We start from the raw sequence: 57,671 nt of genomic DNA, 5'->3' as shown, positions 1-57,671 counted from the left end.
CCGGCGGCGATATTTCTGCCAATGGCTTATAGCTGTGGTTTAACACTACAAATTGATCAGCACGTGTTGCTTCGTGCGGCTAAACTTGGTTTATTAGAAAGCCGGAGCGCTATCAGGTGCAGTGTTAATATAAATGCTCATTCGCTTTTAAGTAAGGATTGGCAACAATGGCTGGAGCAGCTGGTAGCGTCCGGGCAGCTAGACCCTTCGCAATTAGCATTAGAATTGACTGAGCATCATCTCATCCGGTATTACGATAAACTCAAGCCGGTGTTAGATAAGGTTATAAAGTTAGGGTTTGCACTGGTGGTTGATCAAGTTGGATTAACTATTGATATTCCACCTTACGCTGATGATTTAGCCATTGAGTCTGCCAAATTACATCCATCTGTTGTGCGCAATATTGATGAACATCTGGAGCAACAATTATTTGTTCGTGGTTTAATATCCCATTTTGCAGAGCGTGGTATCCGGGTTATCGGCACTGGCGTAGAGTTGGCCAACGAGTGGCAGACACTGCAAAAATTGGGCGTTGCAGGGGGGCAGGGTTTCTATTTTAGCCAGCCTTTGTCGAAGATAGTAACCGGTACTGCTGCGGATTGATTAAGTCGCGATAGCGTAAGCCCGCCACACCTTGCAAGCCGCCGGTATGAAAAAAACTAATCCGGCTGCCAGGTGCAAATTCCCCCGCACCAATCATTTGATAAAGCTTATATAGTGCCCTGCCGGTATACACCGGTTCAACTGCAATACCGTGTTGTTTAGTAAATTGACAACAAAAATCTATGTGTTGCTGCGGACATTTAGCATAACGATGCTCTGCTGCTGTGGTAATAATGCGCCAGGGAAAAGACTTAACGTCTGCTGTTTTCAACAGCACTGTAATCTTTTCTGTTAAAGCGTCGTCATTCACTACCGCCAGTCCTATCACCTCTTTAACCGCATTAGCTGCCGGGCTTGCCCGACTGGCTGCCATAATCAAACCGGCTACTGTTCCGCCACTGGCTGATGCGGTAGCAATCACATCAGCCCGACCTGCCGGTGTATCGGTAAGATTTAAATCGGCGATACCTTGCGCACCTAACACAGAACTTCCACCTTCTGGTACCAGCAAATGATCGGGATGGCGTTTCGTTATCAGCCCGAGAAAAGTCTGTTGCTGCCGTTGTCGATAGGTCTGGCGATCGATTGCAATCAGCTGCATTCCCTGTCCCTGACAATAGGCTAAGGTAGGATTATTCAGATCAATATTGTCTGTCCGGACATAGGCGATGGCATTAATCTTATTGAGTTTTGCAACAGCAGCACAGGCCGCAAGATGATTTGAGAAAGGCCCTCCGAAAGTCACTAAGCCGCGATATTGCTGTTGCTGAATCAACTTTATATGATATTGTAATTTCATCCATTTGTTACCAGATAACATTGGCTCAGCCATCGTCTGACAATATAACCAAAGCTCAACACGGGCTTCAGAAAGCCGCGGTTCAACAATCTGGTGCCAACTGGCAGAAGGAGCTGCGATATCCATGGGTGACAATAACATAAAGCGGGTTGGTAACTTTAAAGTGAAAGTGCCAGTATTATAAACCGATATCAGGGTTAAATAGCATTAAGATGTTAGCCAAAGTATTGCAGCACATCAGATTTGGCCACAAAAGCTCAGCAGGTATTGCTGTGCTGCATATTCGTGATCATGAAATTCAGCTTTTACTTCAGCCCGCGCGTGACAAAGAGGCAGCCGTCTCTGTTTATCCGGTAAACCATGGCGATTGGCAGCCTGCAATGAAAGAAGCGCTTGGTCATGTTAATAAAATGATGGCGTTATCTTTGATTATTTCTCCGGCGATGTACCAGATTGTTCAGCTCGAGAAGCCGGCACTGGACGAGCCGGAGTTGCTAACCGCTTTGCCCTGGCAAATCAAAGATCTTACTGATATTGCTCTGGAAGAGCTGGTACTTGACTATATCGACTTGCCCGGCGCGCCGGGACAACCTGCTAAAATTAATGTGGTGGTAAGTGCCAAAAGCCAGTTGCAGGAGCTGATCGCAATTGTTACTGATGCAAAACTGAGCTTGCAGCAAATCTTAATTGAAGAGTGGTTAATTCATGAATTAACCCATTATGCTGATCATGCCGCGCTCGTGTTAATGCATCAACCCGGACAAGACGTATTGCTGCAGGTAATCCGGCAAGGCCAATTACAATTCTCCAGGCGGATCCGTGGTTTTAATCGCCTGCATCAATACAATAAAACTGACCTACAGCAGGGGGTGTTTGATAATTTACTGTTGGAAATTCAACGCTCTATGGACTATATCGAAAGCCAGCTTAAATTGCCGCCGGTGCGCAGTATTCAATTGTTATGTAGCGGCGCAGAACGAACGGATTTAGTACCATTATTTCATCAGGCTGGCTTTAACCAGGTTCAGGCATTGCAACTTAAACCCGAATTGCACTGGGCTGCGGCCATTAATTTGAATGAATTCTGGCCAGCTATTGCCGCTACCGTCAGCTCCAGTTGGGAGCCGACAGCATGAAACAGCGGATTAATCTTTATCAGGTAGCTTTGCAACCGCAGAAGCAAACGATGACACTGTCGTCATTATTTGTGTTGTTGCTGCTGGTACTGGCTATAAGTTTGCTGGCATGGGGGGGGTTACAATGGCAGCAACAAAAACAGTTGCAACTGAATGCCCATGCGGAACAGCAGTTGACGCGCCAGCAGCAACAGCTTGAGCTATTGCAGCAAGCTCTGCTGCAGCGCAAGCCATCGTCAGCGCTTATTAACGAACGTGACTTGCTAAAGCGTCGGGTTGAACAGCAAATCGCTTTGCAACACTATTTATCCGCACAGCAAATACGGGCGGACTATGCATACAGTACGGTGTTGCAACAGTTACTTGAAACCGATATTAACAGCGTGTGGTTAACCCATTTTAAACTGCGCCCTCGCACCAGCGAGTTAAAAGGTCTGACGATAGTACCAGCTGAAGTGCCTGGCTGGCTGGAAAGTCTGCGCCACTTCGACTATTTTCAAGGCCAGCGCTTTAACCAGCTGCGGTTAACAGAATTGCCAGAGCAGCAGGCAGTACAGTTCCATCTTATTGCTGAGCAGGGAGACTGAACATGACTAACTGGCAGCAATTAAACCAGAAATATCATGCGTTACAGCTGCGTGAAAAGCGGCTGGTCTTTTTTGGCTCACTAATCTTAATTTTCTGGCTACTCCTCATCTATCTGCTGGAGCCTGCCTGGCAGCAACAAAAGCAATTGACCGGGCAACAGCAAAAACTGCGCTTACAGCAACAACAAGTTCAGCAACAACTTGAGCTTTTGCAGTTGCAACTGGCCATTGATATCGAACAACCCTTTCGGGATGACATTGCCAGCCTCACCAGGCAACAGGCAGAGTTGGCAGTCCAAAGACAAAATCAAAGCAGTTTATTTATTGGTGCCGATCAGATGCTGGCACTACTGCGGGAAATTCTGTCGAAAAGTCAGCAGGTAAAATTACAAGCCCTGTCAACTTCTGCAGCGGTGCCTGTTGTGCTGGCAGGCCAGTTAGCGGAAGAAGCGCCCTTGTTGTATCAGCACAGAACTACGCTGATGGTCCGCGGTCGTTACGCTAGTGTGCAGCAACTGCTAACCGAGTTAGAGCAGTTACCCTGGCTGGTGCAGTGGCAGCAACTGGATTACCAGGTAACGGAGTATCCGATGGCTGATATTAGCATTGAATTTATTACAGTGAGCGAGAATGAAAACTTTATTCAGCTATAGCGCTGTGTTGTTGCTAACGTTTAGCAGTCAGGCCGACCCCACGCGGCCGGCCACAGGTTATGTTGACCCTACCAAGGGAGGGGGCAGTGGCAATGCTGTCAGCCCGGTCAGTGCGTTAAAGTTGCAAATCATTCAAAACAGTAACCAGCGGACTAGTGCCACTATTAATGGTCAGTTACTGCAACTTGGTGAGCAATATCAAGGTTATACCCTCACAAATATCAGAGCTACTTCGGTTGTGCTGAGCCGGGGAGAGGAAAAACTCATTTTGCAGTTACATAATAAAACGATAAAAAAATATGAAGAATAATACCCGTTTAAATGTGTGTTTTGTCAGCAGTCTGCTGTTGCTGAGTGCGTGTCAGGCTTTACAGCCCAATGCTGGCCCCACGGAAGCGAAAAAAGCATTGCAGAGCGACGTCCCTGCGGCTAAACCTGTGTTAGCTGTGCCGGCAGCGGTCACTCAGGATTTGCTGGCCAGGCCTGCGCCTGTGGTTGCCAGCACTGAACCGAGATTCAACATTTCGGCTTCAGACGTTGCACTTAACGATTTTTTTCATTCGATTGTGCACGATACGCCCTACAGTCTGGTGGTTCACCCCAGTGTTCAGGGCACCATCAGCCTGCAACTGAAGCAGGTAACGCTAGCTGAGACACTGGCTATTGTCCAGTCGCTGTATGGTTTTGATATCCGACGCCAGGGCATGGTCTATCAGGTTTATCCTGCGGGCTTGCGAACCGAAACTATCGCGGTTAACTATCTGATGTTACAACGCAACGGCTTTTCATCTATTTCTGTTAATTCCGGTGGTGTGTCGCAGGACAACAATCAAAATAATAACAATAATAGTGCTGGTAATCAGGGGTTAGCGAATAACAACCAGCAAAATAGTCCGTTTGGCAATAATAATGGCCAGATGCAGAACAGCCAGCAACAGTTTAATGGCAGTACCATTCAAAGTGAAAGCCGTACTGATTTCTGGAGTGATTTAAAAGAAGCGGTACAGGGCGTATTAGGTGAAGGTGAGCAAAGAATGGTGGTCGTCAGCCCACAAGCCGGCTTAGTAACGGTGCGTGGCATGCCAGATGAAATCGCAGCAGTTAAGGCGTTTCTGGGTCAGTCCGAACAGCAATTACAGCGGCAGGTTGTGCTGGAAGCTAAAATTATTGAAGTGACATTAAGTGATGAATATCAACAGGGTATTAACTGGCAGAATGCGCTGGCCACAATCGGCTCAACCAGTTTCAACTTTACCACGTCAGGGGTTATCCCAAACAATACAATAAGCAGCAATGTCGGTGGGGTCAGCGCTATTTCATTCAGTAATGCTGACTTTAACGGCGTCATTAATTTGCTGGAGACGCAGGGTAATGCTCAGGTGCTATCCAGTCCGCGGGTTACCGCGATGAATAATCAAAAAGCGGTGATTAAAGTGGGTCAGGATGAATATTTCGTCACTGACATTACCAGCAATACGACTATTGCGGGCACCGGGGCAACGACCACGTCGCCCAATATTTCTCTGCAACCTTTTTTCTCCGGTATTGCACTGGATGTGACGCCGCAGATCGATCAGAACGGTAGTGTGATCTTGCATATTCACCCGTCAGTCACAGAGACCTCTGAGCAGAGCAAAACGATCCGCTTTAGCGATGAGCAAATTGTATTGCCATTGGCGCAAAGCAATATCCGGGAGTCTGATACCATTATTAAAGCGCAAAGTGGTGAAATTGTGGTTATTGGTGGCTTAATGCAAACCGTTACCAGTGACAGTGAATCACGCACACCGGTATTGGGAGCAATACCTATATTGGGCCAGTTATTTACAAGCAAAAATAAAGTCGAACGAAAAAAAGAACTGGTGATCCTGCTAAAGCCTACCGTCGTGGGCAATGGCGTCTGGCACCAGCAGTTACAGCAGTCAGCGGAATTAATCACTGACTGGTATCCTGAGCAATAAGCTTATGTATGCTGCCCACTTTAATCTGGCATTAACGCCGTTTTCACTTACTCCCGATACCCGTTTCTATGTTGGCTTACCGCAACATGAGGCGGCTCTGGCGGTGCTGAATACGGCGTTAGCTGCCGGTGAGGGCTTTATTAAAGTAACCGGTGAAGTCGGCACCGGGAAAACGTTGTTATGTCGCCTGCTACTGAAGCAGGCGCAGGCTGACTGGCAACTGGCGTATTTGCCTGATCCCAGTGTAAGTCCATTAGAGCTTCGCTGGGCACTGGCTGCAGAGCTGGGACTAAAATATTCAGCCAATATCGATGCCAGCCAGCTTTTGCAATTACTGCAACGGCAGCTTATTCTGCTGGCGCAAAGTGGTAAGAAAATTATCCTGGTGATTGATGAAGCGCAGGGCTTGCCCGACGATACCCTCGAGTCATTGCGGCTACTTACCAACCTGGAGACCGAGCAGCGAAAGTTATTACAAGTGGTACTATTTGGCCAGCCTGAGCTGGATCAGCGTTTGGCAAGTCAGCAGTTCCGGCAATTGCGTCAACGCATTTCATTCTCTTACGTGTTGCCGGTAATGTCACCAGCACAAATCCGTTTCTATGTAAGGCACAGGCTGCAGGTAGCAGGCGCTACGCCCGCCTTATTCAATTCATTCGCTTTACTTGCTATCGGCCGTTACAGTCGTGGCATTCCCCGACTGGTTAATTTACTGGCGCATAAAGGGCTGATGTTGGCGTACGGCGAGGGTAAAAGCAGGGTCACCGCCAGGCATATCCGCTTTGCCGCTGAGGACACTGAAGACACCCGGCGCAGCAAACGCCATTATGTGTGGTTGTTAAGTGGTGCTGCGGTATTTAGCGCAGCCTGTGTTGGCTGGATGTGGCGATGAGTGTCATTAATAAAATGCTGCAGGACCTTGAGCAACGCCAGCAGCCCGATCTTGCTGTCAGCGAACAGAAGCAGGCTCCGAGGCAGGGCAGTGGACGCACCAGGTATTACTTTGGATTTGCTTTGCTGGCAGGGTTAATGTTGATTGGCGTACTTTTATTTTCATTTTCTCGCCCACATCAGCAAAGCAGCGGTGCTCAGGTGCAACAAACGGCAACGATTGATCAAGGTGCCAGTGGCGATCAATTGCAACCTTTAGCCAACATCAGCCAGCCAACCGAAATGGACGAAGCCGGGCTTGCCGGCAATATGGCAGTGCTGACGGCAGAGCAAATTAAAACAGAGCCAGTGACAGCAGTTACCGCAGAAAAAAAAGCTAAACCGTTAGATGTGGCCGATGCTGCGGTAGTAGTAGCAGCCACACTCGTTGGCGAGCGTCAGGCGGAAGTGCTGACCATGCAACGCGAACTGACACCGGTTCTGGCGCAGCCAGTGCGTGTTAATACGTCGCTGGTAAAGACTGGGGCAGCTGCTGAGCCGGCCGCTGCAGCTCAGCCGCAGACCATGATAAATAAACAGCAGCTAAGCGCTGCACAGCAGCAGCAAAATATGCAACATCGGGCAAATGCCAGTGAAGCGGCAGGAGACACCAGTGGCGCCATTACTATCTGGCAACAGATCGTGTCGCAGCAACCTGCCGAGGCTAACGGTTATCTGAACCTGGCCAGGCTATGGTTAAAGCAACAGCAAATTATTACCGCCAGTCAGGTGCTGTTGCAAGCGCGCCAAAAAGGGGTGTTAAGCGCAGAAATTAATATGCAGTTAGCCCAGTTGGCGGTCCGTCAGGGCCAGTGGCAGCAAGCATTAGCGTTTTTACCCGATCAGTTTGAGTTGGCTGCTGAGCCGGAATATTTTGGTATGAAAGCCACGGTATTACAGCAACTGCAGCAACATGCTGCGGCGCTTGGCTGGTATCAGCGGTTGCAGCAATTGCAGCCAGATCAGGGACGCTGGAGTCTTGGCGCTGCTCTAGCCAGCGAACAACTTGGTCAGTCAGCGCAGGCCCACCAGTATTATCAGCATGCCTGGCAATATCGTCAGGCGTTATCGGTGAGCAGCCATAACTTTATTCAACAACGGCTTAAGGCAACAGAACCTTAGTATGCAAAAACCCAAGCTTAAAATGCGCCTAGGCGATTTGCTGGTGCACGAAAATATTATAACTGAGAGCCAGCTGGAGCAAGCCCTGGCGCGTCAGAAAAGCAGTGGCCGTAAGCTCGGCGCCACCCTGATAGAAATGCAGTTTCTCTCTGAGCAACAGTTACTGCAATTTTTAGCCCAGCAGCTGCAGGTGCCATTTCTGGACATTGCCCAGAGAAAAATTGATCCTAAAGCCGCCCAGTTACTTGCTGAAGTACATGCCAGACGCTTCAGAGCGCTGGTAATTGAAGACATGGGCGATTCCGTTTTGCTGGGCATGAACGATCCGGCTGACCTGGCTGTGCTGGATCAGATAGCGCCACTGCTTGCCCCTCGTGAAATTAAAATTGCCGTGGTGCGCGAAAGCCAATTGCTGGAAGCGTTTGACTCGCTGTATCGGCGTACCAAAGATATTGAAACCTTTGCGACGCAGTTAAAACAAGAGCATAGCGGTGATACCGATGATGCATTGCTTGCTGAAGAAAACCGGGAAGAAACCGACAACACGATAGCCAAGTTGTTACGTTCAATCTTTGAAGATGCCGTGCAGGTTAAAGCCTCGGATATTCATATTGAACCCGATGAAAAGGTGCTGCGCATCCGCCAGCGGGTAGACGGAATTTTACAGGAAAGCACTTTAAATGAAGTGAGTATTGCTGCCGCGCTGGTACTGCGGTTAAAACTGATGGCCAGCCTGGATATTTCTGAAAAACGGCTGCCGCAGGATGGCCGTTTTCAAATTACCGTTAAGCAACATAAAATTGATATCCGGATGTCTACCATGCCGGTGCAATACGGTGAGTCGGTGGTGATGCGTTTGCTGGACCAGTCAGCCGGGCTGTTAAAGATGGAAGATACCGGGATCCCGGGCCCGATGTTGGCCAGATTGCGACGTATAGTGCAAAGCCCGCATGGCATGATCCTTGTTACCGGGCCCACCGGTTCGGGTAAAACCACCACCTTATATGGCCTGCTTAGTGAGCTTAATCAGGCAGGCAGTAAAATTATCACGGTGGAAGATCCCGTAGAATATCGCTTATCGCGGATTAATCAGGTGCAGGTTAATCATAAAATAGGCCTGACCTTCAGCAATGTACTGCGTACTACCTTGCGTCAGGACCCCGACATCATCATGGTGGGCGAGATGCGCGATCAGGAAACCGCCGAAATGGGTCTGCGCGGCGCGCTTACCGGGCACCTGGTATTATCTACCCTGCACACCAATGATGCGGTATCCAGCACCCTGCGCTTAATTGATATGGGGGCGGCGCCTTATCTGGTAGCCAGTGCCCTAAGGGCTATTATTGCCCAGCGGCTTATCAGGCGGTTATGTGACTATTGTAAAAAGCCGCATCAGCCTGACGAGCTGGAATTAACCTGGTTACGACACCATAAAGCCAATGACCAAGCCAGTTACTGGCAGGGCCAGGGCTGTCAGTCGTGTCATCATACCGGCTATAAAGGCCGGCTGGGCGTGTTTGAGCTATTGGTTATTAATAAACCGTTGGCAGACGCGTTACGCCGCTCGGACATTGAAGGCTTCAGTGATCTGGCCTACCACAGCCCCGATTTTGTCAGCTTAGGAAATATGGCGCTTGATTATGCCCAGCAGGGCATTACCACGTTAGAAGAGGTTATCAGGGTATCAGAATATCTGGAAACCGAGCCGTTAACGCCGGACATGCCGGCACCTGACGCGGCAGAGGACAACTAAGATATGGCCAGCTTTCAGTACAAAGCGCGGGATGCCAGTGGTAATGCCGTTACCGGTCAGCTGGAGGCCGGTAGTCAGGCGGCGGCGGCGGACATGCTGAAGCAGCGTCGTTACATTCCACTAAGTATCGAAGCCATTGTCGTTGCTGACAAAGCCGCCCCATTCCAGCTGTGGCAGGCCAAAGTCAGCCTGACGGAGCTGATTATATTTTCCCGCCAGATGTATTCGTTGATGAAAGCCGGTATCCCCATTATCCGGTCGATTAAAAGTCTGGCTGAAAGTACCGGTTCGCCGCGACTGCGCCAGGTAATGAACGATCTGGCCCGCGAGCTGGAAAATGGCCGCAGTTTATCGGTTGCTATGGCAAGCCACCCTAAAGTATTCAGTCGTTTAATTGTCAGTCTGGTGCATGTGGGTGAGAACACCGGCCGGCTTGACGACGCGTTTTTGCAGTTAACCTTTTATTTTGAGCAAGAGCTGGAAACCCGAAAGCAAATTAAACAGGCCACCCGTTATCCGATTTTTGTATTATTTGCCCTGGTGGTGGCCATGGTTATTCTGAATATTTTTGTTATTCCGCAATTTGCCAATATGTTTGCCCGCTTTAATGCCGAGCTGCCCTGGTCTACTCAGCTATTACTTGCCAGCTCTTCGTTTTTTATTACCTTCTGGCCCTTGTTGCTGGTATTGTTGGTAGCATCCATTATTGGTATCAGTTTTTATTTGCAAACGCCGGCTGGTAAATACCGGTGGGGGCGCTGGAAATTACGGGTGCCAATTATTGGCAGCATTATTAACCGCGCTACGCTTGGGCGCTTTGCCCGCAGCTTTTCAATGATGCTTAAAGCCGGGGTGCCAATTACTACCGCGCTTAGCTTAGTTGCCGAAGCGGTCGATAACGACTATCTTGGAGAGAAGATCCGGGAAATGCGGCGCAGTATTGAACGGGGCGAAAGTCTGTTGCGGGTGGCACAGCAAAGTAATATGTTTACGGAGCTGGTGTTACAAATGGTCTCGGTTGGCGAAGAAACGGGTCAGATGGATGAAATGCTAACGGAAGTAGCCGGCTTTTATGAACGTGAAGTGGCGTTTGACTTAAAAAGCCTGACGGCCAAAATAGAGCCGATCCTGATTGTGATTGTCGCCGCCATGGTATTGTTACTGGCATTGGGGATTTTTACGCCAATGTGGGATATGCTAAACGCTTACAAAGGCGGTTAATACTTGATACAAATTAAGCTCATAACAATAATTAACGATATACTCAATATGACAAGTGCCTGGGAGCAACCAATATGAAACAACCCAATATGAAACAGCAAAGCGGTTTTACATTAATAGAATTAGTGATCGTAATCATCATCCTCGGCTTGCTGGCTGCAACCGCGCTGCCGCGGTTTTTAAATGTTACTGCTGAAGCAGAAGATGTGGCAGTGGAAGGTATTGCCGGTGGTTATGCCTCGGCAGTAGGCCTGGTGCGGGCGCAGTGGGAAGTGTCGGGCCGGCCAGACGGCAACGGTGGCACGGCAGAGCGAACGGTCGTCAACTATGACATGGTGCAAATTGGCGTTGATGGCGATATTGGCTACCCGTCTGGCGATCCGGCGACTAATACCCGGGTTACCAGTGTTACTGCAGATGATTGTCTGTACCTGATTAACAACTTATTTCAGCAGCAACTTAGAGTGGCCACCACTTTTGTTGCCGCTAACCAGTTGTTTGTCCGGGCTGACGCCAATATCTGTTTTTACCACCAAACGGCTGGACTTTCGACTGCTCCTGCCGATACCGTCGGTAATAATGGCTTTTCGTACAATGCGGCGACAGGTCAGGTTGGCTTATTTTTAAACAAAAACATCTAAGTTTTAATTTAGCAAAAGGTAGTATTTATGAAACGTAATCAGGCAGGTTTTACATTAATTGAATTAATTATTGTTATTGTCATTCTGGGTATTCTGGCAGTAACCGCTGCACCGAAATTTTTAGATTTTGGTGGTGATGCCCGTAATTCGGTATTACAGGGTGTTAAAGGTTCGCTAGAGTCTGCCAGCTCGTTGATTTATGGCAAGGCAATCATCGCCGGTGAACAAAATGCAGCTACCGAAACACTAACGGATCCTGCCATAAATATCGTTTATGGTTATCCGGCCGCTACCAGTACTGATTTAACTGCCGCAGCTGAATTATCAGACTTTGTGTTCGGTACACCAGCAGCCGGTGCAATTCGAATTGCCACCGATGCGGCGGGTATAAATGCTGATGATACAGCAAACGAAAATTGTCACGTGTTATACACGCAGGCATCAGGCCCTGGCATTAAGCCGGTTATTACTATTGTAAATGACGGCTGTTAACAGCAGTAAGTTGTAATGAACAAAACCCAGCACTACCGCGGCTTTACCTTAATAGAGCTTATCGTGGTGCTGGTAATCATAGGCGTGTTAGCGGTGTCCCTGCTACCACGCTTTTTTTCTGGCAGTGGTACCAACGAATATTTATACCGCGACCAGGCATATAGTTTACTGCAGCGCCAGCAAATGCAGGCGATGCAGTGCACCAACTGTCCCCCGGCTGGTTTTAGGGTCAACAGCTTTAGTGTTAACCCCGCCGGTATTAATGGCTGTGATAACACCGCTACTGCCATGTGCATCAGCGAGCGTGACCGTAGCAGCATTCGCCTGTCGCCTGGCGCCTTTAATAACGATTTATATTTTAATAATCTGGGCCAGCCGATAACCGAGTCTGGCTTGCGTCGCTGTAACAGTGGCTGCCGGGTTAGAGTACTGGGCAGTGTCAACCTGGCTATTTGCATTGAGTACGAAGGGTACATTCATCTATGTTAGGCCAATTTGCATTAGGTCGCCGCCAGCAGGGCCTGAGCCTTATTGAGCTGATTATCGGCATTGTTGTGCTGGCCATTGCGCTTAGCCTGGTCACGGCGGTGCTGGGTCCTTTGTATGTGAAGAGCACCGATCCCTGGCATCAGGTGCGGGCCACTGAGCTTGGCCAGAGTATGCTAAATGACATTATGGCGCGCTCCTTTGATCAGCAAAGCCCCCGCAGTGGCAGTTTGCTGCGCTGCGGTGAAACCGGCGCGCCGGCTTGCACTTTGCAAAACGGCGATGGCAGTTGGCCGGCAGATCCGGGAGAAACGGCGCCCGATAACCGGCTGCGGTTTAACGATGTGGATGACTTTAACAATTTTACCGCTAACGGGTCGCTGTTAACCAATATTCTGGCTGAAGATCTGGCCGACGTTTATCGAAATTATCAGCTGACGGTCAGTGTTCGTTATGCGACTGCCGCTGATGTTACCGGTATTGGTCTGGCGGCAGATCAGGTCAAAGTGATAACCGTTACAGTGATTACTCCAACAGGCAGTGCACTGCAGTTCAGTAGCTATAAAGGTAACTGGTAATGCAGCACAGAAAACCGACAATATTTATAACACTCCGGCACGGCTTTACCCTGATAGAGCTAACCATTGTTATTGTGCTGTTGTCGGTGCTGGCACTGGGGGTAAGCAGTTATATTGGACTTGGCGCCAGCATGTACAGCGATGCCACTGAGCGGGAACAGGTACTGAACCAAAGTCGTTTCGTTGCCGAGCGGCTGCAGCGCGAGCTGCGTAATGCCGCGCCTAACAGTATTCGTACCGCCGATGCGGCATTGTTGCGCTGTATCGAATTTGCACCCATTGTCAGCAGTGGTATCTATTTACAGGCGCCGGTTGCCCCGCAGGCAGGTACAGAGTTAAGGCTTGCTGTGCTGAACTGGCAAAGTAGTTATCTTGGCGCCGTGCCCGGTTTGCCCTTGAGTATTTATCCACGCCAACCAGGCGATATTTATGGCAACACGGGTAGCACAATACCGTTTAGCGGCACTGAAACTGACGATATGGATGGCAATAGTGCCACCCGCACGGTACAACTTGCCAGCAGCCATAGCTTTGTGCTGGGCTCACCTGAGCGGCGCTTTTATTTACTGTCAGCAAGCCCGGTAAGTTACTGCTTTAATGCGGTTGATGGCAGTATTCGCCGCTACAGCAATTACAGTTACAGTGCCGCGCAACCTTTGCCACCTTTGGGTAATGCTGAGTTAATGGCCAGCGATGTACAGCAGGTGCGCTTTGCCATTAATAATGCCGTACTGACCCGCAACAGCGTGGTGAACTTATTACTGCAGTTTGGCCAGAGCCAGGCCAGCGACATGTTTTTTAATTACGAGGTACATATTCCCAATGTTCCTTAAACAGGCGCTTAGCAAAACATCGCAACGAGGCAGTGCTTTAGTTGTCGCGGTGTTTATTATTGTGGTGATGCTGGCCATCGTGCTGGCGTTGTCACGTATTTTGTTAAGTAGCAGCGACAGCGTCGTGTATGAAGTGCAAGGCACCCGCGCCTTATTTGCTGCGCAAAGTGGCATGGAGCTGGCATTGACGGAGCTTTTCCCCCGTACCGGCGCCAGCAACTGCACAAACTGGACATTTAATTTCAGTACTGCCGGTTTAACCGGCTGTCAGGCGCAGGTGCAGTGCAGCGCTCAGGCGGTTGCCAGCGAGCAGCTTAGCCAGCTTTATCAATTGCAAAGCAGCGCCAGTTGTAATGCTAATGAATTTATTACCAGTCGCAGTATAGTGCTGGAGGTAAGGCAATGAGGCGGATATTTTTTAGTATTTTATTACTGATAAGCATGCAGGCTCAGGCAATTAATTGCAGCGATATATGGACATCTGCCATTCGCAGTAACAGCGCGGTACCGACTAGCATTCCTTTTCCGGCGACCCCTAATCCTAGTTTCCCTGAACCGCTGGCAGCAATTGACTACTATTACGATACCAGTGACAATTACGTTATTAACAATAATACGATCCGGACAACTTCGGGCGCAACCAGCCGCGTATTCGTTAATGGCAACCTGACCATTGGTAATAACAGCGTACTTAATTCCGGCGGCCCGCCAGAAAATTTTATTTTAGTGGTAAGTGGCAATCTTACTATCAACAATAACGCAATTATTAATGGTTTTGTGTTGGTCGGTGGCGCGGTTCAGCTTAACAACAACGCGCTGGTTAATGGCGCAGTGGCGGCTAAAGGTGCAGTCTCCAATTTCGGTGGTTCAGTAAACTACCGGTCCAGCGCCATTTCTCAGTTACGAGGTGGCGTAGTATGTGATGCGGTTGTACCCCCTGCTGTTCTAATGGCGCATTATCCCCTGGATCAATGTTTTGATGAGAGCAATAGTGTCCTGACAGAGTTAACCGGTAATTATCCTGCTGCTGGCTTAAACTTAACCCGCGCAGTTGGGGTAGTTAATCAGGCTGTGCGATTCAATGGTAATACTAATAGCCGGGCCGAGCTGCCAGCTGCCCTGCTGAATGCCCAGAACAACTTTTCACTGTCGTTATGGATCTATCCGGAAAGCGCATCTGGATTTCGGGAACTTATTTCAGCGTCTAATAACGTCAGAAACAACGAATTTGAGCTCTATCTTAGCCCGGAGAATACTATACGTACTGCTATAAAGGGGGTTTATCATAGCTTTACTGCTAGTCCACCAACCGTAGCGGTAAACACCTGGCAGCACGTGGTGTTTACCCGCAGCGGCGAGGAAATATGTCTTTATTTGAATGCGGCTCTGGTGGGATGTACTACCGCACAAAGTGGCAATATGGAAGTAAGCCGGATGGCACTCGGCGTATGGTGGCAGGCTGCCAATAGTTTTTCCGATACATTTACCGGCCGTATGGACGAAGTCTTGTTCTACCAGAATAAACTCAACGGTAGTGAAATAAACCAAATTTACACTTCACAACGTGATGGTCTGAATTACGACGGTAACAACCGAGCTGATACATGCTTGGCGTGTCTGGCCGACACCTTTAGCGATGCGGCCTTAAGTGATACCTGGGTTACCGCCCGCAGTAACGGGAGTTTTACCCCGCAGGTGGTCAATGGTCGGCTACGAATGACCCAGGCGGTAGCAAACCAGGCGACCTCTGCGACGTATCAGCGGCTTTATCCAGCGGCAGATAACCTGGTTATTGTTGAATTTGATTACCGGGCTTATGGTGGTAGTGGTGCAGATGGTCTGGCGGTAGTGCTGTCTGATGCCACTGTCACGCCACAACCCGGCAGTTTTGGTGGCCCGCTCGGCTATGGTTTTAAACCGGGTATTCCGGGGTTCGCTGGTGGCTGGCTAGGCTTTGGCCTGGACGAATTTGGTAATTTTTCTAATGAGGGCGGCGCTGCCAGCAAGGGGCGGCGCCAGCAAAGCGTGGTGGTAAGAGGCTCTGGTGAGGGAACTACGGGTTATCGCTATCTGCGAGGTACCTGTAATAATGGTGCCACTAACCCTGCCGGCGGCTGCCTCAATCCCAGAGTTGATGGCAATGAGACCAGCCCGCACCGTTACCGTTTTACCGTTGACTCCCGAACGCCGGGTACCACCATGGTATCGGTTGAACGCAATCATGGTACTGGCTTTATCACGCTAATAGCACCATTTAACGCCCGCACCGAGCCCGGTCAGGCAGCCGTACCTGAGAATTTCTTTTTATCACTAACAGGTTCAACCGGTGGCTCAACTAACATTCATGAGCTGGATAATCTGAGTATTTGTGCGCTGCGCTCCACGCCGGTAGGCCGGCAAATAGACCATTTTGAATTTGATTACAGTGGACAGGCACTAACCTGCAAGCCAGAAACTTTAACGGTAAGGGCCTGTGCCAATGCCAGTTGCAATCAGCTGATCACCGATCCGGTCAGAGCAACCTTAAGTCCGGCTACCGTCACGAACGGCGGTTGGGTCGGGGGCAATGTGCTTAATTTTAGCGGTGGCACGACGACCGTTGATTTACGCCGAAATGTCGCCGGCAGCACTTTGATTGGCATCAGCGGTTCGGTACCCGCTACCCGGCCGCTAAGTCAGACCTTATGCCGCGCCGGTGCCAGCGCATTGAGCACCGCAGCCTGCAATATTAACTTTGCCAGCGCCGGGCTGGTGTTCAATGTGCCTGATGGTATTGCTAACCAGCCTGATACCAATATCACGGTGGCGGCCGTGCGGCAAAGTGATGTCAGCCAGCAATGTGTACCGCAATTTGCCAATGTCAGCCGCAATGTCAATTTCTGGAGCAATTATATTAACCCCGATGCGGCTAGCCGGCCGGTGTCAATACCGGTACAGGTTAATGCTAACAACATCGGTCAAACAGCCACTAGCACTGTGCTGCCATTAAACTTTGACGGCAATGGTGAAGCACTGATTAACGTTAACTATGCTGATGCCGGGCAAGTGCAGTTAAATGCCCGTTATACCGGTAACGCTGCCAACGACGACGCGGGTCTTGTTCTCAACGGTTCGGATCAGTTTATCCGCCGTCCGGCTGGTTTATGTATTAAAAATGATGGCCATTGTCTGGCCGCCGATGCCAGTTGCCCGGTATTTAAACGCGCCGGCGAGACCTTTCCGCTTACCATAAGCGCTCATGCCTGGCAGGACGCCAGCACTGATATCTGTAGTAACCCGGTAACCCCGAATTTTCAACAGAATACTATTGCCCTTAGCCATACGCTGCTGGCACCTGCCGGCGAGCCCGGCACAGTGGGCCTGGTAAATTATACACACCAGCGCGCCGTCAATGGCCAAACCCTGGTGCAGCAAAGCGTCACAGAAGTAGGGGTATTCAGGTTTAATACTGCGCCGATAAATTATCTAAGCATGACCAGTCCGGTGCCGGAAGCCAGTGGCCAGGCTAGCGGCCGTTTTGTGCCAGCCGATTTTGCCGTTAGTGATATCAGTAGCAGTGCAGCTTGCGGTAGTTTCAGTTATTTGCAACAACCTTTTGCGCTGGGCTTTACTTTAACGGCTCGTAATACCCTGGGCCAGCGAACCCGCAATTACTTTGGTGCTTTTGCGAACAGCTCGCTATTGCTCCAGGCTGAAAATGCCGACAATGGCACAGACTTAACCAACAGATTAACCAGCAGTGGTTTTGCCAGCTGGGCCTTGGGCCAGCAAACGTTCAGTACCACTGAATTAACGCTAAATCGCCAGCTAAGTGGTGCTACCGACGGCCCATTCTTAACGTTAAGCATCGCCTTAAACGTGGTCGATGATGATGGCAGCCTGGTCGCCAGCCCTGATACCAATACCGGCAATATTGCCTGTGCCAGTGACAATAGCTGTAATGCAGCCGCTCTGATGCTGACCGATATCCGTTACGGCCGGTTGCAAATGGCCAATGGCTTTGGCCCGGAATTTGATGATTTGCCGGTTAGCTTAACGGCAGAATACTGGGATGGCAGTCGCTTTGTGACGAACGCCGCTGACAATTGCAGTGCTATCAATGCAGCTAACCTTAGTCTGAGTAACAGTCTTACTACCGCTTCGGCCAATGCCGCAACGATAAGTAGCGGTAAGACTCCGCCAGGCGGGCTGTTGCTGCTGGCTCCTGCCGCGTCAGGTACGGTAGAGGCAACTTATCAGGTACCGGTTTGGCTGCAATATGACTGGAATGACGATGGTAGCTATAATAACTCGCCCGTTGCTGAGTTTATGTTTGGCCGTTACCGTGGTAACCCGCGGCAAATTTACTGGCGGGAGCGTTTCTAGCATTCAGGTAGTAGCCAGTACTTACTCAGTTGGAACAGCTGAACTAAGTAAGTACTGGCTACTCTGATAAACTGCGCAATAACCCTGATTAATTTCTGAAAAATGTCATAAAAGGCTATTTTCTTGGCATAGACTTACTTAGAATAGCCGGATAACTGATTTTACCTCCGGTGTAAACCAAGCAGTGTGCCCGCCAATGGTGCCTCTGCTGGCGGAGAACTTGTTAATAGGATCTGGCGTCGACATGTTTAATAAATTGCGTGGCCTCTTTTCAAACGACTTATCTATCGATTTAGGTACAGCAAACACCCTTATTTACGTAAAAGATCAGGGCATTGTGCTGAACGAGCCTTCGGTGGTTGCCATTCGCCAGGAACGTGCCGGTGGCCCGAAAAGTGTGGCCGCTGTCGGACATGCCGCTAAACGGATGCTTGGCCGAACCCCGGGCAATATTAAGGCTATCCGGCCAATGAAAGACGGTGTTATTGCCGACTTCTATGTCACTGAAAAAATGTTACAACACTTTATCCGTCAGGCACACAGCAATAGTTTCTTACGGCCAAGCCCGCGGGTACTGGTATGTGTGCCGTGCGGTTCTACTCAGGTAGAACGCCGGGCTATTCGTGAATCTGCCCAGGGCGCCGGTGCCCGTGAAGTTTATCTGATTGACGAACCTATGGCAGCCGCCATAGGCGCTGGCTTGCCGGTATCAGAGGCGACAGGTTCCATGGTGGTGGATATTGGTGGTGGCACCACAGAAGTGGCCATTATTTCGTTAAATGGCGTGGTGTACTCATCTTCGGTACGCATTGGTGGTGATAAGTTTGACGATGCTATCGTTAACTATATTCGGCGCAACTATGGCATTTTAATTGGTGAAGCAACCGCAGAGCGGATTAAAACCGAAATTGGTTCAGCCTACCCAAGCGACGACGTACTGGAAATTGAAGTACGTGGCCGTAACCTTGCAGAAGGTGTACCACGCAGCTTTACCATGACCAGTAACGAAATCCTTGAAGCGCTGCAGGAGCCACTGGCGGGTATCGTCAGTGCGGTGATGGTCGCGCTGGAACAGGCTCCACCAGAGTTGGCGTCGGATATTTCAGAGCGCGGTATGGTATTGACCGGCGGCGGCGCTTTGTTGCGTGATCTGGATCGGCTGTTAATGGAAGAAACCGGAATTCCGGTAGTTGTGGCAGATGACCCGCTGACCTGTGTCGCCCGTGGCGGCGGTAAAGCATTGGAAATGATTGATATGCACGGTGGTGATGTCTTCAGTTATGAGTGATAGTGCGCTTACTACAATAGTGTTGTTATGAACGCCATTTTCAGCCGGGGCCCGTTGCTCGGACTACGACTGTTGCTGGCGGTGCTTTGTAGTGTCGGGTTAATGGTGGTAGATCGCTATACTGAGCGTTCTACCCAGCTTCGCAGTTTTCTTACCTCTGCTGTCAGTCCGTTGTTTTATATTGCCAGTCTGCCTGAAACGCTGCTTTCCGGTGCGAGTGAGCAGTTTATGTCGCACCAGCGCCTGCTGGATGAAAATGCCCGCTTAAAAGAAACACTGCTGCGCCAGAATGGCCAGTTGCAGTTGTTAGGCTATTTGCAGCAGGAAAATACCAAACTTCGTGCCTTACTCGGCTCTGCGCCACTGACGGATGGGCAGCGCCTGGTAGCGGAAATACTGGCAGTATACAGCCATCCTTTTAGCCATCAGGTGGTACTAAATAAGGGCAAGAATGATGGCGTGACTGTGCATCAGCCGCTGATTGATGAAAGTGGCGTAGTAGGCCAGGTCGTCAGTGTTGGCCCTACCAGCAGCCGGGCCTTGCTTATTTCAGATAACACCCATGCTATTTCAGTCCGTGCTGAACGAACCGGCATCCGCACTGTAGCCGAGGGGCTGGGGCAATGGGATTTACTGCGAGTGATACACTTACCGCAAAGTGCGGATATCCGGGTTGGCGACCGCTTACTGACCTCGGGACTGGATGGTTTGTTTCCGGAGGGGTATCCGGTGGCAGAGGTTACCCGGGTACAAACAGATGAAAGTCAGCCTTTTATGACTGTGTATGCGAAACCTTATGCCCAGCTCGATCGGATCCGCCATGTGTTGCTGCTATGGCCGGGCGCCGAGCTAGACAATTTGTTTGAGCAGGAGGACCCGAACTGATGCGCAGAAGCAATGGTCTCGGTTTTATTTATTTGTCACTGCTGGTCGCCTTGTTGTTAACCGTAATGCCAATGCCCCAACAGGTTAAATTATTCCGGCCAGACTGGGCATTGCTGGTCGTGATGTACTGGACCCTGGCGTTACCAGGGCGGGTAAATATTCTTACTGCGTTTGTGCTGGGGTTTCTGACCGACGTATTGGTAGGTACCGTGCTTGGGGTTAATGCATTGGCATTCTCGGTTGTCACCTTTATTGTCGCGGTTAATCATTTAAAAATCCGGAACTTTTCGGTGATCCAGCAAGCCTTACTGTTAGGTCTGTTTTTAGCGCTGTACCATTTGCTGCTATTCTGGCTCAGCCATTTTTTAACCGGTGTCTATTTTTTACCAGCTTATTTATGGCCGGTATTAACCGGTATGTTGGTCTGGCCCTGGTTGTTCTGGCTGTTAAGGCGCTATCGCCGGCGCTTTAAAATCCAGTAATTTATACTTCAATACCATTAAGACCCTTAAAACATGTATCCAGAAATCGCTCTTGCATCAGCTTCGCCCCGGCGTCGTGAACTACTGCAGCAAATCGCCGTACCGTTTTCTCTGGTAAAAGTGGATGTTGATGAAAGCCTGCACGGCAATGAAAGCCCGCAGCATTACGTTTCCAGACTTGCTTACGCTAAGGCTATGGCCGGCGCGTTGCAACTGCAGTTTGCGCTGCCGGTATTGGGTGCCGATACCATCGTGGTTGTCGATCAGCATATATTGGGTAAGCCGGTTGATCAGGCAGATTTTACCCGGATGATGCAACTGCTGTCAGGGCGTTGTCATCAGGTTATGACGGCAGTGGCGCTGGTAGGAAAGAACAACAGCAGTGACTGCTTGGTCAGTACTGAGGTGTGTTTCCGCCAGCTGAGCGCTGCTGATGTTGCTGCTTACTGGCAAACCGGTGAGCCCTGTGACAAAGCCGGTGGCTATGGTATCCAGGGCCAGGGCGGTCGTTTTGTCCGCCACATAAGTGGCAGTTACAGTGCCGTTGTGGGGTTACCCTTATGCGAAACCGATCTTTTATTACGTAACTGGCAGGAGCAGGCATGAGTGCAGAACTACTGTTAAACGTTACGCCCACTGAAACCCGGGTGGCACTGATTGAAAATGGTGTGCTGCAGGAATTGCACATTGAACGTCAGGCAAAACTGGGCCTGGTAGGTAATATTTACGTTGGTAAAGTGAGCCGGGTGTTGCCTGGCATGCAGGCTGCATTTGTCGATATAGGCCTGGATAAAGCTGCTTTTTTACATGCCTCTGACATTGTCCAGCATAATGAGAGTACCGAGCAGGACAGCAAGCCGGCGGTGAGTAAAGATATCAGGGTGTTAGTGCGGGAAGGTCAGCATTTACTGGTACAGGTAGTAAAAGATCCTCTGGGTACCAAAGGCGCCCGCTTAACCACCGATATTACGCTGCCATCCCGTTATCTGGTGTTTATGCCCGACTCCAATCATGTTGGTGTCTCCCAGCGCTTAGAAACAGAAGAGGAGCGTAAACGCTTAAAAGATATTGTCAGTGATTGCCTGGATGACAGTGGCGGTTTTATTGTTCGCACTGCGGCAGAAGGCGCCGGGGCTGAAGAACTGGTGCAGGACGCCAGGTTTTTGAAGAAACTCTGGAGTAAAATTGTTAAGCGTAAGCAAAAAACCCGCAAAGAGGGCGTGGTTTATGAAGACCTTACCCTTTGTTACCGGATATTACGAGATTTTGTTGGCAGTGAACTGGAACGGGTACGCATAGACTCTAAAATTACCTACCAGCAACTTACCGCTTTTTGTGAAGAGTTTATGCCGCATATTTCGCCGCTGCTGGAATATTACCCCGGAGAGCGACCTATTTTCGATATGTTCGATGTCGAAAATGAAATTCAGCGGGCACTGGAACGAAAGGTCCCCCTGAAAAGCGGCGGTTATCTGATCATTGATCAAACCGAAGCGATGACCACGATTGACGTTAACACCGGTGCTTTTGTTGGCCATCGTAATCTGGAAGAGACTATATTTAATACCAACACCGAAGCAACGCAGGCTATAGCCCGCCAGCTAAGATTACGAAACCTTGGCGGTATTATTATTATCGATTTTATTGATATGCAAAGTACCGAGCATCAACGCCGTGTCTACCATAGTCTGGAGTTGGCACTGGCCCGTGACCGGGCAAAAACTAACATTCATGGGTTTTCAGCTTTGGGTCTGGTAGAGATGACCCGTAAACGCACCCGTGAAAGCCTGGAACATATTTTATGCTCAGAATGTCCGGTATGTAAGGGTCGTGGCACATTGAAAACGGTCGAAACCGTATGTTTTGAAATTTTGCGGGAAATCGTCCGGGTTAACCGGGCCTATGCGGCAGATAAATTTGCCGTGTACGTATCGCCGGTAGTGAAAGATGCTCTAACCACCGACGAATTTCATAGCCTGGCAGAACTACAGGTATTTATTGGCAAACAAATCACCATTTATGGTGAGCCCATGTACACCCAGGAGCAATTTGATGTGGTGATGATGTAGTGCAAAAAGCAACGAGGGTCTGCTTTTATTGTTTACATAAAATCTGGCTATTGCTGGCCATAGGCCTGGTGCTGCTTGCTACTTTAGTATCCGTGTTGCGCTTAGCCCTGCCTTATGCCGATAGTTACAAACATCATCTGGAAAACTTGCTGGCCAGCCAGCTTGGAACCTCAGTTCAGATAGCGGAAATTAGCGCCGGCTGGCAAAAACTTGGCCCGGCCATGGTGCTGAACGAAATGCAATTAGGCAATTCGCAACAGGAATTGCAGCTGCAGATAAAGCAAACCCGGGTTCGTTTTAATTTCTGGCAAAGTTTGCGCAGCATGCAGCTTCGGGCTGAGCATTTTGAACTCAGCGGTCTTCGTTATGCGGTGCCAAGCAGTAAATTGCTGAGCCGTCCTCAGGGTAATCAGCCATTGGATACCGCCCCGGCAATAACAGCGCTGGAGCACTTGTTTTTTCGGCAACTTAATCATTTTACTCTGCTGGACAGTGAACTCATCTTAACGGCCACCGGCAGCGACGATATTGTTATCTCGGTAGATAAGCTGGACTGGCGGAATGAGGGTGAACACCATCAGGGTATAGGACAGCTGGCCGTTGCGGATATTACCGGCAATACCTTGTCGTTTATTATCGATTTGTACGGGCCGAGTTTAGATAAAGCATTTGGCCAGATATTTCTGGAAAGTCGCGAACTGGATATTTTACCCTGGTTTAAGCAAGCATTGCCCGAAGCTGGCCGGCTGGATCAGGCGGATATCAATTTTCAGGCATGGGGACGGGTTGATGACGGCGATTTGCAGCGCTTCCAGATTGAACTGGCTGATAACAGCTTAAGCTGGCAACATGACGGCCAGCCTAAGCTGTTAAAATTGGGTCCGGGCCAGTTATTATGGCACCCGACAACAGATGGCTGGTCCTTGTACTCTGGCTCGTTAGCGTTGTCTGACGGTCAGACTCAGTGGCCAGATCTTAACATACAGCTGCATCGGCAGGCCGCCGGTTGGCATGGTCAGCTACAACAATTAAAGCTTGATGCGCTCGCCCCACTGAGTCAGCTACTCAGTGAAGAGGTACCGCAACTCGCTCGCCTGACAACCACTGAACTTCTTGGTGAGTTACGTTTTGCCCAGTGGCAGTTTCAAGGTCATGACAACTGGCAATTACAAGGTCAGCTAAGTAATTTAAGTAAAATAAACAGTACAGACTTGCCCGGTGTCAGCGCGCTGGATGGCACATTCTGGGCCAGCCCTGGTGCTGCTGGTATCACGCTTCGCGGCCAACAAAATGAATTACGCTGGGACACCATGTTCAGTGCCCCCATTAGCTACCAACAGCTGGAGCTGGAGCTGCTGGCCCGGCAAAGTCGTGATGGGATCTGGCAAATTCAAGTTCCTTCATTGCAGCTGCAATCAGCTGATTTCAGCCTGAACGCCGCAATGCAATGGCGCCTGGCAGAGCAGCCAGAGCTAAGTTTGTTTGCTGCAGTGACCGACGCCAGTGCAGCAGATATTGGCCGGTACTTGCCGCTGCGTTACATGCCTGAGCAGGTAAGAGATTACTTAACCGAAGCGATTGTTGATGGTCAGGTAAGCCAGGCAAACGTATTATGGCAAGGTACGCCAGCCCTGTATCCTTTTGCTGAAGGTCAGGGGGTGTTTCAGGTTGGCGCAGAGGTCAGTGATGCCAGTTTTGTATTTAACCCAGAGTGGCCAGCACTTGAGCAGTTAAGTAGCCATTTATGGTTTGAAAATGCGGCTATGCAAATAAGCAGCGACAAAGCGACTATCGGCGGCGTTACTTTGCAGGGCCGGGTGCAGGCGACTATCCCTGATTTACTCGATGCTGAATTTCTTAATATTGAAATTGATAGTGCGATGCAGTTAAGCGAAGCGACCGGGCTGATCAATGCCTCGCCGCTGGCCGCTAATTTAGGCAAGGTATTACAACAGCTAGCTCCAAGCGGTCCGGCCCAGGCTAACATTGAACTTCAGCTGGGGTTACGTGAGCCAACGGTGCAGGCAAGCGGAAATTTGGCTTTGCAAAAAATCAGTCTGGATTTAACAGCACCTCAGCTTGCCGTACGCCAGTTAAGCGGGCTGGTAAAATTTAACGATGCCCAGGTGACTGCACAAGGGCTGACGTTCCAGTGGCGGGAGCTGCCAGTTACAGCCACAATTGATGGTCAGCAGCAGGGTGACAACTATCTGTTTACGCTAAATGCGGATGCCAGAAACGCCAGCAGTAAGGTAGTCCAGGCGTTGTGGCCCGCTGCCACTACACTGGCCAGCGGTGTACTGGACTGGCAACTGGCATTAGCTTTAGATCTGCAGCAAGATAATTTCAGCTACCGCTCAGAGCTTAACGCCGACCTGACAAAAACCGGGTTAGCACTACCCGAACCCTATAAAAAGGCCGCCGCCAGTGCCGCTAAGCTTACCGTAAATGCACAGGGTGACAGTCAACAGGGGCTGCTGTCGGCAAATTATGCAGACAATCTCTACTTTACCGCTGAACTGGACCACAGGGCGGCCCGGGTGGCGCGTGCTAATTTAAGCCTTGGCCAGCTGAATGCGGGTATTAATGGTCCGGATTTCACCATTGATATTGAGCTTGAACGTGCACAATTGCTGCCCTGGCAACAACTGTTGACGGAGCAGCTGTTAAGTGCAGAACAGGACCAAAACGGGGTAATGCCAGCGTTAAGCCGGGTGCGCGGCAGCATTGCCTATTTGAGGCTGGTAGCGGGTACCGCCCTGCAAAACACCGTATTTGAGCTGGAACCTGGCCAGGATGCCTGGCAGTTAAGGCTGCATGGCACTGAAATCGCCAGCCGCTGGTCTTTCAGTCATGACTGGCAACAACAAGGATTGCAGGTAGAGATGGATTATCTGCATTTACCGTTGCCGGCTCCAATACGACCGGACACCGGCGAAGATGAGGCGGTTGACGCCAGCACCGATCTGGCAAGCGCCAGTCGTATCAAAACAGAGGAGATCCTGCCGCAGCTGCAAGACAGTTTACTCAGCATGGTGCCATTGACCTTAAAGTGTAAAGACTGCTCTGTCGGTAACTATCGGTTCGGTCAGCTGGAGATGGCGGCAGCGGGTCAGGGAGATCACTGGCAACTGTCGACATTTAACAGTCGCTACAAAAAAAATGAACTGGTCATGCAGGGCCGCTGGGTGCCGGATCAGCAGTTGGGGGTAACGACGCTAAGCGGCCGGTTTCAAAGTGCAAATCTTGGGCAGCTGTTAAATGAATTTCAACTGACTACCGGTATCAGTGGTAGCCGGGCTGAGATGAACTTTAACCTGAACTGGCCTGCTGCACCAAACCAGTTTGACCTTGCCAGCCTGAACGGTCAGGTGCAATTCAACCTTGGCGAAGGTGCCCTGACGGAGGTCAGTGATCAGGGTGCCAGGCTGTTTTCCATTTTCAGCCTTGACTCACTGGTGCGTAAACTTCGCCTGGATTTTCGCGATGTGTTCTCAAAAGGATTTTTCTACAACAAAATGTCGGGCGAGCTGGCTATCCATAAAGGGGTGGTACAAACCAGCGATACCACCATCGATGGCGTACCTGGTAACCTGGCCATTCAGGGCTACGCCGATTTGGTGAGCAATAAACTGGATTATCAAATGTCTTTTTCGCCCAAAGTCACCTCCAGTTTGCCGGTAATTATTGCCTGGATGGTAAACCCGGCGACCGGACTGGCTGCACTAGCGCTGGATGAAGTATTTCAATCGGCCGAAGTGATCTCGCGTATAAACTTCACCGTTACCGGTACCCTTGCTAAGCCGGTCGTTACCGAAGTAAATCGACACAGCACTGAAGTGCCGGTTCCGGTAAGGATTGCTAAACCTGAACCCGCACCCGACGCAGAGGAGCAACCCCGTGGCGACTAACTGGCGTTTATCAGCAATACAGCTTACCAGTGTGCCGGATCCGGCTGTTAACCTGGCAGCAGTAAAGCACTACCTGCAACAGTTACCAACAGCACAGCAGCATCTGGTGCTGTTGCCCGAATGCTTTGCGGTGTTCGGTGGCAGCGATAAACTGCAGCTGGCACATCAGGCCCCTATTGGCGAGGGCTTTATTCAGCAGTATTGCCAGCAACTGGCCTGTGAGTTTGGGGTCTATCTGGTGGCTGGCAGCCAGCCCACCGCCACGAATGATCCGCAACGTTTCGCAGCTTCCTCTCTGGTTTACAGCCCCACAGGGCAGCTATTGGCGGATTATCAGAAACTGCATATGTTTGATGTCAGTGTGGCTGACAACACCGGCAGTTACCGGGAATCGGCAACCACCTTAGCCGGCGAAAAGATAAGTTTATGCCAACTGCCTGATCTGAAACTGGGGCTGAGTATATGTTATGATGTGCGCTTTGCAGGCTTGATGCAGGCATTAGCCGCTAGCGGCATGCAGGTACTAACCGTGCCATCGGCTTTTACCAGGCTAACCGGCGCAGCGCACTGGCATACGTTATTAAAAGCCCGGGCTATTGAAAACCAATGTTTTGTGCTGGCGGCGAACCAGACCGGCGTTCATGCTAATGGCCGCGAAACCTATGGCCACAGCCTGATTATCGACCCTTGGGGCGAAGTCCTGGCTGACGCCGGTACGGGGCCTGGTTGGGTGTCAGCCCAGATTGATATCAGCCAATGCCAGCAACTTGGCCAGAAAATGCCGGTACACCAGCATAATCGTTTTAACAGTGAGCTTAAATAATGAATGCAGTTGAACAGAATTTAATTACCGCTTCCGATCTTAGCATGACAGATTTAGAGCACACCCTTGGCTATTTATTTGGTCATCAGCTCGATTATGCTGATCTGTATTTTCAATCCAGTGTGCATGAATCCTGGGTGCTGGAAGACGGCCTGGTAAAAGACGGCTCGTTCAATATTGAACGCGGGGTTGGCGTACGCGCCATCAGTGGTGAGAAAACCGGTTTTGCTTATGCCGATACCATTAGTGCCGCTGCCCTGCAGCAGGCTGCCGGTGCAGCAAGGGGTATTGCCAGCCATGGCCAGCAGGGCCGGGTAAAGGCGTTTAGTAAAAGCGGTAACAGTAATATTTACTTGCCGTGCGAGCCACTGCAAAGCCTTAGCAATACCGAAAAAGTTGCGCTGCTTAATCAGATCGAAGCCTTTATTCGCACTCTCGACCACCGGGCCGAGCAGGTTATGGTCAGTTTGTCCGGCGTTTACGAAGAAGTATTAGTCGCCGCCAGTGATGGTACCTTTGCTACTGACATCCGGCCGCTGGTGCGGCTGAACTGTTCGGTACTACTGGAGCAGGATGGCCGGCGTGAGCGGGGCAGCGCCGGCGGTGGTGGCCGAACCGATTATTTGTATTTTACTGAGCCGCTAAACGGACAACCGCGCTGGCAACAATATGCCCGCGATGCGGTGCGCATGGCGCAGGTTAACCTAACGGCAATTGACGCCCCGGCGGGCACTATGCCGGTAGTACTGGGTTCAGGTTGGCCGGGCGTGCTGTTGCACGAAGCGGTAGGACATGGCCTTGAAGGCGATTTCAACCGTAAAGGTTCTTCTAATTTCAGCGGTAAAATTGGCCAGCAGGTAGCTTCAAAACTTTGCACTATTGTTGATGACGGTACCCTGGCGCATCGGCGAGGCTCACTTAATGTCGACGATGAGGGGGTGCCAAGTCAGCACAACGTCTTGATCGAAAAAGGCATTCTTAAAGGCTATATCCAGGATAAACATAATGCGATGCTGATGGGCGTAGACCCAACCGGTAATGGCCGGCGTGAATCATTCGCCCATTTACCGATGCCACGCATGACTAACACCTACATGCTGGCTGGTGAGCATGACCCGGCAGAGATTATCGCCAGTGTTAAGAAAGGCATTTATGCGCCTAACTTTGGCGGTGGTCAGGTAGATATTACCTCGGGCAAATTTGTGTTTTCAGCTTCCGAAGCCTATTTAATTGAAGATGGTAAAATAACCAGCCCGATAAAAGGCGCAACCTTAATTGGTAATGGCCCTGCCGCGATGCAGCAAGTGTCGATGGTGGGTAACGATCTGGCACTGGATACCGGTGTGGGCGTGTGTGGCAAGCAGGGACAGAGCGTTCCGGTAGGGGTTGGTCAGCCAACCTTAAAACTGGATGCAATGACCGTTGGCGGCACCCAATAACTTATAAAAGACAAACAACAGGAAACAACAATGGCTGCATTTGGTAGTGTTTTTATGCCACAAATGGCATTAACCCGTTTTGAGCAGGGCGCCTGGAGCACCCCGCAAATTGTCGCTGCAGACAGTATCAGCCTGCACCCGGGCGCTCATGTGCTGCACTATGCCAGCACCTGTTTTGAAGGCTTAAAAGCGTTTAAACACAGTGATGGCTCAATCAATTTATTCCGGATGGAAAAAAACGTTGCCCGTTTAATTCAGAGCAGCAAATTATTATCGCTACCGCAGCCAGACGCGGCTACCTTAAGCCAGATGATTATTGATATTGTCAGCCAGTATGCCGGCGACGTACCAGAGCCACCGGGCTCTATGTATATCCGGCCTACCCATATTGGCACCGAGGCCGCCATTGGTAAGGCTGCAGCGCCCACGGCCAGCTCCATGTTGTATGTTTTATTATCGCCGGTAGGTGATTATTTTGCCGGTGGTAGCAAGCCGCTACGCTTATTATTAGAGCAAAATGGCGCCCGCTGTGCTGCCCACATGGGCATGGTTAAAAGTGGTGGCAACTATGCCAGTGCACTGCAACCCATTTTAAAAGCCCGCGCCAGCGTCCAGGCCGATCAGGTATTGTTTTGCCCGGGCGGTGATGTACAGGAAACCGGCGCCGCCAATTTTATGCTGATTGACGGCAATGAAATTATCACCAAAGCGCTTGATAGCAGCTTCTTACACGGCGTAACCCGGGATTCCGTGTTAACCCTGGCCCGCGATATGGGCATGACAGTATCAGAGCGCGAGCTTAGCGTTAGCGAGCTGCTGGAGCGTGCCGCCAAGCCAGGTGCTGAAGCGGCACTATCTGGTACCGCAGCCGTTTTAACGCCGGTTGGCACCCTGATTGCCGATGGCATGGAACATAAAGTAGGCAGCGGCGAAGCCGGTCCAGCCACTTTGAAACTGCGCCAGGCCTTAAATGATATTCAGTGGGGCCGCGCTGAAGATAAACATGGCTGGTTAACTCGTATTTAAGTGTTATTAAACGACAGATATTAAAAAGCCAGCATATTGCTGGCTTTGTTTTTTGCGTGGTCAGCGCAATTAATTAGCGTCGTTTTCCATAATAACCGGCCGGATCAGCTGAAACAGCTCGCGAAAGGCTTTTGGCGGCTGCTCCTTTTCCTGTTCCTTTTTAGCCTGACGGATCAACAAACGCAGCTGCTGCACTTCAATAGCCGGGTAGGCGGCAATAAAGTCGGTTAAGGCATCGTCGTTGTTCAGTAGCTTTTCCCGCCACTTTTCCACTTTATGAAACTGCTTATCAGCTGCCTGTTTTGTATTACGCATTACCGCCAGCGCCTGCTCTATTGGCTCGATATCACGGGTACGCATTAAACGGCCAATAAACTGAATATGCCGACGCAGTGCTTCGCGTTTTTTGGCCAGTTTGTCGGCCAGCTGCAGTGCGTCAACTAACTCTTCGTCCAGCGGCACTTTAGCGCGAGAGGCCGGGCTTAGCGCCACCAGTTCCTCACCTAAAGCTTGCAAGGCGAGCATGTCACGTTTTATCTGGCTTTTGCTGATATGGTCTGGTTGTTCCAGCCATTTGCTGTCGCCGTACTTAAATTCGGTTTCGGTCATGGTGCTTCTTCATTAGCAAATTTTGGGTAAGTATATCACTAAAGTGTGGGGTGCTGGCAGCAGCCGTTAACAGTATATGGTAAGCTTGGCACAAATAGAGCGATCAGCAAGAGTGAATATGCAAGCAACAGAACAAAACGTCTGGCAGGAAATAGCCGAAGTTAAAGATGCCGTGGCTGCCGTACTGGCCCGCGCCAAAGCGTTGGGTGCCAGCAGTGCCGAAGCATCAATGAGCCGTACCCGCGGTTTAAGTGTGGAAACACGCCATGGCGAAGTAGAAACGGTAGAATTTAATCAGGATGGCGGCCTGGGTATCAGTTTATATTTTGGCCAGCGCAAAGGCTCAGCCTCTACTGCAGATTTAAGCCCGCAGGCGCTGGAACGTGCCGTCGCGGCTGCTGCCGATATTGCCCGTTATACTTCAGAAGACCCGCATACCGGGGTGGCTGAAGCCGGTTGGCTGGAGTACAGCCCACCAGATTTAGATTTATTTTATCCGGATAGTATCAGTACAGAGCTGGCGATCAGCTTGTGCGCTGGCGCAGAAGAAGCGGCCTTTGCCACCGATAAGCGGATCACCAACTCTGAAGGGGCGTCATTCTCGTCGCACCAGGGGTTAAAAGTGTATGGTAACAGCCATGGCCAGTTAGTGGGCTACCCCAGCTCGCGCCATAGCTTCAGTTGCGTGGTCATTGGCGAGCAGGACGATGAAATGCAGCGTGACTACAGTTTTACGGTGGCACGCCAATACAGTAAATTACTCGATCCCAAACAAATTGGCCGTGAGTCTGCACTGGAAACGGTAGCCCGTTTAGGTGCGCGCCAGGTATCCACTCAGAAGGTGCCGGTTATTTTCCGTGCCGATATTGCCAGCAGCTTGTTTGGTCATTTGGTATCCGCTATAAGTGGTGGCAGTATTTACCGCAAGTCCAGTTTTTTACTGGATAAAGTGGGTAAACAGGTAATGTCATCCGCGGTAACCGTGCAGGAAAAACCGCATTTAGCGCAGGCCTTAGCGTCCAGCCCGTTTGATGCCGAAGGGGTAAAAACCCGCGATTTAGCTGTTATCGACAATGGCGTGTTAAATACCTACCTTACCACCAGCTATTCGGCCCGCAAGCTGGGTATGGCCAGTACCGGCCATGCCGGGGGTATTCACAACTGGCTAATTAGCCACGGTAACGATGATTTAGCCGCACTTTGCCGGCAAATGGGCAAAGGCCTGCTGGTCACTGAACTGATGGGCCAGGGGGTGAATACCGTAACGGGTGACTATTCCCGCGGCGCCAGTGGTTTTTGGGTTGAACACGGTGAAATTCAGTTTCCGGTAGCTGAAGTGACTATTGCCGGTAACCTGGCCGATATGTTTATGAATATCGCCGCCGTGGGCAATGATGTTGACCGCCGTGGTGGCGTACTGACCGGCTCGGTGTTGATCAGTCAAATGCAGCTTGCCGGCGCCTAACCTGCGCTGATATTACACGCATATTAAAAAAGCCCCGCAGCTTAACATCAAGCAGCGGGGCTTTTTTTTCGGGTAAACCACAGTGGTTTACCCTTTGGTCTGCTGTTTAGTCTACTTTGGTTTTCAAACCACGACGAATTAACAGCGCATCCGTAGTAGGTTCCTGGCCGCGGAAGGCTTTATACGATTCCATGGTAGGGCGTGAGTTACCGACTTCCAGAATGTTCTTGCGGTAATTATCGCCATTTTCGCGGGTTAAACCACCACGTGACTGCACATAGGCGAAGGCATCTGCTGCCAGAATCTCACTCCACATATAGGCATAGTAACCGGCTGAATAGCCGCCACCCATTGAATGAGAGAAGAAAGGTGACTTATAACGCGGGGGGACCGCCGGTAAGTCAACGCCGTGCTTTTTCAGGGCTGCAGCTTCAAACGCCACCACATCTTGCAGGGGTTCGTCGGCTGACAGCGAGTGCCATTCCATGTCCAGTAAGGCAGCAGACATATATTCTAAGGTGTCATAGCCCTGGTTAAAGCTGCGTGAGCGCAGTACTTTATCCAGCAATTCTTTTGGAATTGGCTCGCCGGTTTCATAGTGTTTGGCATAATTACCCAATACTTCAGGGTGCTGGGCCCAGTCTTCCTCAAAGGTAGACGGGAACTCAACAAAGTCACGCGATACAGAGGTACCGGCTAACGTCGGGTATTTCACGTCAGAGAACATACCATGAATACCATGGCCCAATTCGTGGAAAATAGTGGTGGTATGGTCATAGCTTATTAACGTTGGGCTACCTTCAGGCGCTTTAGGAATGTTCATGACATTCACGACTACCGGCTTGGTACCCAGCAAGTTTGACTGGCCGACAAACGAGCTCATCCAGGCGCCACCACGTTTACCTTCACGGGCAAAGTAGTCAGCATAGAAAATAGCCAGGCTGGAGCCGTCAGCGTCAAACACTTCATACGCTTTAACGTCCGGGTGGTATACCGGTAAATCCGGACGGGGTTCAAACCGAATACCGTAAAAACGATTCAGGGTATAGAATACGCCGTCTTCCAGTACCCGGTTAAATTCAAAGTACTGTTTAACTTCGTTTTCGTCTAAATCGTATTTAGCCTGGCGCACCAGTTCGGCATAATATTCCCAGTCCCAGGGCTGGGCGTCGAAATCGCCACCTTGCTGTTTGATCATGGCGTTGATGTCAGCCAGCTCTTTTTTAGTATTTTCTACCACTGCCGGCACCATACTACCAAGCATATCGAACACCGCTTCGGGTGTTTTAGCCATTTGTGCTTCCAGGCCATAACTGGCCCAGTTAGCATAACCCAGTAATTTGGCGCGGGTTGCGCGCAGTTGCGCTAATCGGCTGACGATAGGGGTAGTATCAAATTCGCCGCTCTGGCCACGATAAGCTGACGCTTCCCACACCCGCTTACGTAATTCGCGGTTATCAAGCTGGCTTAACACCGGCTGACGGGTGGTATTGGTAATGCTTAGCAGGTATTTATCTTCATGGCCTGCTGCTTTTGCTGCAGCAGCAGCTGCTGTGATCTGAGCGTCGGTTAACCCGGCCAGCTGTTCTTTACTGTCAACTACCACGGCGATATTCTTGGTTTCAGCTAACAGATTTTGCGAAAACTTGGTGGTCAGGTTTGAATGCTCTTCATTCAGTGCCCGAATGGCGGTTTTCTGATCTTCAGTCAGCTCGGCACCTGCCCGCACAAAGCGGTCGTAGTAGACTTCAGCCAGGCGCACGCTTTCCGGATCCAGCTTCAGCTCATTGCGATTGTTATAAATGGCTTTAACCCGCGCGAACAGCGCAGGATTTAAGCTAATGTTGTCAGAATGGGCTGCCATTTTTGGTGCCAGTTCTGACTGAATTTTCCGACGCTGTTCGTTACTGTCAGTACCGGTAAGGTTATAAAATACCCGAGATACCCGGTTTAACATCTCACCACTTTTTTCAAGGGCAACCAGGGTATTGTCAAAGGTAGGTTCAGCCGGATTATTGGCAATAGCTTCTACCTCAGCCATGTGCTGTTTCATGCCTTCTTCAAAAGCGGGCAGAAAGTGATCATCATTAAAGGCACTAAAGTCCGGAGCCTGATATTGCAGGCTGCTTTGCTGGAAAAATGGGTTGCTGCTGGTCACTTCGGTATTCTCAACGGCTGAGGGAGTGGATGCTACCTGGGTTGGGGCCGTATTGTCTGAGCAGGCGCTCAGCGCGAAAATGGCACCCATCGCAGTAGCGAGTAGAGTTTTGCGCATTATTATGTCTCCTTGGAATATGTGCGGCTAAGGCCGCTAGTCATTATTATCAGCGGCACACGTGCGGGTGCGCTGTAGCAGATGCAGTATGTCAAAAGTGACAATAGAATGCCGTGTTTTGCAGCCAGTGGTAAGCAAATTAAGACAAACTCCGGTCAGCGGCAACTTTTAAGCCGATCAGGCCCCGGCTGCCGGTAACTCGAAATAAAAACAGCTACCCTGGGCCACGCGCTGATAGCCAATTTTGCCGTCCATCTGCTCTATTATTGCTTTGCTGATTGCTAAACCGAGGCCTGTGCCGGCATGCCGGCGACTCGCGTGGTTTTCTGCCTGAGCAAACCGCTGAAATAGATGGGGTAAAAATTCTGCGCTGATCCCCTTGCCCTGATCAATAACGCTGACCCGGATCATCTTGTCATGCTCGGTAAGCTTAATTTCAACCACACTGTCATCTGGCGAGAACTTGACTGCATTAGACAGCAAGTTCAGACATACCTGACTTAAACGACCTTTGTCAGCGATAACTAGGTAAGCTTTTTCACTATCCTGGCTGATCAACAGGCGCTGCTTATGTTGCATTGCAGTGATCTGGGTAATATTTTGCTCCAGCAAAGGTACCAGTGCTACCTGAGAGAGAGTAAAGCGCATTTTTCCGCTGGCCAGGCGCTCAGTATCCAGTAAATCGTTAATCAGCTGGTTTAGCTGGCCACAGCTGCTGTGTGCCATACTCAGCATTTTCTGGGCCGAGGGGTTCAAGTCACCCAGTGCACCGCCGGTAGCCAGGCTAAGGGCACCATTTATAGCGGTAAGTGGTGTTCGCAATTCATGGCTTACCGTTGCAACAAAGTCATTTTTCAGTTTTTCAATTCGTTTACGTTCTGTAATATCCCGTATCAGTAATAACTGGTGTTGTTGTTTACCCTGAACCAGCCTGCTGCGGCTTAACGACAGTTCAAACTGGCTGCTGTCATGACGCAGTCCCTGGCCTTCAAACTCTTGTTCAGGTACTGATGTTGCACTGTAAATCTCGTCAATATTCTGGGGGGTAGCCAGCAGCATCGACCAGTGTAAGCCTTTCAGGCTGCCCCTGGGGTAGCCATACAACTGAAAACAAGACAAGTTGGCATCCTCTATAATGCCGTCATCGCTGGTAACAACGATGGCATCGCGCACATTGTCCATTACTGCCCGCAGATAACTCTCGCTATGGCTCAGCTCAGTTGCCGTATGCCGTAATTGTTGGCGCGAATAAAACAGCCAGGCTAGCAACATCAGCAAGCAAAGAGTAGCAGCGAACAGACTCATGCGTAATAACGCACTCCGGTTTAGCACCGGGCCGCTGGCTCTGATGGCCATTTGCCAGTCTGCGCCGCGGATCGCCAGATTCAGTAACAGGCTGTCGTCATAAAATAAATCTGGCTCACCAAAAAAAGTGTTGCCATAGTCGTCCTTGCCAGGCACTTTAGCCCTGAGTGCTATAGTGACATTTTGCGCTGCTGCGTTATCAGCCAGCAAAGACCAGATAGTTTCTATATTAATAACAGTGCGTAAAATGCCCCAATAGGTATCGTCGGGAATAAAGATTGGCAGCCGGTAAATAAAAGCCTGGCCGCCCTGGACCAGTCGCACCGGACCAACCAGCCGCGCCTGTTTGCTACGTATAATTTCCTCCACTGCCGGCCACTGGTCGGGCAAATCCGGGTAATATAAATTGATGGCGCGCTCATTACCGACCAGCGGATAAATATATTGCAGCCGGTTGCCCGGCGCTACGCCAATATTACGGATATGCTTCGCCTGGTGCACCAGACCAGGCAGCAGAATATCCAGCTCATCTTGATCTATTTCACCGCCGCTCGCTTTGATATAAGAGGCCAGGCCAACGGTTAAATAAAGCGGGATATTCAGTTCAGATTCGAGCATGGCTTTCAGCTGACCCGCACTGGCTACTTCATGGCGCAATTGCTGGCTACGGGTAAGCTGTTGTTCGTGTTTAACTAAAATTTCCGTGGCCAGCAAAGCCACACCAGCCAATACCGCCAGCAACAACCAGTGCCAGTAGCGCAGCGCGCTAAAAAAACCAACCATTAAAAAGGTCCTTCAACCACAATTAAGCTACTCTAGCTTTTCAAGGGCAGCGGCGCAATCACCGGCGTAAAAACTGTTTGCCTAAAAAACGCACTGCCAGGCAATAGACTTACAGCAAAAGGCTGTCTATAATGCGCGCTCGCACCAATGTGCGAAGGTTGCACCCGTAGCTCAGCTGGATAGAGCGCTGCCCTCCGGAGGCAGAGGTCCCGCGTTCGAATCGCGGCGGGTGCACCAAAACATCAAAACCACCTTAGGGTGGTTTTTGTGTTTTAGGCACTTTGCCCGATGAGAGCGCGTTGTTCGACAAAAACGTCGGGAACGTTTTTGAACAGCTCCGCTGGCCCGTCAGGGCGAGGGCAGGACAGCCCGAGTAATCCTCTCGGGTGCACCAAAACATCAAAACCACCTCAGGGTGGTTTTTGTGTTTTTAGGCACTTTGCCCAAAGAGAGCGCGTTAAAATGACTGCGCCATGCACTAATAAACACGCAAAAATATGCGTTAAGTGATCATCAAGTGGTTACCAAGCTTGTCTAGTTTTATTACCAATATCTGGTTTAGTTATTACCAAAGGGCTAATTCTAGCTGCATTGTTTAGTTTCGGTTGTTACTTTACTCCCTGTCTTAGGAATTAAAGCAATATATCTCAACTTCCCTTTATAACTGCGGGTTGGCGGGGATGTATACGCTTTTCTGCACTAGCCAAATATTGATTACTCTACCTTCATTCCAATCCGGTTTACCTTTGGTAAGCTATCTTTGAGCTGTGCATTCTTATTTTTACCAACATATTGGTTGACAAATTGGCAAGAAGTAATTAGCTTTATTGTCGTGCCGGGTGGTAAGTTTGTGGTTTTAGTCTAGCAATATGCGGCCAGGCCTTATCCGGTTCTACAACAGCATTTACGAGTTGCAACAATGCAACAACACATGGCTATGTAATGTACAAAAGTGTCTTCGCACCATTGTCAGTGCAGCAAAAAATAGGGGTGAACAATGTCAAAACCAGCGATCGGCTTCATCGGCCTCGGCCTTATGGGCGGCAATATGGTCGAAAATTTACAGAAGAAAGGCTATCAGCTGACTGTAATGGATCTTAACAAAGACGCTGTTGCAGCCTGTGTTGCCAGAGGGGCATCCACTGCAAGCTCGGCAAAGGAGCTGGCAGCATCTGTCGATATCGTCATGCTCTGTCTGACTACCTCTGCTATTGTTGAAAAAGTGGTTTACGGTGAAGAAGGTATTCTCGCTGGTATCAAAGCAGGGGCGGTACTGGTGGACTTCGGTACCTCTATTCCAGCGTCAACGCACAAAATCGGTGCTGACCTGGCTAAGAAAGGCGCCGCTATGATTGACGCCCCGCTGGGCCGTACTCCGGCCCATGCCAAGGACGGATTACTGAATATTATGGCTGCCGGTGATCGGGAGACATTCAACAAAGTGAAACCCGTGTTGCAAGATCAAGGTGAAAACGTGTTTTATCTGGGCGGGTTGGGTGCTGGACACACGACGAAGCTTATCAACAACTTCGTTGGTATGACGACCGTTTGCGCTATGTCTCAGGCCTTTGCCATCGCTGATCGTGCCGGTGTTGATCGGCAACAACTGTTCGACATTATGTCTACCGGACCTTCCAGTTCGCCTTTTATGAAGTTCTGTAAGCACTATGCCGTGGACAATGTCAGCGACCTCGGGTTCTCACTGGCCAATGCGAACAAAGACCTGGGCTATTTTCTGAAAATGGTGGAAGACCTTGGCAGCGAGTCGAAGATTGCTAAGGGATCATCTGCTGATTTGCAAGCCGCATTCGATGCCGGCATGGGAAACGGCAACGTGCCGGAGATCTTCGATTATTACCGGACGCTTGGCAAATAGAGCGGTTAGCGAAGAGTCGATTGTGGCTTCGGTGCCAGAGAGAGGGAATTTATTGGCACCGGAGCTAACACCTCACTTCATGTTACTAAAGGAATGAAGTGAATCTCAGTTTTAAGGTGAGAAAACCATAATGCGTTTATTCAAAGGTTATCTGCTAACTATCTGCTTGGCTTTGCTGTTGCTCTTAGTGTCAGTGACGGCACCGGCTACGGAGTATTTTGTCCAAAGCCAAGACGAGTACCGAGCGATTTCATCGAAACTGGTCGCAGGTGACACGGTCATCTTGAAAAACGGGGTTTGGACAGACTTTGAGATAGTGCTTGATGGGCAGGGTCGGGCTGATGCACCCATAACACTGACGGCAGAAACCAAGGGGCAAGTGATACTTTCTGGCCAGTCTAATCTCAGGTTAGCCGGTCAGCATCTTATCGTTACAGGCTTAGTCTTTAAAAACGGCTATACCCCCAGTAGTGCCGTTATTGATTTTCGCAAAAACAGTAAAGAGTTAGCTTTCCATTCAAGGGTGACGGAAGTGGTCATCGATAATTATAATAATCCGGATAAAGAGGAATCGGATTATTGGGTAGCGTTGTATGGTCAGCATAATCGTTTAGACCACAGCCATTTCGTGGGTAAGCGGAACAGAGGCGTTACCATTGCGGTCAGGTTAAATAGCGAAAAAAGCCAGCAAAACCATCACCAGATTGATCATAACTATTTTGGTTATCGCCCAACCTTTGGCTCTAATGGCGGCGAAACACTGCGCATTGGCACTAGCCATTATTCGCTCACCGATTCTTTTACATTGGTTGAGAATAACTACTTCGAACACACCAATGGTGAAGTAGAAATTATCTCGATCAAGTCTGGCAAAAATACCCTGCGTGGTAATGTGTTTTATGAGGCCCGCGGCACGCTGACCCTGCGCCATGGCAACGGTAATATCGTCGAGCAGAACATATTTTTGGGTAATGGTGTGGAACACACCGGTGGTATACGTGTCATCAACAAAGATCAGGTGATCCGCAATAATTATCTGCAGGGCTTAAAAGGTTATCGCTTTGGCAGTGGCTTTACCGTGTTAAATGGCGTGCCTAACTCGTCCATCAACCGCTATCATCAGGTAGAAAACGCCCTTATCGTCAATAACAGCTTTATTGACGTCGATCACATTCACCTGGCGGCCGGTAGCGATGCAGAGCGCACCGCGGTACCTATCAACTCCGTGATGAAAGATAACCTGATAATCAATACCAACAATCACCAGCCTTTTAGCCTGTTTGATGACGTAAGCGGGATAAAGCTTTCCGGCAACGTCGCTAATACTGAGGTGCCAGCAGCACTGGAATACGGTGTTCAGCAGCAGGACCTTACCCTTGAAAAAGCGGAAAACGGCCTGCTTTATCCCGTATCAGACACGATGAGTGCTGGTGCCAAACGCGACTTAAAAGTGTTGTCCAAACAAGACACGGGTGTCAGCTGGTATCCGAAATTGCCTGGGGCAGTTACATTCGATTCAGGTCAAACACATCGTATTGAAAAAGGGGAAAAGGCGTTACTAGCGGCAATAGACAACGCTGACGAGGGTGACGTTATTGTGCTGGCCAATGGCCAGTATGATGTCTCAAAACTGGTAAAGATTAATAAAACCCTAACCCTAAAAGCGGCAGAGGAAGGCCAGGCCAGGTTGACCTTTGAACGTTCCACCTTGTTTGAAATCCAGGATGGCGGCAGTTTGAAACTTGAGGGCTTAGCTATCTCAGGGGCACAGAGTCCTGACTCGGCTGGCAATACGGTCGTTCGCACTCAAAAATGGGGCATGGTTGAAAATTACCGCTTTGTGATGCTCAATTCACAAATTTTGCAGCTGGATATTAACCATTCGTTCGATTTCTTCGCCACGGGCAAGGGCGCCTTTGCCGATGAGATCACCTTGATGGGTAACACGTTCGAAAATGTCACTGGCGACATTCTGCGTCTGAATACTGAAATTGAAGATTTGGGCATTTATAACGCCGAGTATGTCACGATAAAAAACAATACTTTCAACAATGTGCAGGGTGCTGTGGTGAAGCTTTATCGCGGCGGCACCGATGAAAGTACCTTCGGACCGCATTTGTTAATGGCAGACAACACGTTAAACCAGGTTGGTCATGGCAAGCGCAACAAGAATAAATCCAGTCTCTATCTGCACGGCGTTCAGGTTGCCGACATTCAGCAAAACACCCTGGTTAGCTCCGCGCCAATAAAAATTGAGCACACGGTAGGGGAACCGGTAACGGTGATTAAGGGCAATCTTTTTGATGCGACCCTGGTACCTACGGTGACCGAGCTCAGGGTTGAAGGGCCGCATACGGCCGTGATTGACGATAACAAAACAGTAAATACTGAGAAGAGGTAGCCGCAGATGAACATTGCAATATTCCTGGCAAAAGTAGTGTCGCGGATCCTGGTTACCTTTGCTCTGATACTGCCATTGTGTGTGCAGGCGGCTCATCCTAATTTGGTCATTACCGCAGCCGATGTGTCCCAAATGCGCCAGGCCATCACGAAGCCTGGACGCTTTTCCAACGCCTACAGCGATCTGAAAGCCCAAGTCGATCTGCAAATGGCCCAAGCCATTAACGTTCCAGTGCCTAAGGACGGTGGCGGCGGCTATACCCATGAGCGGCATAAGAACAATTACCAGCTGATGTACAACGCCGGCATTATTTATCAACTTAGCCAGGATAAGACTTATGCCAATTTTGTCCGGGACATGTTGCTGGCTTATGCACAGTTATATCCGACACTGGATCTGCATCCCGAGCGCAAAGTTAATTCACAAAATGCCGGTAAGCTATTTTGGCAAAGCCTGAATGAGGCCGTTTGGCTGGTTCATACCATTCAGGCTTACGATTTAGTCTGCAGTGCGTTAAGCGCGCAAGACATCGCTAGCATCGAAACAAAGTTGCTAAAGCCTGTGGCAGTGTTTTTGTCAGAAGGACAACCCTCTACGTTTAACAAAGTGCATAACCATGGCACCTGGGCCACAGCCGGGGTCGGCATGGCCGGTTACGTGATGAACGAACCTGAGTGGGTTGAAAAGGCGCTGTACGACCTGGAAAAGTCAGGAAAAGGCGGTTTTCTGAAGCAACTGGATGAATTGTTTTCGCCTCAGGGTTACTACAATGAAGGGCCGTATTATCAGCGTTACGCGCTATTGCCGTTCGTCACCTTTGCCAACGCTATTGAGAATAACGAACCGCAGCGAAAAATTTTCCAGTACCGGGATGGCATCATATTAAAGGCCATAGATACCACCATTCAGTTGAGTTATGACGGTCTGTTCTTCCCCATTAACGATGCCATAAAAAGTAAGGGTATCGACACCATCGAGCTGGTGCATGGCGTTGCTCTGGCGTATAGCCTGACAGAGGCGCCCGGCTATCTGGATATCGCCAGACAACAGGATCAAATCATCCTTTCCGGCGATGGCCTGAAGGTGGCACAGGCTCTCGACCAGGGCCTGGCCGAACCTTACCCGTTCGAATCCGTTGCCTTCGGCGATGGCAATGATGGCAAACAAGGGGCGCTGGTGATTATGCGAAGCCAGTTGGCGGGTGATCAGGCCGTGCTGTTTAAACCTGCTGCCCAAGGTCTGGGCCATGGTCACTTTGACAAGCTTACCTGGCAGTTTTATGACCAGGGTCAGGAAATCGTCTCGGATTATGGTGCGGCGCGTTTCCTCAATGTTGAGGCAAAATATGGTGGCCGCTATCTGCCAGAAAACGAGAGTTACGCCAAACAAACGGTGGCCCACAATACGGTGGTAGTGGATGAAACCAGCCACTTTAACGGTGACGTCGAGGTTGGCAATCAAAATGCGCCGGTACTTAATTACTTTGAAACCAGTTCGCTTGGCACAGTTGCCAGCGCTAGAATTGATAAGGCTTACCAGGGTGTTGAGCTAAAACGTACCATGGCGTTGGTTAATCTGGCAGAGGTTGAAAAAACCATAGTGCTCGATGTGTTCAATGTTGTTTCATCCAGTGAGCATCAACTGGACTTACCGCTACATTACCTGGGCCAGCTAATCGACACCAACTTTAGCGTGTCGGTCAGTACTGATCAGCTCTTCGCCCTGGGCGCTAAAAATGGCTATCAACATCTATGGCTTAAAGGCCGTGGTTTACCAAAGCAGGGGCTGGCAAAGGTTTCCTGGTTGAATGAAAACGGACGCTTCTACACACAGACAAGTTTGGTAAATGGCCAGGAAGAATTTCTGTTCACCCAGATTGGTGCAAACGATCCTAACTTTAATCTACGCAATGAACAGGCGTTTATCCGCAGAGTAAAGAACAATAAACAACACCAGTTCATTTCCGTACTTGAACCTCACGGCGAATACAACCCTGGCAAAGAATACACGCTTGAAGCAGAGAGTCAGGTGACAACGCTAGGTCATAGCCAGCGAGGTGAAGTCATGTTGGTAGAGCTTACTATCGCTGGTGTGTCATACCTGATTGCTATAAACCAATCTGAAGATGGTGCAATCGACCAGGATTTTCAATATCAAGACCAATCGTTTTCTATTAACGGCCGACTGGCTGTTTTTGCACTGAACGATGATGAGGAGTAAGTCATATGAGCAAGCAAAGTAACCATTTTATCTCTGGAGCTGAAGCTGAGATTGAAGATGTGGGTGGTGGCTTAAAACGTCAAATGCTGGGTTATAACCACGAACTCATGATGGTCAAAGTTTGGTTTGCCAAGGGAGCCGAAGGCTATGTGCATAAGCATCGTCATTCACAGGTGACCTATGTGGAAGAGGGAGAATTTCACTTTAATATCGGCGGGGAAATCACCGTGATGAAACCCGGCGACAGTTGCCTGATCCCTCCCTATGTGGAGCACGGTGCAGTGTGTCCGACCGGCGGTATCCTGATTGACACCTTCAGCCCTCCCAGAGAAGACTTTCTTAAGGACTTATCATGAAAATTAAAGGCTTACGCTGGTGGGTGGTGATGTTGATCGCACTGGCGACCATCATCAACTACATTGACCGTCAATCGCTCAGTGTACTGTGGCCCGCCATTGTAGAGGATTTATTTCCTGACAAATCGGCGCTGGAACGCAAACAAATTTACGCAAACATCTCTGTGGTGTTCGTTTTCGCTTATGCCTTTGGTCAGGCGATCTTCGGCAAGATTTTTGACTGGGTGGGAACAAGAGTCGGCTTCGTGCTCTCCATCGGGGTATGGTCAGTGGCCACCATTGCTCATGCATTCGCTCAGGGCCTGCTTAGCTTCAGTATTTTCAGGGCAATTCTCGGGGTTGCGGAGGCGGGTAACTGGCCAGGTGCAACCAAGGGCAATGCCGAGTGGTTTCCTATCAAGGAGCGCGCATTAGCTCAGGGAATTTTTAACTCAGGTGCAGCAATTGGTGGCATTATCTCTATTCCATTAATTGCCTTTCTTACCGTTTATTTCAGTTGGCAAATGGTGTTTGTGATTATCGGTCTGGTGGGTCTTCTGTGGCTTATACCCTGGCTGGTTTTGGTTAAGGCACCACCTGCCATGCATTCCTGGATTACCGCAGAGGAACGCGAGTATATCCTTACCGGTCAAAAACGGAAGCTGACGCCGGAGCAGGCGTCTTTGCCAGAAGAGGCAGAATATAACCCTACTACCGCCGAGCTGCTTTCCCGCAAGCAAAGCTGGGGGGTGATTATTGCCTCGGCGGCTATCGATCCAATTTGGTGGTTGTTTGTTTTCTGGATCCCTATTTACCTGAATGAAGTTTACGGTATGGATGTTCAGGCTATAGGTATCTATGGCTGGGTACCTTATGTGGGCGCGATGCTAGGTGCCTGGTTTGGTGGCTTGCTAGCCCAGAACAGACTGAACGCCGGTTGGAGTGCGGATAAAACCCGCAAACTCACTATCACATTAGGCTGCTTTATTATGTTGCCATCATTACTGGCGATGGCTAACCCGGGAGAGCCAGTCGTTGCCGTGTTAATTATGGCCGTCATTTTATTTGGTTTTCAAACGGCTATTGGCAACGTGCAAACGCTTCCCAGCGATCTCTTCAGCAAGAGTGCCGTGGGTACCCTGGCCGGATTTTCTGGCATGGCGGCTAAGTTAGGCGCAGTGGGGCTGACCTCGTTGGTGCCTTTCCTTACCGCTGACGGAAATTATACTCCTGCGTTCGTGATAGGCGCTGTACTGGCGATCACTGCAGTTGCCGCTGTGTGGATATTGATCCCCACCATCGAGCCCCTGAAGAAACCCTTAAAGAAACGTGGGTAAAAACATGACGAAAATATTTTTTTTCGGTGAGTGCATGGTTGAACTCAGAGAACTGGATGACGCGACGATGGGGCAGTCGTTTGCCGGTGATGTATACAACTCAGCGGTATACATGAAACGCTGCTTTCCAAAAATAACCGTATCGATGATCACCGCCATTGGTCGTGACCGACTCAGTGAAAAAATGCTTACCCGATTCAAAAGTGAGGATTTAGAGACACAGTTTGTGTTTCAGCATCCAAGCAAAGTGCCGGGTATGTATTTTATTGAGACAGATAGCGCCGGTGAGCGGCGCTTTACCTACTGGCGCAACGATTCTGCCGCCAAAAAAGTTGTCCAATTTCTTAATGATGATGTGGTCGAGCAATTAACCGCAGCGGACATGTTTTTTTTCTCAGGCATTCCACTGGCGATTATTGACGAAGACAGTCGGGACGCATTTTGGCAAAAACTGGAACGGCTGAAGCTGGCCGGCGTAAAGCTGGTGTTTGATCCAAACTATCGGGCGCAGCTATGGGCTGGCAAAGATGAGGCAATTGCCCAGTTTGACAGAGCCTTTCAGTTAAGTGATATCGCCATGCCCGGCGTCGAAGATCTGAACGTGCTTTACGGCATTTCGTCTGCAGAAGAGGCAATTGACTTTTGCCAGCAGTATAAACTGGAAGAAGTCGTGGTGAAGGATGGGCCGAAATCCGTTGTCACACTCACTGGCACAGAGCGGCACAGCCACCAGATCACCCCTGTTAACAATGTTGTGGATACCACTTCTGCCGGCGATGCCTTCAATGGCGTTTATCTTGGTGCGCGTTTATCAGGAAAAAACGTATTTGAAGCGGTACAACTAGGCGCCAAAGCCGCCGGCACGGTAATACAGCACCCCGGCGCGATAGCGCCATTGGCAGCATTTAAACAGGCCATGTCTGAAGCAGGGCTATAGCTGTTATTACAAAAGAACATTTACTTTAATTTAAGAGATATACAGACATGACCCGTTTTTCTGAACTGATGTCAGGACAGACATTGTTACCTATTATTCAAGCAGAATCGCCCAAACAAGGCGTGCAAATTGCCCAAGCCATGGCCGATGCCGGTCTTACGCTGGTCGAAGTGGTATTGCGAACGAAGGAATCTCTTGCGGCTTTATCCGCAATTAAGCAAGAAGTACCCCAACTCACCGTGGGCGCAGGCACGGTGATTGATGCCCGGATCCTGAATCAGGCACTTGAAGCAGGAGCGGATTTCATTGTGACCCCGGCAGTCTCAGAGGCCCTGTTGGCTGAATTGGCAAGCTGCAGGGTGCCGGTGCTGCCCGGGGTGTCCAATACCGGTGATATTTTGCTGGCCTATGAGCACGGCTACACCGAATTGAAGCTTTTCCCGGCTTCGCTGTCGGGTGGCGCTGCGTTCCTGCGAGCCATGTCGTCAGTTTTCCAGTCGATTCGTTTTTGTCCGACGGGTGGCGTCAATCAGCAAAATATGCAGGACTATTTGGCATTGAATAATGTGTTTGCGGTAGGCGGCACCTGGATTGCACCGGCTGAGTGGGTTGAACAGGCTAATTGGCAGGCCATCACCACAGCCTGCCAGCAGGCAATGACTAAACCATAATCAGAATTTACCATGCAGTTATTTAGATTCAAGCCGCTGTCGTTTAAGCAGAGCAAAAGGAACAACCATGAAAACACTAAACGTTATGCTAACGCTGTGTTCAATGTTGTTGGCGATATTTGTCAGTTACGCCAATGAAAGCGACAAGAACGAAACAAAAATTGCGATACCCGAATCCCATCAACAATTAGAGCAAGGGGTGTTACTGGGCAGTTTTACGCAGTTAGATCCTGCGAAAAAGCCCAGTGAAAATTTTGACCTGCTGGATTGGAGTCTGACCCTGCCGACGGATCTGAATAAAGATAAAAAAGCAGACATTGTTTACGAGCGGGCACTGGCCAATGGTTTTGAACTCAAACCGTTGTTTTACACCGCAGAGGATGGCGGTATGGTATTCGCCTGTCCTAATGAAGGCGCTAAAACGTCGAGCAATACCAAGTATGCCAGAACGGAATTGCGCGAAATGCTCAGGCGCGGCAAAACGCAGATAAAGACACAAGGCATAACCAAAAATAACTGGGTATTCAGCCAGGCACACGGTTCGGTTAAACGAGATGCCGGCGCTATTGAAGGTAGCCTGGAAGCCACGCTTGCTGTTAACAGGGTGTCGGTAACCGGTGATGAGAAACAAGTCGGCAGGGTAATCATTGGCCAGATCCATGCAACAGACGATGAGCCTATACGTCTTTACTACCGAAAACTCCCTGATAATGAAAAGGGCTCCATTTATTTTGCGCACGAGATAAATGGCGGCGATGACGTCTGGACCGATATTATCGGCTCACGCTCTCATACACTGTCTGACCCCGAAGACGGCATTCAATTGAATGAGAAGTTCAGCTATAAAATTACGGTTGAGAACAGTGTTTTATTCGTCACTATTATTCGTCCTGGCAAAGCCAATATCACTCAATCCCTTGATATGAGTCAAAGTGGCTACCACAGCAATAATCAATACATGTACTTTAAAGCGGGTGTGTATAACCAAAACAACAGCGGTGATCCCCGGGACTATGTGCAAGCGACTTTCTACCATCTTGATAACCAGCACGATAATTAGCAATTATAGTTAAATTTTTTTTCTTACTCTTATCCATCAAAGCACAAATTGGTATACCAATTTGTGCTTTTTCTATGGCGGTTCATTCAAGCCGCCTTTAGGGTGGCGCTTTCCTTTGTAAGTTTTTATTTTTTCATTGGTAATTATTATTGGTAACATCTAATTTTAATAATTGGTTGATATGTCGATTTTGTTTGGTTATATTTCAAACAGAAAATGTATTGCTTAACTGCATTACTTAAATGCAATAGGTAATCCTACCAACAAGATCGCGAAAAAGGACAACGGGGAATTAGATATGTCGCTGATATTTGATAATGATGCAGACTCAAGCAAAAAAGAGCAGCAATTCAGGCTGTCGCCTGTTGCAAGATTGGTAAAAATGGCAGTAGTCGTCTCTCTGACCAGTTCTGTTGCCTTTTCTGCTAACGCACAGGAGACGAACAATGAATCTAAAAAAGAAGCTGATAATATTGAAGTGATCGAGGTTGTTGGTACCCGTAAAACAATCCAGGATCAAATTGCCATAAAACGCGAGGCGACTTCGGTCGTTGACGGCTTATCTGCTACCGATATCGGTGATTTGCCGGCACTTTCCATTGGGGAAGCCTTAGAGTCAATAACAGGTGCAGCCTCTCACCGTGAAAATGGCGGTGCAACAGAAATTACTATCCGGGGCTTAGGGCCCTTCCTGAGTGCCACACACATTAACGGTCGTGAAGCAACTAATGGCAGTGGTGACCGCTCGGTTAACTTCTCACAATTTCCGTCGGAGTTAATGCAAAAGGTCGCAATTTATAAAACGCAGGACGCATCCTTGATCGAAGGTGGTGTGGCCGGCGTCATCACCTTAGAAACGCTAAAGCCTCTGGACTACGGCAAACAGCAAATTCAGGGCGAAGTAAAACTGAACTATAACCCTGATGAAGCCAATATTGACAACTCATTACACGATAACGTGGGCGGTCGGGTTACATTCAGCTTTGTTGACCAATTTGAGTTTGACAGTGGTCAGTCCTTAGGGGTTTCTTTTGGTGTGCAACGTCAGGATATCAGCCAACCTGAAGCTGAATACCGCAGTTCCAGCCCTAGCGGCTCTTCTTTGTGGGCATGTTTAAACGATCCGACCAACAGCAATGAAGGTTTTTTCCGAAGTTCAGCCGGAGATTGCGAAGATCAGGTCAGTGGTAGTAGTAACCAGGGTTATCAGACTGCTATTAATCCTGAGACGGGTGAAGCACAAAGTGCTGGCACGCCTTACGCCTGGACCGGTAGTAGTAGTAGCTACCGACAAAACGAAACGTCTGATGAGCGTGATGCCGTGTTTGTTGCGTTACAGTATCGACCCTCTGATGCCTGGGATATAAACGTCGATGCGCAACTCTCGGATCGTAATCAGGCGGAAGCACGTCATGACTTATTGTACTTACAAAAGCGCGTCACGCCGGGTGTAACCGGTGAAAATCTTATTACCAATGATGTCGGGGGGATCTTGCACTGGGAAGGTGAAGAGCGTTTTGAATCTGCCGGCGAGCAGTTTTCCCGTGAAGAGAATTATGTTGGATACGGCCTCAATGTTGAACATTTTTTCAACGACCGCTTAACCATCACTGCCGATTTGGGTTACTCCCAGACAAAACGTGAAGAGTTGCAAATTAGTAACCGGGGCAGAACCCCTGGCCGGCCTTTCTTTACGTGGGATATGGGGGAGTACATCCCGCATATTACCGTCACTGATTTTGATGTGACCGACATCTCGAATTTCACCGATAGCTTACGGACCCGTCTTGACAGAGAAGGTGTGCGTGAAAACGAGATTGTTTCTGCCCGCCTGGACTTAAACTATGAGCTTGACGGTAGTATGTTCACCAGTGTGCAAGGTGGGGTGAGAGCTTCAGAGCTCACCTTTTTACAGTTTGGTGGCGACCAGGGTAGTGGTTCACGCACTGAAGTATTGCTGAATGAAGGTGCAATATCAGCATTAGAGGTATTGCAGCAATGCCAGATCGATTTCCCTGAAACCGGCTTTTTATCTTCAGTGTCCGATGGCAATATTATTACCCACATAGACAGTAACGGCAACGTTGTGGACAGTGGTACTGGTTCATCGTGGGCTACTTACGACAATGTCTGTTTCGCACAAGCGCTAGTGGCTTCAGTGGGTGGTAATTTTGCCTATCCGCAAGTTGAGTATGAAAATGCGGGAACTCAGGATGTCACTGAAAAAACCCTGGCGGCCTATATTATGGCCAACTACGATACGGAAGTGCTGGGTAAGTTTGTTCGCGGTAACTTTGGGGTGCGACTGGTTGATACCGAAGTCACCTCAATTGGTTTCAGAAACAGTTTTGATGTTGTCACCAATGAGTTAGGGGTGCTGAGCCTGGTAACCGGGGATTCTTTAGAGTCCATTACCGGGGGCGGCAGTTATACCGAAGTATTACCCAGCTTTAACCTGGTAGTGGATTACCGTGATGACATTCTGCTACGGGCCGGCATTTACCGGGGCATGTCCCGGGCCAATCCCAGTGACATGAGTTACAGCCGCACCTTCCAAACTGATGATGATGTAGCGCCAACCACCTTGGCAGATTTGTTTGTCGGCGTAAATGGCTCAGGCAACCCAAATCTCAAGCCACTGATGTCCTGGAATTACGACGTCGCCTTTGAATGGTATCCCAACGAAGATTCAATCTTCGCCGTTAGCCTCTATTACAAGCAATTTAAGGGTGGGTTCCAGCAACAGACAGTATTGGAAGACTTTATTGTGGACGGTCAGACGGTGACGTTGCCGATTACCAATTCGGTCACCACAGACGATACCAGTGATCTATACGGCTTGGAGGCCTCAGTGGCCTATCGATGGGACAACGGCATTGGCATTAAGCTTGGTTACAACTACGCTGACACCGACTTCGAGTTTGAAGACAGTTTATACGGCGATACCTTTATCACAGACCTGGACGGCACCACGCGTCAACTGACTGAAGGCATTGTGCCACCTGGCTCGGTTCCGGGCTTTTCTGAGCATGTATTCAGCGGTCAAATCTACTATCAGATCGGCGATTTTGATACTGCACTTATCTACAAGTATCGCAGTGAATACTTCCAGCCCTATACAAGCAACGGGACCAGACTGCGTTATGTCGATGAAGTCGGTGTATGGGAAGCGCGCGCATCTTACAAAATAAATAAAAATATCCGGGTAAAAGTGGAAGCGATTAACTTGTTCAGTGCACCCAAGTCACAGGATTTCTTTGTGCAGGGAAACCTGGGAGAGGTTAACGACTATGGTCCACGAATTTTTGCTGGTATTAGCTTGAAGTACTAATCGATTCACGTGAAAGCGTAATCAGGATGCGGGAAACAGTTTAAACCCGCGCATATTTACCTATATTACTTTTGTTCAGTACCTAAGCAACGTTTTAGCACTGAACCTGTCAGGAGCAGAAAGCATGGTTAAGCAGACTCTGATATCCATCATCCTCGCAACCGCTTTAGTCGGTTGCGGAGGTGGTGATAAAAACGAACAGAATGGCAATAGCAGAGGGAGTGTCTCAATCACTGGTGGAGAGTTAATCGCAGGTACCACGCTCTCTGCGGCGGTTACTGATGCCGACGGCATTCGAAGCGGTACTCTGGTTTACGCCTGGTCGACCGGGGTGACGGGTTCGTCATACACCATCACTGAAGCGGATGAAGGTTCAGTCATCTCAGTTTCGGCCAGATATACGGATGAAAAAGGCCTCACAGAAGGTGTCGGTGCATCGACGTCAATGATACTGCCAACCCTGAATGTGACGGCAAATGTGGTAAAAGGGCCGGTAAGCGGCGCAAATTGCGAATTATTTGCCATTACTGACACGGGGGTAGCGGCAACACCCGCTCAGGCCTCGGCCATTTCAAGTAGTATGGGCAGCATCACTTTTACTGACGTTCATTTTGAAGGTGCAGGTTTAATCTCGTGCTCAGGCGGTACCTATAAAGATGAGTCAACGGGTGTAACGCTGGATGCGCCAGCATTGCGGGCTGTGGTTGATGTTGTTGAAGGAAACGCAGAAACGCCTGCCCCCTCTTATGTCGTGTCTCCTTTAACTGAAATGGCAGTACAGGCGTCAGGATCCGATCTGGGCGCCTTTGCTGAGCAAGCTGCAGTAATAAATGCGCGTTTTGGTATACGTTTTGACATTACAACCGTTTTACCGACTGAGCTGGGCGTGGTTGCACTGGGTGCTGAAGGCGCTGCAGATGCCGACCGCTATGGCTCTGTATTAGCGTTGTTGTCGCAACTGGACGCTGATAACGCTGGCAAAAATATGGCGATGCTAATCGCCGAAATCGCTGCTGATTTAGCTGATGGGCAGTTTTCACAGGACCTGTTAGACGCCTTTGAAACAGCCCAGTTGAATTTACAAACGGTGTCCGTCATCGCCAATGATGTTGATGAGTCTTTACTGGATATTATCGGATCCGCGATTGGATACAACAACACCCCTGTCGCTGCCATCATCGAAGGCATGTTAAGCGGAACCGTGCAACATACCGCTACCGAACCGTTAACAGGTTCTGTTATTGTGATTGATCCGAACTTTGGCGAAGATGAAATTCTGGCACAAACTGGTGTGACTCTCGACTATGGTACATTCAGTATCAATGCTCAGGGCAATTGGTCATACACGGTAGATGTTAACAACGAAACGGTTGCCAACCTTGAAATTGGCAACTCGGTTAATGATACGGTGACCATCACATCGATTGACGGTACCACTGCCGACATCGCCATTCGCATCGCAGCACTTACCCAGTTAGCAAAGATTTCGGATACCGGTAATGACACTGGCGAACTTAGATTTAGTGTAGATAATTTACGTCAGGGTAAACTCAGTGCTATGTTTTCAAAAGACGAAGCGTTGGGCAGTGATGGCAATATTAAAGATGCCTACATTACACTGTATGGCTCTTCCGGTAGTTCAAGTGAGGCGTTGATTGATTTGCGTATTCAAGGCACGCAAACAGACGGTAATGGTATTATCATTGGCCCTCGCTTCCTGGTCAGAAACACTGAAAGTGACGCTTATCCCGGTGTAATAGTTACCGCGCCCTTTGTTGAAGAGCAATTTTATACTGTTGAAATTACCTGGGATTTGGATGCCGCCGAGCAATTAACCCTTACCATAAACGATGAAGTTATTGGTGGCGGGTCGTTCTCTACTGCGGCAGTGGTTGATCCTGATTTCACTGATATTAATCAGTGGTTCGCCGATGGCATTAAGGCTATTCAATTCAGATTTGGTGACAATGACAGAACCATACCTTTTGGATCTTTTTATGTAGATGATATTGCGGTCTATTCAGACGTCGCGGGCACAACCAGCGTATTCGAAGATGATTTCGAAAGCTACGCAGAGGGCGAAACCCTGGATGGTGTCGGCAGTTCTTATAACTTAGCGATCTATTCTGAGGTTGTGGTATTTGATGTTGGCAATGGCAATGACCAGCCAACACCAGCGGCTTTCTTTGACCTGACCGCAGCCATTGCAAGTGATGCGACTGAAGCATTGACCGGAACCGTCACTGTTGTTGACCCGGATGAAGGTGAAGCCTTTATTATTCCTGCCTCGTTCTCCAGCACATTTGGCGAGTTCGCCATTATGGACAACGGCGCCTGGACCTACTTGCTTGATACAACAAACGATATCATTGCTGCGTTGGTAAGCGGTGAGCGCGAAACGGATACCATTACTATTGAATCTGTCGACGGAACAACGGCTGAACTGGTAATTACCATTACCGGTGTTGGCGGAGATACTGGTGGCGCTAATAATGTCGCCGTCATTATTGATACCGATCCAAGTGATACCGGAGAGCTTCGCTATGCGCTTGGCAGCGATGGCCCACTGGCGCAAGGTCGAGTTACGGTATCTGTTAAGCGTTTAGATGATGAATTAGGTGATGGTGATGCGTTTATCACGTTATTCAATTCTGCAACCAATAACGATGGCGCGATTTTAGACCTGCGTATTAAAGATGATAACTTTGAGGTTCGAAGCCCAGGTGGTGTAGACACGTCGGCGGCCACCGTAGTGTTAGATACCTTCATGGATGTTGTTATCACCTGGGAATACCCAAATGGTAACTTAGAGGTCACGCCATTGGTTACGGTTGAAGTTGATGGCGTCAGTTTTGTGGCTGAAGGCTTTACTCCGGATAACAGTGCTACAGGTGGAGTGACTCACGTGTCATTCCGGTTTGGTGACAATGGTGGCGTACGGGCAGAGACTGGTAAATTTACTGTTGATGACTTAGTCATTTACGCCGACACAGCGGGAAGTAGTGTGGTATTTTCTGACGATTTTGAGTCATATGTTGATGGTGATTCTCTGGACACGGATAACCCGGCATCACCTTATAACTCCAGTACATCGGAAGCAAGTGTCGAGACTATTGGTGAAGCAGGTGGCCCGGGTACACCAGGCAATAAGCTTGCCCAAATACGGGATACCGATGCCTCTGACACTGGAGAGTTAAGATATGCGCTTGGTGACAATGGTCCTCTGGCACAGGGTCGAATTACCGCATCGGTTAAGCGTTTAGATGATGAATTAGGTGATGGTGATGCGTTTATCACGCTATTCAACTCTGCAACCAATAACGATGGCGCGATTTTAGACCTGCGTATCAAGGATGATAGCTTTGAAGTTCGCAGCCCAAGTGGTGTAGATACCTCAGCGGCCACCGTAGTGTTAGATACCTTTATGGATGTCGTTATCACCTGGGAATACCCAAATGGTAACTTAGAGCTCACGCCATTGGTGACGGTTGAAGTTGATGGCGTCAGTTTTGTGGCTGAAGGCTTTACTCCGGATAACAATGCCACAGGTGGTGTAACTCACGTGTCGTTCCGGTTTGGTGACAATGGTGGCGTACGAGCAGAGACAGGTATATTCACGGTTGATGACTTAGTCATTTACTCTGACACGGCCGGAAGTAGTGTGGTATTTTCTGACGACTTTGAAGCCTATGCTGAAGGTGACTCCCTGGATACGGACAACGCTGTGTCACCGTACAACTCAGCAACGTCTGAGGCTATCGTAGCGGTTGAATAACAGCTTACATCCTTTTCTGGGGCATCGCTCAGATATAAAAGGATTATAGAAAATAAGTAGGCGGGAGAGATCCCGCCTGTTTTTTGCCGTAACTAAAACCATAAAAGGTAGTTGCGCATACCTAATCTTACAGTTGAGACGAATAGATTTAGACTGAATGTGACAGGCTGCTATGAGCGGGCGCTAACGACCCAATCAGGGGGGCTGCTAAAATGTGCGGCGAAGCGGAAGCGCAACCGAACAAGCTGTTATCAGTTCCACTTCTGAATTGGCATGTTATATTTCTTTAAACTCAGGCTTTATTAAACCAAAACACTTTAAGTCATGGAATTCGTTTTTCCAGAAGCCACTTGAGCGCCGTACACCTTCTTCTTTGAAACCTAGCTTTTTTAACACCGTTTCAGAAGCTAAATTTCCAATCATAGTATCTCCCTGTATTCTGTATATTTCGCCGAATGGGGACTCATTAGAAAAAGCTAACTCAATAATTTTGCATATTGCTTCAGTTGCATAACCAAGCCCCCAATAATTAGATGATAGTTCGTACCCTATACCAGCATTTTTCATTTTTTGGCTCAAAGAGTTAAAACCGCACGTACCAATCAATTTTCCAGTATCTTTAACTCGGATAGCCCAACGAATCCCAGCTCTTTCAATGAAGCGGTTATTAAAGAAATCTATTAATTCTAGTGATTGTTCTTCTGATGTATAAACGTCAATATCGTAATATTTAACAACCTTATCGTCGGCGAAAATATTCAATAGAGCCTGTCCATCGTCTTTCGATAGCTGATTAAGAATCAGCCGCGATGTTTCTAATTCTGGAAATTGCATCTAATCTTCCTTGAAATTGTTCTTACCCACAAACGCAAGCAACTTGTTGCGAGTCGAGCGCTCAAAGGGCGCATTTTTGATGGCAATTGTTAAATGGCTATCCATCTATCCAACAGCGCTCGTATATGGTTTTTTGATTACTGATTACAACCACTTTATGTACTTGATCATGCTCATCAATGGCCAATTTTACGGGAACAATCACGGATACATCATTTTTGTTGTAGTAGATGGCTGGCAAAGGAAAAGACCCAGGATGAGATAGCTTTCTACTATTTTTTATTGGGTAATCATTTACATCACATGGATCTACATATGCTGATACCGTAAAACTAATTAAAAAAATAGAGAACTTAGAATACTTTTCATTACCACCTTAGTCATTTAGCGCCCCGCGCATGCGCGGACTTGTGAGCGTCGCAGGGGCCGTAGGCACCGAGTGACGCGACTTGTTAAGCTTTTCCTGCACCATTACATTGCCCAGATATAAAACTCAACAGAGTGTTCGATATTAAAGCTTTGAGCCAGCCAGGGCCAAAATCTGTCATATCGTTATGTTTAGAATTTGCGATTTGTACAATACAAGCATTATACATTGCCATTTCTTGCGCTGTGTACAGTACACCGTGATCAGCTGGAAAATCGCTACCTCGAATAGATAGGATGGATGGAGAGCCAGCTCTAGGTAAGGGAACACGGCGGTGATCTAACGTTATAAGTGTCTCAGCAAAATCTACACCTTCGGTAAGCAACCAACTTGAGATATCGCCACCGTTCGAATGACCAACCAACGTTAACTTATTAAAATCATAACCTGAAAACTCAGACTGTAACTGAGCACGGATAAATTTCAGGGTTATAGTGCCTCGCTTCCAATTTTCACTTCGTTCAGTATAAAGATTACCTGTAACTGCAAGAGGTGGATCGCCCGGCAGCTCATGCTGAATAGCAACAACAAGGTAACCTGCTTTATTCAAAGCATCTGAGATAAATGAATAATTATCGTAAGCAACTCCATAACCTGAGCTTAAAAAGGCGACAGAACATTGATTTTCAGCACTACACGAAGAGACGTCCACCGGAGAGCTAATTTTAATTGGAATATCCCTTTGCCTATCCGCATCTTTAATAACACGATACTCCGACGCAAATACTGGGTTAGCAAACAAAATGAGCAGAACTAGAAATCTCAAATGTATCTCCAAAAAGCTTAACGCCCAAATTTAGCGCGGAAAGCCGCGCAGCGGGTTGACGTCGCAGCCAGCGCTGTTTGCTGGCGATAAAAATTTGATTGTTATGTCGACTTAAAACCAAAACTGTTAATTTTAGAACCGCAATAAAAGCAGTTTGTTCGACGCTTGGAAATTTTGTGACCACAATCTGAACACTCTGTGGGTTGCGATAGCTTCCCATCTAACTTTCCATCCCTTAAGTCGATTTCTTCAATTTTCTTCATAATTTGCGACTGGGTTATGCCTAGCTCGGTTAGCAGTTCTAATGCGGCAAGATTCATTATGTACAACTGGTCGATTTTTTCAGACAAAGTGTCAATATGAGACTCATTTTGAATGGCACGTACAGAAGTTTGGTTACTTTTAACTGAATTCGTGGTGATTCTTAAGTCTTGAAATAAATTTGTTAATAACTGCATGTATAATTCCTTCCCAACCTAGCTCAGAACCAATTCAACGCGAAGCATTTGCCAAACAACAATTTTACAATCCAGCCAATGCAACAAACGCAATAAAACTCAAGAGTTTAGTCACTAGTACTAGTAAAATGAGATCAGGCCAAACATCAGCACCGGTAAAGTCTTTAAGTAAGTAAAATAAAGCAATGATCGAGAGAATCCAACCAATCCCTGGGATCAATGCAAGGAGCGAGGAAGCACCAACACAAATTACTCCTTCCTTGTATCCAACTTGGACAGTAGTTACTTTACCAGCAGCCCAAAGGAATACTCCGGTAATAACGACATCTAAAATAAAGAAAAAAACTATTTCCAAAACATACTCCGATGTTTACTAGCGACATAACGCCCGCCACAAACGCGAGCAACTTGTTGCGAGTCGAGCCGCGAAGCGGCGTTTTGGTGGCGTTTGTTATGCATCTCTATTTTTAACAGATTCATTTTTAAAGCGGTTTACCATTAGAACAGCAAGCCCCATTGCGAAAATGATCGAGCCAACAATAGCGTACCTTGGATTTGGTGCTGTTGAAGATATGAGATTGAAATATGTCATTACTGCAGTACCAAATAAGCTAATTATCCCGCCGACTAATCTATACATTTTAAAATCACTACTCGCTTGGCTTTTTGCTTGGATTACTTTAACTAAAGGAATCACTGTGTTCTTACCCATAAAAAGTAGAC

At 49.0% G+C, this 57,671-nt stretch carries 46 protein-coding genes and 1 tRNA gene (1 of these 47 running past the window's edge); 38 read left to right on the top strand and 9 right to left on the bottom strand.

The features are described from left to right. Positions 1–603, top strand: the 3' end of a protein-coding gene (locus B2X65_RS03120) for an EAL domain-containing protein (protein ID WP_290610604.1). It extends 1,035 nt beyond the left edge of the window; 603 of the gene's 1,638 nt are visible here — the last part of the coding sequence; its start codon lies beyond the left edge, outside the window; its stop codon occupies positions 601–603. On the opposite strand, the gene B2X65_RS03115 is transcribed toward B2X65_RS03120, so the two are convergent. Continuing rightward, complete coding sequence (locus B2X65_RS03115; RefSeq protein ID WP_290610603.1) at positions 557–1,528, bottom strand: 1-aminocyclopropane-1-carboxylate deaminase/D-cysteine desulfhydrase; 972 nt, start codon at positions 1,526–1,528, stop codon at positions 557–559. The two genes, B2X65_RS03120 and B2X65_RS03115, sit on opposite strands and share 47 nt — an antisense overlap. An 86-nt stretch (positions 1,529–1,614) precedes the next feature. On the opposite strand from B2X65_RS03115, the gene B2X65_RS03110 reads away from it, so the two are divergent. The 25 genes from B2X65_RS03110 to B2X65_RS02990 all read left to right on the top strand — a co-directional run bounded on the left by B2X65_RS03110 (position 1,615) and on the right by B2X65_RS02990 (position 30,083). Further along, positions 1,615–2,538, top strand: coding sequence for a hypothetical protein (locus B2X65_RS03110; RefSeq protein WP_290610602.1), 924 nt, complete (start codon positions 1,615–1,617; stop codon positions 2,536–2,538). Beyond that, positions 2,535–3,125 (top strand): PilN domain-containing protein, encoded by a 591-nt coding sequence (locus B2X65_RS03105; protein WP_290610600.1) that lies wholly within the window; start codon positions 2,535–2,537, stop codon positions 3,123–3,125. Before B2X65_RS03110 ends, B2X65_RS03105 begins: the two co-directional genes overlap by 4 nt. A gap of 2 nt (positions 3,126–3,127) precedes the next feature. Further along, positions 3,128–3,778 (top strand): hypothetical protein, encoded by a 651-nt coding sequence (locus B2X65_RS03100; protein WP_290610598.1) that lies wholly within the window; start codon positions 3,128–3,130, stop codon positions 3,776–3,778. Beyond that, positions 3,756–4,088 carry a hypothetical protein gene (locus B2X65_RS03095; protein ID WP_290610597.1) on the top strand — a complete coding sequence of 111 codons (333 nt, stop codon included), beginning with the start codon at positions 3,756–3,758 and terminating at the stop codon, positions 4,086–4,088. Before B2X65_RS03100 ends, B2X65_RS03095 begins: the two co-directional genes overlap by 23 nt. Then, positions 4,078–5,739, top strand: coding sequence for a pilus (MSHA type) biogenesis protein MshL (gene mshL / locus B2X65_RS03090; RefSeq protein ID WP_290610596.1), 1,662 nt, complete (start codon positions 4,078–4,080; stop codon positions 5,737–5,739). The genes B2X65_RS03095 and mshL overlap by 11 nt, the downstream gene beginning before the upstream one ends. A gap of 4 nt (positions 5,740–5,743) precedes the next feature. Beyond that, positions 5,744–6,631 carry an ExeA family protein gene (locus B2X65_RS03085; protein ID WP_290610595.1) on the top strand — a complete coding sequence of 296 codons (888 nt, stop codon included), beginning with the start codon at positions 5,744–5,746 and terminating at the stop codon, positions 6,629–6,631. Continuing rightward, positions 6,628–7,791 carry a hypothetical protein gene (locus B2X65_RS03080; protein ID WP_290610593.1) on the top strand — a complete coding sequence of 388 codons (1,164 nt, stop codon included), beginning with the start codon at positions 6,628–6,630 and terminating at the stop codon, positions 7,789–7,791. The genes B2X65_RS03085 and B2X65_RS03080 overlap by 4 nt, the downstream gene beginning before the upstream one ends. A 1-nt stretch (position 7,792) precedes the next feature. After that, on the top strand, positions 7,793–9,544 hold the full coding sequence (locus B2X65_RS03075; protein ID WP_290610592.1) for a GspE/PulE family protein: 1,752 nt from the start codon (positions 7,793–7,795) through the stop codon (positions 9,542–9,544). 3 nt (positions 9,545–9,547) lie between these two features. After that, positions 9,548–10,765: a type II secretion system F family protein gene (locus tag B2X65_RS03070; RefSeq protein ID WP_290610591.1), complete on the top strand. Its 1,218-nt coding sequence runs from the start codon at positions 9,548–9,550 to the stop codon at positions 10,763–10,765. 74 nt (positions 10,766–10,839) lie between these two features. Further along, positions 10,840–11,406, top strand: coding sequence for a prepilin-type N-terminal cleavage/methylation domain-containing protein (locus tag B2X65_RS03065; protein WP_290610590.1), 567 nt, complete (start codon positions 10,840–10,842; stop codon positions 11,404–11,406). 27 nt (positions 11,407–11,433) lie between these two features. After that, on the top strand, positions 11,434–11,898 hold the full coding sequence (locus B2X65_RS03060; RefSeq protein WP_290610588.1) for a prepilin-type N-terminal cleavage/methylation domain-containing protein: 465 nt from the start codon (positions 11,434–11,436) through the stop codon (positions 11,896–11,898). Between the two features lie 15 nt (positions 11,899–11,913). Beyond that, positions 11,914–12,387 carry a type II secretion system protein gene (locus B2X65_RS03055; RefSeq protein WP_290610587.1) on the top strand — a complete coding sequence of 158 codons (474 nt, stop codon included), beginning with the start codon at positions 11,914–11,916 and terminating at the stop codon, positions 12,385–12,387. After that, positions 12,381–12,962, top strand: a complete 582-nt coding sequence (locus B2X65_RS03050; protein ID WP_290610586.1) for a prepilin-type N-terminal cleavage/methylation domain-containing protein — start codon at positions 12,381–12,383, stop codon at positions 12,960–12,962. Before B2X65_RS03055 ends, B2X65_RS03050 begins: the two co-directional genes overlap by 7 nt. Next, positions 12,962–13,795, top strand: coding sequence for a type II secretion system protein (locus B2X65_RS03045; protein ID WP_290610585.1), 834 nt, complete (start codon positions 12,962–12,964; stop codon positions 13,793–13,795). The genes B2X65_RS03050 and B2X65_RS03045 overlap by 1 nt, the downstream gene beginning before the upstream one ends. Next, positions 13,785–14,201 (top strand): pilus assembly PilX N-terminal domain-containing protein, encoded by a 417-nt coding sequence (locus tag B2X65_RS03040; RefSeq protein WP_290610584.1) that lies wholly within the window; start codon positions 13,785–13,787, stop codon positions 14,199–14,201. The genes B2X65_RS03045 and B2X65_RS03040 overlap by 11 nt, the downstream gene beginning before the upstream one ends. Then, positions 14,198–18,160: a DUF6701 domain-containing protein gene (locus B2X65_RS03035; RefSeq protein ID WP_290610583.1), complete on the top strand. Its 3,963-nt coding sequence runs from the start codon at positions 14,198–14,200 to the stop codon at positions 18,158–18,160. The genes B2X65_RS03040 and B2X65_RS03035 overlap by 4 nt, the downstream gene beginning before the upstream one ends. 244 nt (positions 18,161–18,404) lie before the next feature. After that, positions 18,405–19,448: a rod shape-determining protein gene (locus B2X65_RS03030; RefSeq protein WP_019677307.1), complete on the top strand. Its 1,044-nt coding sequence runs from the start codon at positions 18,405–18,407 to the stop codon at positions 19,446–19,448. 27 nt (positions 19,449–19,475) lie between these two features. Further along, positions 19,476–20,333, top strand: coding sequence for a rod shape-determining protein MreC (mreC, locus tag B2X65_RS03025; protein WP_290610581.1), 858 nt, complete (start codon positions 19,476–19,478; stop codon positions 20,331–20,333). Then, positions 20,333–20,815, top strand: a complete 483-nt coding sequence (gene mreD, locus B2X65_RS03020) for a rod shape-determining protein MreD (RefSeq protein ID WP_290610579.1) — start codon at positions 20,333–20,335, stop codon at positions 20,813–20,815. The genes mreC and mreD overlap by 1 nt, the downstream gene beginning before the upstream one ends. Before the next feature lie 33 nt (positions 20,816–20,848). Next, positions 20,849–21,421, top strand: coding sequence for a Maf family protein (locus B2X65_RS03015; RefSeq protein WP_290610577.1), 573 nt, complete (start codon positions 20,849–20,851; stop codon positions 21,419–21,421). Further along, a complete protein-coding gene (rng, locus tag B2X65_RS03010; protein WP_290610576.1) occupies positions 21,418–22,884 on the top strand; it encodes a ribonuclease G in 1,467 nt (488 codons plus the stop codon). Before B2X65_RS03015 ends, rng begins: the two co-directional genes overlap by 4 nt. After that, a complete protein-coding gene (locus B2X65_RS03005; protein ID WP_290610575.1) occupies positions 22,884–26,795 on the top strand; it encodes a YhdP family protein in 3,912 nt (1,303 codons plus the stop codon). Before rng ends, B2X65_RS03005 begins: the two co-directional genes overlap by 1 nt. Next, entirely contained in the window at positions 26,785–27,618 is an 834-nt protein-coding gene (locus tag B2X65_RS03000; RefSeq protein WP_290610573.1) for a carbon-nitrogen hydrolase family protein, read from the top strand. Before B2X65_RS03005 ends, B2X65_RS03000 begins: the two co-directional genes overlap by 11 nt. Continuing rightward, positions 27,618–29,057 carry a metalloprotease TldD gene (gene tldD / locus B2X65_RS02995; protein WP_290610571.1) on the top strand — a complete coding sequence of 480 codons (1,440 nt, stop codon included), beginning with the start codon at positions 27,618–27,620 and terminating at the stop codon, positions 29,055–29,057. The genes B2X65_RS03000 and tldD overlap by 1 nt, the downstream gene beginning before the upstream one ends. Before the next feature lie 3 nt (positions 29,058–29,060). Next, positions 29,061–30,083: a branched-chain amino acid aminotransferase gene (locus B2X65_RS02990; RefSeq protein ID WP_290610605.1), complete on the top strand. Its 1,023-nt coding sequence runs from the start codon at positions 29,061–29,063 to the stop codon at positions 30,081–30,083. Positions 30,084–30,152: 69 nt separating this feature from the next. Here the strand turns inward: B2X65_RS02990 and yjgA are convergent, their stop codons facing one another. After that, positions 30,153–30,692: a ribosome biogenesis factor YjgA gene (gene yjgA / locus B2X65_RS02985; protein ID WP_290610569.1), complete on the bottom strand. Its 540-nt coding sequence runs from the start codon at positions 30,690–30,692 to the stop codon at positions 30,153–30,155. A gap of 118 nt (positions 30,693–30,810) precedes the next feature. On the opposite strand from yjgA, the gene pmbA reads away from it, so the two are divergent. Next, positions 30,811–32,157, top strand: coding sequence for a metalloprotease PmbA (gene pmbA / locus B2X65_RS02980; RefSeq protein WP_290610567.1), 1,347 nt, complete (start codon positions 30,811–30,813; stop codon positions 32,155–32,157). A 106-nt stretch (positions 32,158–32,263) separates the two neighbouring features. Here the strand turns inward: pmbA and B2X65_RS02975 are convergent, their stop codons facing one another. Next, positions 32,264–34,432: a M3 family metallopeptidase gene (locus B2X65_RS02975; protein WP_290610565.1), complete on the bottom strand. Its 2,169-nt coding sequence runs from the start codon at positions 34,430–34,432 to the stop codon at positions 32,264–32,266. A 177-nt stretch (positions 34,433–34,609) separates the two neighbouring features. After that, positions 34,610–36,520, bottom strand: a complete 1,911-nt coding sequence (locus tag B2X65_RS02970; RefSeq protein WP_290610563.1) for an ATP-binding protein — start codon at positions 36,518–36,520, stop codon at positions 34,610–34,612. A 160-nt stretch (positions 36,521–36,680) separates the two neighbouring features. On the opposite strand from B2X65_RS02970, the gene B2X65_RS02965 reads away from it, so the two are divergent. From B2X65_RS02965 to B2X65_RS02915, 11 genes are all read left to right on the top strand, one after another. Next, a tRNA-Arg gene (locus tag B2X65_RS02965) sits at positions 36,681–36,757 on the top strand. A 760-nt stretch (positions 36,758–37,517) separates the two neighbouring features. Beyond that, positions 37,518–38,396 (top strand): NAD(P)-dependent oxidoreductase, encoded by an 879-nt coding sequence (locus B2X65_RS02960; RefSeq protein ID WP_290610561.1) that lies wholly within the window; start codon positions 37,518–37,520, stop codon positions 38,394–38,396. Between the two features lie 130 nt (positions 38,397–38,526). Beyond that, positions 38,527–40,797 (top strand): polysaccharide lyase 6 family protein, encoded by a 2,271-nt coding sequence (locus B2X65_RS02955; protein WP_290610560.1) that lies wholly within the window; start codon positions 38,527–38,529, stop codon positions 40,795–40,797. A gap of 6 nt (positions 40,798–40,803) precedes the next feature. After that, positions 40,804–43,017, top strand: coding sequence for a heparinase II/III domain-containing protein (locus B2X65_RS02950; RefSeq protein WP_290610559.1), 2,214 nt, complete (start codon positions 40,804–40,806; stop codon positions 43,015–43,017). Between the two features lie 5 nt (positions 43,018–43,022). Continuing rightward, positions 43,023–43,373, top strand: coding sequence for a cupin domain-containing protein (locus tag B2X65_RS02945; protein WP_290610557.1), 351 nt, complete (start codon positions 43,023–43,025; stop codon positions 43,371–43,373). Then, on the top strand, positions 43,370–44,689 hold the full coding sequence (locus B2X65_RS02940; protein ID WP_290610556.1) for an MFS transporter: 1,320 nt from the start codon (positions 43,370–43,372) through the stop codon (positions 44,687–44,689). The genes B2X65_RS02945 and B2X65_RS02940 overlap by 4 nt, the downstream gene beginning before the upstream one ends. A 4-nt stretch (positions 44,690–44,693) precedes the next feature. Beyond that, positions 44,694–45,626 carry a sugar kinase gene (locus B2X65_RS02935; protein ID WP_290610554.1) on the top strand — a complete coding sequence of 311 codons (933 nt, stop codon included), beginning with the start codon at positions 44,694–44,696 and terminating at the stop codon, positions 45,624–45,626. Between the two features lie 47 nt (positions 45,627–45,673). Then, positions 45,674–46,297, top strand: coding sequence for a bifunctional 4-hydroxy-2-oxoglutarate aldolase/2-dehydro-3-deoxy-phosphogluconate aldolase (gene eda / locus B2X65_RS02930; protein WP_290610552.1), 624 nt, complete (start codon positions 45,674–45,676; stop codon positions 46,295–46,297). A 67-nt stretch (positions 46,298–46,364) separates the two neighbouring features. After that, positions 46,365–47,357 (top strand): polysaccharide lyase family 7 protein, encoded by a 993-nt coding sequence (locus tag B2X65_RS02925; RefSeq protein WP_290610551.1) that lies wholly within the window; start codon positions 46,365–46,367, stop codon positions 47,355–47,357. A 298-nt stretch (positions 47,358–47,655) separates the two neighbouring features. After that, on the top strand, positions 47,656–50,688 hold the full coding sequence (locus B2X65_RS02920) for a TonB-dependent receptor (protein ID WP_290610549.1): 3,033 nt from the start codon (positions 47,656–47,658) through the stop codon (positions 50,686–50,688). A gap of 124 nt (positions 50,689–50,812) precedes the next feature. After that, the gene (locus B2X65_RS02915; protein ID WP_290610547.1) at positions 50,813–54,463 is read left to right on the top strand and encodes a VCBS domain-containing protein; all 3,651 of its coding nucleotides are present in this window, start codon (positions 50,813–50,815) and stop codon (positions 54,461–54,463) included. A 276-nt stretch (positions 54,464–54,739) separates the two neighbouring features. Here the strand turns inward: B2X65_RS02915 and B2X65_RS02910 are convergent, their stop codons facing one another. From B2X65_RS02910 to B2X65_RS02890, 5 genes are all read right to left on the bottom strand, one after another. Beyond that, positions 54,740–55,297, bottom strand: coding sequence for a GNAT family N-acetyltransferase (locus tag B2X65_RS02910; protein ID WP_290610545.1), 558 nt, complete (start codon positions 55,295–55,297; stop codon positions 54,740–54,742). Positions 55,298–55,749: 452 nt separating this feature from the next. Further along, positions 55,750–56,490 carry a hypothetical protein gene (locus B2X65_RS02905; RefSeq protein WP_290610543.1) on the bottom strand — a complete coding sequence of 247 codons (741 nt, stop codon included), beginning with the start codon at positions 56,488–56,490 and terminating at the stop codon, positions 55,750–55,752. 101 nt (positions 56,491–56,591) lie between these two features. Beyond that, complete coding sequence (locus B2X65_RS02900; protein ID WP_290610541.1) at positions 56,592–56,948, bottom strand: zinc ribbon domain-containing protein; 357 nt, start codon at positions 56,946–56,948, stop codon at positions 56,592–56,594. 64 nt (positions 56,949–57,012) lie between these two features. Continuing rightward, entirely contained in the window at positions 57,013–57,303 is a 291-nt protein-coding gene (locus tag B2X65_RS02895) for a hypothetical protein (protein ID WP_290610539.1), read from the bottom strand. Positions 57,304–57,399: 96 nt separating this feature from the next. Beyond that, positions 57,400–57,671, bottom strand: a 272-nt coding sequence (locus tag B2X65_RS02890) for a hypothetical protein (protein WP_290610537.1), incomplete at its 5' end; no start/stop codon positions are given.

The organism is Arsukibacterium sp. UBA3155, assembly GCA_002364615.1.
Lineage (GTDB): Bacteria > Pseudomonadota > Gammaproteobacteria > Enterobacterales > Alteromonadaceae > Alishewanella.
The sequence above is the reverse complement of the archived record's forward strand: the minus strand, read 5'-3'. Positions and strand labels throughout refer to the sequence as shown.

What these genes read in the sequence shown, in the direction of transcription:
- B2X65_RS02955 (WP_290610560.1), top strand. Translation starts at nt 38,527, where the DNA reads ATGCGTTTATTCAAAGGTTATCTGCTAACTATCTGCTTGGCTTTGCTG.
- yjgA (WP_290610569.1), bottom strand. Translation starts at nt 30,692, where the DNA reads ATGACCGAAACCGAATTTAAGTACGGCGACAGCAAATGGCTGGAACAA.
- B2X65_RS03110 (WP_290610602.1), top strand. Translation starts at nt 1,615, where the DNA reads ATGTTAGCCAAAGTATTGCAGCACATCAGATTTGGCCACAAAAGCTCA.
- pmbA (WP_290610567.1), top strand. Translation starts at nt 30,811, where the DNA reads ATGCAAGCAACAGAACAAAACGTCTGGCAGGAAATAGCCGAAGTTAAA.
- B2X65_RS02950 (WP_290610559.1), top strand. Translation starts at nt 40,804, where the DNA reads ATGAACATTGCAATATTCCTGGCAAAAGTAGTGTCGCGGATCCTGGTT.
- B2X65_RS03115 (WP_290610603.1), bottom strand. Translation starts at nt 1,528, where the DNA reads ATGGATATCGCAGCTCCTTCTGCCAGTTGGCACCAGATTGTTGAACCG.
- B2X65_RS02945 (WP_290610557.1), top strand. Translation starts at nt 43,023, where the DNA reads ATGAGCAAGCAAAGTAACCATTTTATCTCTGGAGCTGAAGCTGAGATT.
- B2X65_RS03080 (WP_290610593.1), top strand. Translation starts at nt 6,628, where the DNA reads ATGAGTGTCATTAATAAAATGCTGCAGGACCTTGAGCAACGCCAGCAG.
- B2X65_RS02935 (WP_290610554.1), top strand. Translation starts at nt 44,694, where the DNA reads ATGACGAAAATATTTTTTTTCGGTGAGTGCATGGTTGAACTCAGAGAA.
- B2X65_RS03100 (WP_290610598.1), top strand. Translation starts at nt 3,128, where the DNA reads ATGACTAACTGGCAGCAATTAAACCAGAAATATCATGCGTTACAGCTG.
- eda (WP_290610552.1), top strand. Translation starts at nt 45,674, where the DNA reads ATGACCCGTTTTTCTGAACTGATGTCAGGACAGACATTGTTACCTATT.
- B2X65_RS02940 (WP_290610556.1), top strand. Translation starts at nt 43,370, where the DNA reads ATGAAAATTAAAGGCTTACGCTGGTGGGTGGTGATGTTGATCGCACTG.
- B2X65_RS03070 (WP_290610591.1), top strand. Translation starts at nt 9,548, where the DNA reads ATGGCCAGCTTTCAGTACAAAGCGCGGGATGCCAGTGGTAATGCCGTT.
- B2X65_RS03060 (WP_290610588.1), top strand. Translation starts at nt 11,434, where the DNA reads ATGAAACGTAATCAGGCAGGTTTTACATTAATTGAATTAATTATTGTT.
- B2X65_RS03105 (WP_290610600.1), top strand. Translation starts at nt 2,535, where the DNA reads ATGAAACAGCGGATTAATCTTTATCAGGTAGCTTTGCAACCGCAGAAG.
- B2X65_RS02920 (WP_290610549.1), top strand. Translation starts at nt 47,656, where the DNA reads ATGTCGCTGATATTTGATAATGATGCAGACTCAAGCAAAAAAGAGCAG.
- tldD (WP_290610571.1), top strand. Translation starts at nt 27,618, where the DNA reads ATGAATGCAGTTGAACAGAATTTAATTACCGCTTCCGATCTTAGCATG.
- mreD (WP_290610579.1), top strand. Translation starts at nt 20,333, where the DNA reads ATGCGCAGAAGCAATGGTCTCGGTTTTATTTATTTGTCACTGCTGGTC.
- B2X65_RS03095 (WP_290610597.1), top strand. Translation starts at nt 3,756, where the DNA reads ATGAAAACTTTATTCAGCTATAGCGCTGTGTTGTTGCTAACGTTTAGC.
- B2X65_RS02900 (WP_290610541.1), bottom strand. Translation starts at nt 56,948, where the DNA reads ATGCAGTTATTAACAAATTTATTTCAAGACTTAAGAATCACCACGAAT.
- mshL (WP_290610596.1), top strand. Translation starts at nt 4,078, where the DNA reads ATGAAGAATAATACCCGTTTAAATGTGTGTTTTGTCAGCAGTCTGCTG.
- B2X65_RS03045 (WP_290610585.1), top strand. Translation starts at nt 12,962, where the DNA reads ATGCAGCACAGAAAACCGACAATATTTATAACACTCCGGCACGGCTTT.
- B2X65_RS03055 (WP_290610587.1), top strand. Translation starts at nt 11,914, where the DNA reads ATGAACAAAACCCAGCACTACCGCGGCTTTACCTTAATAGAGCTTATC.
- B2X65_RS02910 (WP_290610545.1), bottom strand. Translation starts at nt 55,297, where the DNA reads ATGCAATTTCCAGAATTAGAAACATCGCGGCTGATTCTTAATCAGCTA.
- B2X65_RS03015 (WP_290610577.1), top strand. Translation starts at nt 20,849, where the DNA reads ATGTATCCAGAAATCGCTCTTGCATCAGCTTCGCCCCGGCGTCGTGAA.
- B2X65_RS03075 (WP_290610592.1), top strand. Translation starts at nt 7,793, where the DNA reads ATGCAAAAACCCAAGCTTAAAATGCGCCTAGGCGATTTGCTGGTGCAC.
- B2X65_RS03040 (WP_290610584.1), top strand. Translation starts at nt 13,785, where the DNA reads ATGTTCCTTAAACAGGCGCTTAGCAAAACATCGCAACGAGGCAGTGCT.
- B2X65_RS03085 (WP_290610595.1), top strand. Translation starts at nt 5,744, where the DNA reads ATGTATGCTGCCCACTTTAATCTGGCATTAACGCCGTTTTCACTTACT.
- B2X65_RS02960 (WP_290610561.1), top strand. Translation starts at nt 37,518, where the DNA reads ATGTCAAAACCAGCGATCGGCTTCATCGGCCTCGGCCTTATGGGCGGC.
- B2X65_RS02915 (WP_290610547.1), top strand. Translation starts at nt 50,813, where the DNA reads ATGGTTAAGCAGACTCTGATATCCATCATCCTCGCAACCGCTTTAGTC.
- B2X65_RS02975 (WP_290610565.1), bottom strand. Translation starts at nt 34,432, where the DNA reads ATGCGCAAAACTCTACTCGCTACTGCGATGGGTGCCATTTTCGCGCTG.
- B2X65_RS03065 (WP_290610590.1), top strand. Translation starts at nt 10,840, where the DNA reads ATGAAACAACCCAATATGAAACAGCAAAGCGGTTTTACATTAATAGAA.
- rng (WP_290610576.1), top strand. Translation starts at nt 21,418, where the DNA reads ATGAGTGCAGAACTACTGTTAAACGTTACGCCCACTGAAACCCGGGTG.
- mreC (WP_290610581.1), top strand. Translation starts at nt 19,476, where the DNA reads ATGAACGCCATTTTCAGCCGGGGCCCGTTGCTCGGACTACGACTGTTG.
- B2X65_RS03050 (WP_290610586.1), top strand. Translation starts at nt 12,381, where the DNA reads ATGTTAGGCCAATTTGCATTAGGTCGCCGCCAGCAGGGCCTGAGCCTT.
- B2X65_RS02925 (WP_290610551.1), top strand. Translation starts at nt 46,365, where the DNA reads ATGAAAACACTAAACGTTATGCTAACGCTGTGTTCAATGTTGTTGGCG.
- B2X65_RS03035 (WP_290610583.1), top strand. Translation starts at nt 14,198, where the DNA reads ATGAGGCGGATATTTTTTAGTATTTTATTACTGATAAGCATGCAGGCT.
- B2X65_RS03030 (WP_019677307.1), top strand. Translation starts at nt 18,405, where the DNA reads ATGTTTAATAAATTGCGTGGCCTCTTTTCAAACGACTTATCTATCGAT.
- B2X65_RS02970 (WP_290610563.1), bottom strand. Translation starts at nt 36,520, where the DNA reads ATGGTTGGTTTTTTTAGCGCGCTGCGCTACTGGCACTGGTTGTTGCTG.